The organism is Mycobacterium triplex (assembly GCF_000689255.1).
GTDB lineage: Bacteria > Actinomycetota > Actinomycetes > Mycobacteriales > Mycobacteriaceae > Mycobacterium > Mycobacterium triplex.
This window is the reverse complement of sequence record NZ_HG964446.1, coordinates 2,261,565-2,319,235: the sequence shown is the minus strand read 5'-3', so window position 1 is coordinate 2,319,235 and position 57,671 is coordinate 2,261,565. Positions and strand designations below refer to the sequence as shown.

Here is a 57,671-nt window from a genome sequence, read left to right as displayed (position 1 = left end):
CCTCGATGCCGGTGGTGAGCATGTCGTCGGGGTTGGTCAGCCGCAACCGGCCCTCGCCGCCCGGGAACAGCACCGTGAACACTTCCCGGAATTCGCGCTCCACGTCAACGAACGCGTCGCTGAACACCTGCAGGATGCGGGCGTCGACGTCGGCGACCACGTCGAGCAGATCCTTGCGGGCCGCCTTGACATCCTCGAGCTGGGTGGACAGGAAGTTGTAGCGCTCCTCCAGCGCGGCAAACTCTTCCAGCGCCAACGGGTTGACCCGGCCCAGCTCGGCCAGATCCCGCTCGGCCCGCTTGGCCCGCCGCTCCTGGGTGGGCCGGTCGTACGGTATCGGGGCCGGCGCGGTGACCTGCTCGCCCCGCTCGCGGGCCAGCTCGAACTCGGCCATCTCCAGCTCGGAGGGCGGCAGCGCGACCTGCGGCCCGTATTCGGCGATCAAATCGGCGGGACTCATGCCGAACTGCTCGAGCACCATCTGTTCGAGCTGCTCGATGCGCAGCGCCGCCTGGGCGTTGGCCACCTCGTCGCGGTGCAGCGAATCGGTCAGCGTGGCCACCCGGGCGCCCAGCGTGTGCACCTCGTTGCGCACCGCGGCCATCGCCGTCGACCGCTCCTCGCGTTCGGCGACCATCGCGTCGCGAATCTGGGAGGCGGCGGCGACCACCCGGTTCAGCCGGTCGGCGAGTAGCCGGCCCGCGTCGGCCACCGCCGCCGCCACCGCGGCGGCCCGCAGTCGCGCGGCGTGGGCCTGCTGCGCGCGTACCCGCGCCTCACGTTCGGCGGCGGCGGCGCGGCGCAACGAATCGGCCCGGCCGCGCACCGCGTTGGCCCGTTCCTCGGCGGTGCGCACCGCCAGGCGGGCCTCCACTTCGACGCCCCGCGCGGTCTCGGCCGCGGCGGCGATCCGCTGACGATCGACGGGCTCTTCCGCGGGCGCGAGCTGGCTGGCTTGGGCGTTGCGCAGCCGGGTTTCGAGTTCGGTGACCTCGTCGACGGTCTGGGCGCGCCCGGCCTCCAGCTCCTCGCGCTGGCGCAGCAGCCGGTTCCACTCTTCCTCGGCGGTGCGGGCGTCCTGGCCGAGCCGGCCCAGCTGCTCGTACATCGCCGAGATCTGAGTGTCGGACTCGTTGAGCGCGGCCAGCGCCTGTTCGGCGGAATCCTGTCGGGCCCGCTGCTCGGTCAACGCGCCGGACAGCGCGGCGCTCAGTTGGGCCACCTGCGATTCGGCGGCGGCCAGCTCGGCGCCGGCCCTGTCGATCTCCGAGGTGAGCTCCAGCGTCGAGGGCTTGCGGTCCGAACCGCCGCTCACCCAGCCGCGGCCGACCAGGTCGCCGTCGAGGGTGACCGCCCGCAACTGCGGGCGACCCGCCACCAGATCCAGCGCCGCGCCCAGGTCGCCGACCACCGCGACTCCGGACAGCATCGCGACCATCGCGCCGCGCAGCCGCTGCGGCGCCTCGACCAGGTCGAGCGCCCACAGGGCACCGTCGGGCAGCGGTGCGGCCGGCGGGGGCTGATCGGCGGGCCAGTCCCCCAGGACCAGCGCCGCGCGCCCGCCGTCGGCTTGCTTCAGCGCGGCGACCGCCGAGCGGGCCGCGCCGAAGCTTTCGGCGGCCAGGGCGTCGGCCGCGGACCCGAGCACCGCGGCCAGCGCCGTCTCATACCCGGAACGGACCTTGACCAGCTTCGCGACCGGACCGAAAAGTCCTGCGCCACTGTGGTTTTGCGTGAGCCACGCCGCGCCGTCCTTGCGCTCGAGCCCGACCTTCAGCGCGTCGATGCGGGCGCGCAGCGACGCCACCCGACGCTCGGCTTCGCGCTCGCTGGCCTGCAGCTCGGCGACGCGTTCGTCGGCCAGCCGCAGCGCGGCCACGGTCCGCTCGTGGTGTTCGTCCAGGCCGACCTCGCCCTGGTCGAGTTCGCCGACGCGGCCCTGCACGGTTTCGAACTCCGCCCGGGTCTGCTGCGCCCGGGCGGCGCCATGCTCGATGCGCTCGGACAGCCGGGCGACGCTGTCGTCGATCGATTCGACCCGGGCCCGCATCGTCTCCACCTGACCGGCCAGCCGGGCCAGACCCTCGCGGCGGTCCGCCTCGGCCCGCACGGCGGCCAGATGAGCCCGGTCGGCCTCGGCGGCCTCGCGCTCCCGCTCGGACAGCTCGGCGCGGGCGGTCTCCAGCCGGGTCCGGGCGGCTTCCAGCTCGGCCAGCAGCTGGCGCTCGGCGGCCGCGACCTGTTCGGCCTCGGCGTCCAGCGCGTCCGGGTCGGTGTCGCTGGTGGCCACCGGCTCGAGATCCAGGTGCTGCGCGCGCTCGCTGGCGATGCGCACCGTGGCGCCCACCCGTTCGGCCAGGGCCGAGAGCCCGAACCAGGTGTGCTGGACCGACTCGGCGCGCACCGAGAGTTCGGCCAGCGCGGTCTCGTGCGCGGTCAGCTCCTCGGACGCCACCGCCAGCCGGCCGGCGGCCTCGTCGTGCTCGCGGCGCATGGTGGCCTCGGCCTCCAAGATCGCGTCCCGCTGCACCTGCCGGTTGACCAGGTCGTCGGCGGCCAGTCGCAGCCGCGCGTCGCGCAGGTCGGCCTGGATGGTCGCCGCGCGCCGGGCCACCTCGGCCTGGCGGCCCAGCGGCTTGAGCTGGCGTCGCAGCTCGGTGGTCAGGTCGGTCAGCCGAGCCAGGTTGGCCTGCATCGCGTCGAGCTTGCGCAGCGCTTTTTCCTTGCGCTTGCGGTGTTTGAGTACACCCGCGGCTTCTTCGATGAACGCGCGGCGGTCCTCGGGTCGCGACTGCAGGATCTCGTCGAGCTTGCCCTGCCCCACGATCACGTGCATCTCGCGGCCGATGCCGGAGTCGCTCAGCAACTCCTGGACGTCCATCAATCGGCAACTGGCGCCGTTGATTTCGTATTCGCTGGCGCCGTCGCGGAACATCCGCCGCGTGATCGAGACCTCGGAGTACTCGATCGGCAGCGCGTTGTCGGCGTTGTCGATCGTGACGGTGACTTCGGCGCGGCCCAGCGGGGCGCGCGACGAGGTGCCGGCGAAGATGACGTCTTCCATCTTTCCGCCGCGCAGCGTCTTGGCGCCCTGCTCGCCCATCACCCAGGCCAGCGCGTCGACGACGTTGGATTTTCCGGAACCGTTGGGTCCGACGACGGCGGTGATGCCGGGCTCGAAGCGCAGAGTCGTCGGCGAAGCGAAGGACTTGAAGCCCTTCAGCGTCAGACTCTTGAGGTACACGGCGAGCCAGACTACCGCTCGAATTGCCCGAGTCGCCGTCACGAAGGGGTGTCGGCCCGCCCGAAATACACCCGTTGTTCACCCTTTGACGCACTGGCCACAGTGGCCACTTCAGTCACTGCAGGGGAGGGCAAGGCCCGCCCGGGGCCGCTGTGACTGGTGTGGCCCAGCGGCCGGAACTCAACGCTCGACGAACCCCTCGAACTGCTCGGCCGGCTGCGACCAGTCGGCGACCACCTTGTCGACGCGGCCGGGCCGCGACGGCCAGCTATGGCCGCCTTCCAGCAGTGCCAGCAGTTTCTCGCCCGCCTCCCGGGGGCCGTGCGCGACGACCAAGACGCGGCCGTCGGCCTGGTTGGCCGCATACCCGGTAAGGCCGAGCTCCAGCGCCCGGCAGCGGGTCCACCAGCGGAAACCCACGCCCTGGACCGTGCCGTGCACCCAGGCGGTCAGCCGTACATCAGGACCCGACACGGCCGGCTTCGGGGTCGATCTCGAACTTGACGGTGGTGCCCGCTTTCAGCGTGCGCCCGACGGTGCAGACCAGATCGATCGCCCGGTTGACGACCACCAGCAGGCGCTCCCGGTCCTCCTCGGACAATCCCGACAGGTCCAGTTCGAGGGTCTCGGACAGCAGCGGATAGACCTCTTCGTCGCGATCGGCGTCGCCGGACACCCGTACCACCGCTTTGTAGTCGTCGCCGAGCCGGCGAGCCAGCGGCTGATCGCTGGACATCCCGCTGCACGCGGCGAGCGCGATCTTCATCAATTCGCCGGGGGTGAACACGCCTTCGACGTCCTCGGAGCCGACGAGTACCTGCGCGCCCCGAGAGCTGTGGCCGGTGTAGCGGCGTGTCCCGGTGCGTTCGACCCACAATTCCGTCATGGGTCCTTTCTAGCGGACGATCAGCGACAGCAGCTTCTTGCCGAACGATATTGCGTTCGAATCGTTTTCAGACGAGACCACCACCTGATCGTCGACCCGCCGGCGCAGTTCGCGCTCGAGTGCGTCCCGCAGGGTGGAGGACGCGCCCGGACATCCGTCGCAGGCACCCGCCATCCGCACCGTCACGCGGTGGCCGACCACCGAGACCAGCTCGATCGACCCGCCGTGCGAGGCGGCGAGCGCCCCCACCGACCCGGCCAGCAACTCCTCCACAGCGGCTGCCAATGTGGCTGCGGGAAGGGATGTTTCGTCGACGGTCCAGCCGGAAGGATCCCGCAGCGCCTCGCCCAGCGCCGCGCGGATGTCGTCGCCGAGCTCACGCCAGCTGTTGGCCGCACCGATCGTGATCAGGATGCCGCCGGCACCCACCACGACTTTCTCGATCACGCCAGCGTCCAGCAGGGCGCCCAGCCTGCCCGGCGCCACCCGGACCGTACCGCGCGGCGGCAGATGCTGCGGTGCGACCACCCAGCGCAGCTGCGCGGGATTGTCGGTGGCGGTGGCGTGGATTTCGATCATGCGCCCAGCGCTATCGCGACCGATCGGGCCGCAAAGGCCATCACCCAGGCCAGGACGAACATGTAGGACCACGCGACCGCGGGCCATTTCCACGAGTTGGTTTCGCGGCGCATCACCGCGACGGTCGACATGCATTGCAGCGCATAGATGAAATACGCCATCAGCGCGATCACGGTCGGCGCGGTGAACACCTTGCGGCCGTTGTCGTCGGTCAGGGAGACCAGCGCCTCGTGCGGATCGTCGGGACTTTCGGCCGCCGCCACCTGGCCCAGGGTGGAGACGAACACCTCGCGCGCCGACATCGAACCGAGCAATGCGATGTTGACGTGCCAGTCGAAACCGAGCGGTTTGAACACCGGCCCGACGAACTTCCCGACGTCGGCGGCCAGGCTGTGGTCCATCACGTAGGCGGTGGCGTCGGTCGGCGACATCTTGGCGGTCTCGGCCTCGCGGGCCGGCAGGTTGAGTAGCACCCACAACACGACCGACGTGCCCAGGATGATCGTTCCGGCCTTGCGTAAGAACATCTTCGCCGAATCCCACATCGTGATCAGCACGTTCTTGGGCGACGGGAAGCGGTACGGCGGCAGCTCCATCGTGAACGGCAGCAGGTCGCTGCGCAGGATCGTCGACTTGAATATCGCCGCGGCGATCAGCGCCGAGGTGCCGCCGCACACATACAGCGCGAACATCGCGATGCCCTGCGCGCTGAAGCCGCCCCACTGGGTCTTCGGGGAAACGAGGATGCCGACAAGCAGGGTGAACACCGGAAGGCGGGCCGAGCAGGTCATCAACGGCGCCGTGATGATCGTGGCGATCCGGTCCTTCGACGACGGGAGCGTCCGGGTGGCCATGATCCCCGGGATCGCACAGGCGAACGACGAGAGCATCGCGACGAACGCGCGGCCTTCCAACCCCGTCGCGGCCATCACCCGGTCCATCAAGAACGCGGCGCGCGCCATGTAGCCGACGTTCTCCAGCAGCGCGATCAGTAAGAACAGCAACACAATCTGCGGGATGAACTGGAGCACCGTGCCGACGCCGCCGATCAGCCCCTGGCCGAGCAGCCCGCGCACCACGTAGTTGCCGACGTGGTTGCTGACCAGGTTGCCGAGCCAGGTGAGCCAATCGCCGACCTGATCCTGCAGCGGCGCCGCGACGGTGAAGACGACCTGAAAGAAGCAGAACATCACCGCAAAGAAGATGACGGTCCCCCACAGCGGGTGCAGCACGACCGCGTCGATGCCACGGGTGCGCCGATCCGGTTTCGGGGCAGTGTAATCCGCCGCCTTCAGCACCGACCGGCCCCACGCGTCGATGGCGTCATTGTCGGCCGGCGGCAACACCGGTGGCCGTTGCCATTGACCGAACGCCACCAGTCGGGCGCGCAAGGCGTCGATGCCCACGCCGCGGTTGGCCACGACTGGGAGCACCGGGACGCCCAGCGCCGTCGACAGGGCGTCCAGCGAGATGCCGCCGCCGCGCGCGGTCAACTCGTCGGTCATGCTCAGCACCAACAGGCACGGCAGGTCTTGGCGCAGCACCTGTGCGATCAGGATGATCGAGCGGTGCAGCGTGGTGGCGTCGGCGACGATGACGATCGCATCGGGCCGGCCGTCGCCGTAGACCTCGCCACCCAGCAGGTCGGAGACCACCTGCTCGTCCGGGCTGATCGGGTCGAGGCTGTAGGTGCCGGGCAGGTCCTCGATGGCGACCTCGACGCCGTCCACCTTGGTGATGCCGACGCTGCGCCCGACGGTGACGCCCGGGTAGTTACCGGTCTTGGCGCGCAATCCGGTGAGGTGGTTGAACACGGAAGTCTTGCCCGCGTTCGGACTTCCCACCAGGGCGATCCGAGCCATCCCCGCAACGGCGACCGTGGCGCCGCCCTCGTCGTGGCAGGACGCCGTCATGCGCCGGCTCCCGGGGCGACCTCGATCAGCCGCGCCTCACGCCGGCGCAGGCACAATTCGGTGTCCTGGACCCGGTAGATGGTCGGGTCGCCCAGCGGAGCCCGGCGGATCACCTCGACATCGGAGTCCGGCCGAAATCCCAACTGCCGCAGCCGGCCCGCCACCACCTCGGAGGCCGCCGAAGCGACACCCACGATGATTGCCCGCTCGCCCGGCGACAGCTGCGCCAGCACGGTTGGCGAACTCGGACTGAGATCTGCGTCTCGCGCGAATCTGCGCATTACCCGCCCCAACGCCGGAGGTTCATCATCCTGGTAAGGATAACCTCACGTTGCTGAGGATAGCCTCAGCATTTCCCGAAATCGTTAACCGCGTGGACGAGGCTGACACCGCGGACAGTAGAACGACGACCGGTTCATGAACTTCTCCCGGCGCATCACCGCGCCACAGCGCCGGCAGCTTTCGCCCTCGCGCCCATAGGCATCCAGCGATCGGTCGAAGTAGCCGGACTCGCCGTTGACGTTGACGTACAACGAATCGAACGAGGTCCCGCCCTGGGCGAGGGCTTCGCGCATCACCTCGGCGGCGGCCTGAAGCACGGCGGTCAGCTGGCGCCGGGTCAACGTGTCGGCCGGGCGGGCACCATGAACCTTCGCCCGCCACAACGCTTCATCGGCATAGATGTTGCCGATGCCCGACACCACCTGCTGATCCAGCAGCTGGCGTTTGATCTCGGAATGCTTGCGCCGCAACACCTTCACCACCGCGTCGACGTCGAAGCGGGGATCCAGCGGGTCGCGCGCCAGGTGCGCTACGGGCGCCGGCACCACGCTGCCGTCGACGTCAACGAGTTCGGCCAGCATCCAGCCCCCGAAGGTCCGCTGGTCGGCGAAGCTCAGCAGCGTCCCGTCGTCGAGCACGGCCGAGATCCGGACGTGATCGGCCCGCGGCACCTCGCCGAGCAGCATCTGCCCGCTCATGCCGAGGTGGACGACCACTGCGGTATCGCGGTCGAGAAGCAGCCACAGGTATTTGCCGCGCCGATCGGTTCCGTCGATTCGCGCGCCGAGCAACCGGGCGGTGAGGTCGGCGGGCCCGGCCTCGTGGCGGCGCACCGCGCGGGGGTGGTGCACCCGAACCGCGGTGATCGTCTTGCCCACGATGTGGGCCTGCAAGCCGCGGCGCACCACCTCGACTTCGGGCAGCTCGGGCATCTAGTGATGATCGCAAGCGCGGCGCAGCCGGGCGCAGCGGGTCATCACCATCGATCCGGGCATGATCGCAAGCGCGGCGCAGCCGGGCGCAGCGGGTCATCACCGTCGATCTAAGCGGGCGCTTTCCCCGCGGTGTCCAACGCTTCCAGCGTCTTCCAGGTGGCGGCGGCCGCCTTCTGCTCGGCTTCCTTCTTGGAGCGGCCGACCCCCGACCCGTATTCGGTCTCCATCACGACGACGACCGCGGTGAATTCCTTGTCGTGGTCGGGGCCGGTGGAGGTGACCAGGTAGGACGGCGCACCCATGCCGCGGGCCGCGGTGAGCTCCTGCAGGCTGGTCTTCCAGTCCAGGCCCGCGCCCAGCGTGGGCGCGGCGTCCAGCAGCGCACCGAACAACCGCAGGATCACCTCGCGTGCTTTTTCTATCCCGTGTGCCAAATAGATCGCGCCCAGCAGCGATTCCATGCCGTCGGCCAGGATGCTCGACTTGTCGGCTCCGCCGGTGTTGGCTTCGCCGCGGCCCAGTAGCAGGTGAGCGCCCAGTCCCCCGTCGCACAGGTGCCGCCCGACGTCGGCGAGCGCCTGGGTGTTGACGATGCTGGCACGCAGTTTGGCCAGGTCGCCTTCGGAGCGTTCGGGATGACGGTGGTAGAGCTCGTCGGTGACGGTCAGGCCCAGCACGGCGTCACCGAGAAACTCCAGCCGCTCGTTGGTCGGCAGTCCGCCGTGCTCGTAGGCGTAGCTGCGGTGGGTCAACGCCAACGAGAGCAAGTCGTCGGGCAGGTCGACCCCGAGCGCGTCGAGCAGGATTTGCCGGGAGGTCACCGGTCACCCCGAGCGGCATCCGGGTCGCCGGAATCGTCGGACAGCATGTCCACCAGCTTGGCCCATCGCGGATCGATGGTGTCATGGCGGTGGCCGGGGTCGGCGACCAGCAGCACGCCGCATTCGGGGCACAGCCCCGGGCAATCGGGTTGGCATACCGGCGCGAACGGCAGGTCGAGCCCGACGGCGTCGATGATCGACTGCTCGAGGTCGATGCGGTCGTCGACGACCCGGCCGACCTCGTCTTCCTCGGTGGTCGCTTCGGTGGTGCTGTCCGGGTAGGCGAACAGTTCGGTCAACCCGACCTGCACATGCCCGTGGACCTCGGTCAGGCACCGCGAGCACTCGCCGACCGTGGGCCCCGACACCGTCCCGGTGACCAGCACGCCTTCCGACACCGACTCGACCCGCAGATCCATGTCCAGCGGAGCGCCCTGCGGGATCGCGATCATGTCCAGCCCGATGCGCAACGGGCTGGGCACGGTGTTGCGCAACGTCACCATCGATCCGGGTCGTCGCCCGAGCCGGGTGACGTCGACCGTCATCGGCGAGGCCGGATGGTGCTGCGCTGTAGTGCTGTGTTCGCGCGCCATAGAAAAATCTTACGGCGCCCTCGAGCTGCTCCGGGCGGTACTTCGACCATTCGCCCAGGTGGCACCCTCGGCGCCAGGCCGAGGTGCCACCCGCTAGCGCGTCGCGTAGTCGTGCGTGCCGGCCGCCGTGCGCAGTTGGTGACGACCGCGGCCAACCGACCGAAGCGTGCCGTTGAGGAACTCCTCGAACTCGGCGAGCTTGTTGTCGACGTAGATGTCGCACTCGCCGCGCAGCCGGTCGGCCTCGGCGTGCGCGGTGTCGATCAGCCGGGTGGACTCGGCGTTGGCGGCCTGCACGACCTCGTTCTGCGAGACCAGGCGCTGCTGCTCCTTGATGCCCTCTTGCACGGCCTTCTCGTAGGAGATGTTGCCGTTCTCGATGAGCCGGTCGGCTTCGGCCTGGGCCCGGCCGACGCTGGCCTCGTACTCGCGTTTGGCGGCCGTGGCGATGCGCATCGCCTCCTCGCGCGCGTCGGCGACCATCCGCTCGCTGTGCTGGCGCGCCTCGTTCACCATCCGGTCGGCCTGCGCCTTGGCGTCGGACAGCAGCCGGTCGGCCTCCGCGCGGGAGTGGTTCAGCATCGACTCCGACTCGGTGGTTGCCGAGGCGACCATGGATTCGGCGTGCGCCTTGGCGTCGGACAGCATCGAATCGCGGGCGTCGAGCACGTCCTGGGCGTCGTCCAGCTCGCCGGGGATCGCGTCTTTGATGTCGTCGATCAGCTCCAGCACATCACCGCGAGGCACCACGCAGCCAGCTGTCATCGGCACGCCGCGGGCTTCTTCGACAATGGCGCCTAATTCATCCAGCGCTTCAAAGACTCGGTACACGGCCATACCCTTCCTGGCGTCCTGCAAAAATCCGGTTGTTACCAGTGTGCCTGGTGTTACGTCTGTGACGGCGGTGGCGACCCCGGTGTGTCGGGCATTGGCCTCCGGGCTCGCCGCGGGCGGGTGCTGTGCCGCCGCGCGACGGCCGTCGTACCGGTCGCCGGAATTGCGACGCGGCGTGGCAATCGCCCCACAAAAACGGATTCTTCCAGGAATTGCCCGGCGCCGCCCGTGCAGGTCGGGATGCCCGCCGTGGCCCAACGAGCAGATGTCGCGGTCGCGGCCGGTCGCCGGCCGCGTCGCGATAGGCTGGCCCGGTGAATGGGCCCACCGAGCGAAATAGCGGCAGCGCGAGCCCGCCGACGCTATTCATCTTTCCGCACGCCGGTGGATCGGCGACCTATTATGTTCCGTTTGCCAAGGCTTTCACCGCGGATATCAAACGGGTCGCCGTGCAATATCCCAGCCGGCGCGATCGCGGCCTGACCGAGCTGGCCAGCATTCCCGAGTTTGCCTCCGAAATCTTCGACATGATGGCGCCCACGGCGAAAGCCGGAGGTCAGGTCGCATTTTTCGGCCACAGCATGGGCGGGCTGGCGGCCTTCGAAGTGGCGCTGAGATTCCAATCGGCCGGGCACCCGATCAGCGCGCTGTTCATCTCGTCGTGCGCGGCGCCGGGGCACATCCGATACAAGGAATTGCAGGGATCCGACCACGAGATATTGAGCTTGGTCGCCCAAGTCACCGAGACGAATCCCGAGCATCTGGCCAATGGCGAATTCGCCTCCAGCATCCTGCCGACATTGCAAAGCGTGCGAACCATTGCCGCCTATACCCGGCCCCCGGAGATAAAGCTGTCCTGCCCGATCCACGCATTCGTCGCCGATGACGACATGATCGTGGCAGCGGAGAACATGACGGCGTGGGCCGAGCGCACCACGCGGGAGTTCTCCATCCGGGTGTTCCCGGGGGACCATTTCTACATCAATGCGAATTTGCCGGAACTGGTGAAGAGCATCGAGGAAGTCGTGCTCGACTCCCCCGGCGAAAGTTAGCCGGGCGAGCCCGCATCGGGTGGTCGCCCCGCCCCGATCGCCCACTGCGCGCATTCGCGCCGGTCGGGTCCGGGTCGTCCCGGGACGGTTTGAATCTTTGCCGGTGAAATGGTGCGCAGGTGCCAGAACACGGCAAACCGCAGACCCCGTCAGCAGGTGAGATTCATCTCACTCCGCTTACCAATCGTCACCTCTGCCCCACCAGCCACACCCTGGATACCCTGGCTGAGCTGCAGTAACGTGGACGGCTGGCACTATAGTAGACGCACGCAAAATAGGGCGAGACCGGACCTCCCCAAAATCTGTGGATTTCGCCATTCCCCTCACTTCCCCATGAAAGATTGCTTACCTTGCTTAAAGAGACGGATGGTCGGGGTGGACGATCGTCGTGCCGAGGCCGTCCAGCTCCTACGCGCCGACGTTTCGGCCAGCAGCTGCCGTGTCACCGGGGGCGCCCCGTGAGGGGGCCGCGAGCGCTGCTGAACGGAGCGGCATGCAGGGTGCGTGTAGATAGCACCCGCAGCGACATGGAAGGTGAAGCGACTCCGGTGACCGACTCGTCCATCCCTGCTTTGCTGCACGAGCGGGCCGAGCGACAGCTCGATGCGGCGGCAGTCACGTTCATCCGGCCTGTGCGATGCGGCTCGCTCGGCGGGCGTGTGGCGGCATGACGTCCAGCATCCGGCGCGAAGCAGACCTTCGTCACTGGCTGGTCGACTATTTGGTGACGAATATCGGCCGCACACCGGACGAGGTCGACCCCGAACTGTCACTTGCCGACCACGGCGTCAGCTCTCGCGAGGTAGTCGTGCTTTCCGGTGAACTCTCGGAGTTGCTGGGCCGGAAGGTGTCCCCGATCGACTTCTGGGAGCACCCGACGATCAATGCGCTGGCCGCGCACCTGACCGCGCCCGTACCCGACGCCGACGCGGACGCCGCCCAAAAGCGCCCGGCGCCCAATTCGCTCGACGAACCGATCGCCGTGATCGGGATGGGATGCCGCTTCCCCGGTGACATCTCGGGACCCGAAGCCTTGTGGCAGTTCCTCTGCGATCGCGGTTGCACGATCTCCGAGGTGCCGCCCGAACGCTGGCAGCCGTTCGACAACGGCTCACCCGAGGTGGCGGCGGCGCTGGCCCGCACCACCCGGTGGGGGTCGTTCCTGCCCGACATCGACGCTTTCGATGCCGAATTCTTCGAGATCACCCCGCACGAAGCGAACAAGATGGACCCACAGCAGCGGCTGCTGCTGGAGGTCGCCTGGGAGGCTTTGGAGCATGCCGGCATCTCCCCGAGTTCGCTGAGCCGCACGCAGACCGGGGTGTTCGCGGGGGCATGCTCGAGCGAATACGGTGCCATCACGCTGGGCGATCTGCCCCGGGTCGACGCGTGGAACAACACCGGCGGCGCGATGAGCATCATCGCCAACCGGCTCTCGTACTTCCTCGACCTGCGCGGCCCGTCGGTATCCGTCGACACCGCATGCTCGTCGTCGCTGGTGGCCATCCACCTGGCCTGCCAAAGCCTGCGCACTCAGGATTCCCACCTGGCGATCGCGGCCGGGGTCAACGTGTTGTTGTCCCCCACAGTGTTTCGCGGTTTCGACCAGGCCGGCGCGCTGTCGCCGACCGGCAGGTGCCGGGCGTTCGACGCCGCGGCGGACGGGTTCGTGCGCGGCGAAGGCGCCGGGGTGGTCGTGCTCAAGCGGCTGACGGACGCGCAACGCGACGGCGACCGGGTGCTTGCGGTGATCTGCGGCTCGGCCGTCAATCAGGACGGGCGCTCCAACGGGCTGATGGCTCCCAACCCCGCGGCCCAGATGGCGGTGTTGCGCGCCGCCTACACCAATGCCGGGATGCAGCCGAACGAAGTCGACTATGTCGAAACTCACGGCACCGGAACACTATTGGGAGATCCGATCGAAGCGCGCGCGCTGGGCACGGTGCTGGGTCGCGGACGGTCGGAAGACTCCCCCCTGCTGATCGGCGCGGTGAAGACGAACATCGGCCACACCGAGGCGGCGGCCGGGATCGCCGGCTTCATCAAGGCCGTCATGGCGCTGCAGCACGGCCGGATTCCGCCGAACCAGCGCTTCGAGAGCCCCAACCCGCATATCCCGTTCACCGATCTGCGCATGAAGGTCGTTGACACACAGATGGATTGGCCCCAGACGGACCATCCGCGCCGGGCCGGGGTGTCGTCGTTCGGGTTCGGCGGTACCAACGCGCACGTCGTACTCGAGCAGGGTCAGGAGGTGGCGCCGGCACCGGCGCGCAGCTCCGAACCGAGCATCTCGACCTTGGTGGTTGCCGGTAAGACACCGCGACGGGTGGCCGCGACGGCGTCGGCGCTGGCCGAGTGGATGGACGGCGCCGGGGCCGATGTGGCCCTGGCCGATGTGGCTCACACGCTCAACCATCACCGGGCCCGGCAGTCCAAGTTCGGCACCGTGGTTGCCCGCGACCGCGCCCAAGCGGTGGCCGGGCTGCGCGCTCTGGCCGCGGGCCGGCCCGCACCCGGCGTGGTGGGTCCGCAGGAAAGCGACGAAGCGCGACCGGGCACGGTGTTCGTGTATTCGGGCCGCGGATCGCAGTGGGCCGGAATGGGTCGCCAATTGCTGGCCGACGAGCCCGCGTTCGCCGCGGCGGTCGCGGAGTTGGAGCCGGTGTTCGTCGAGCAGGCCGGATTCTCGCTGCACGACGTGCTGGCGGGCGGCAAGGAACTGGTCGGCATCGAGCAGATCCAGCTCGGCCTGATCGCCATGCAGTTGACGCTGACCGCGCTGTGGCGCTCCCACGGCGTGGAACCCGACGCGGTGATCGGTCACTCGATGGGCGAGGTGGCCGCCGCGGTGGTGGCCGGAGCGCTGACGCCCGCCGAGGGGCTGCGGGTGACCGCGACCCGCTCGCGGCTGATGGCCCCGTTGTCGGGACAGGGCGGGATGGCTCTGCTCGGCCTCGACGCGGCCGCCACCGAGGCGTTGATCCTCGAGTACCCGCAGGTGACGCTCGGGATCTACAACTCGCCCAGCCAGACCGTGATTTCCGGCCCGACCGATCAGATCGACAAGTTGATCGCCCGGCTGCGCGGGCAGAACCGCTTCGCCAGCCGGGTCAATATCGAAGTGGCGCCGCACAATCCAGCGATGGATGCGCTGCAGCCGGCGATGCGCGCGGAGCTGGCCGACCTGGCTCCGCAGACTCCGACGATTCCGATCATCTCCACCACCTACGCAGATTTCGACACCCGTCCGGCCTTCGACGCCGAGCACTGGGCCACCAACATGCGCAACCCGGTGCGCTTCCAGCAGGCCATCGCTCATGCCGGCAGCCCGGCCGGCGGGCCCTACCACACCTTCATCGAAATCAGCGGGCACCCGCTGCTGACCCAGGCGATCAGCGAGACCTTGCACAGCGCCCAGCACGGAAGCAGGTACGTCAGCGTCGGGAGCTTGCAACGCAACACCGACGACACGATCAGCTTCCGCACCAGCCTGAACACCGTGCGCAGCACCCATCCGCCTCAGACACCGCACCCGCCCGAGCCGCATGTTCAGATCCCCACCACGCCGTGGCACCACACCCGGCACTGGATCGACGCCGCACCCGTCGCCTGGCAATCGCCGGAATCATTGCACCGCAATGGATCTGCACTGCCCGGTGCGGCGGGCAACCGGCTCGACGACTACTCGTATCAGGTGTCGTGGCGGGCCATCGCGTTGGCCGCCCCCGAGCTCGCGGCCTCCGCCGATCGCGGACGCTGGCTGGTGATCGGCGATGCGGACCTCGCGACCCAGCTGGCCGCGGAAACGGTGGCCGCCGACGCCGACCCGGTGGAATTGGCGGAGGCGCTGGGCGAAGTCGACCACGTGTTGTACGCGCCGCCGGTCGCCGACGATTCGTTCGACGTCGGACTGGCCTATGGGCTGTTCGACCAGGTGCGCCGGCTCGTCGCGGTGCTGGCCGCCGGCGACTCCTCGGAGAAGCTGGTCCTGGTCACCCGTAACGCCCAACCCGTCTTCGACGGCGATCGCGCCAATCCCACGCACGGAGTGCTCTGGGGTCTCGGCCGCACCGTCGCCCTGGAGCACCCCGAAATTTGGGGTGGCATCCTCGATTTCGACGCGTCGGTGCCGGCGGCGGTGGTGGCCCGGCGGCTGCTCGAGGAAGTCGGCAGCACCGACGGCGAGGACCAGGTCGTCTACCGGCGCGGCGCGCGCCACGTGGCCCGGCTGCAACGGCGAACGCTGCCAACCGAATCGCCGGTCACCCTGGACGCCGACGCCGCCCAGCTGGTGATCGGGGCTACCGGGAACATCGGTCCGCACCTGATCCGCCAGCTCGCCCGGATGGGCGCCAAAACCATCGTCGCGGTGTCCCGCAATCCGGGCCTGCGCCTGCAAGCGCTGACGGAAACCCTTGCCGCGGAGGGCACGAACCTCGTCACGGTGGCCGCCGACGCCACCGACGAAGCCGCGATGAGCGCACTGTTCGACCGTTTCGACAGCGACCTGCCGCCGTTGCAGGGCATCTACCTGGCGGCGTTTGCCGGCCAGCCCGTGTTGCTCAGCGAGATGACCGACGACGACGTGCGGGCGATGTTCGCACCCAAACTCGACGCCGCCGCGCTGCTGCATCGGCTGTCGTTGACGACGACCTCGTTGCGCCACTTCGTCTTGTTCTCCTCGATCTCCGGGCTGACCGGTTCCCGCTGGCTCGGCCACTACGCCGCCACCAGTGGGTATCTCGACGCGCTGGCGTACGGCCGCCATGTCATGGGACTGCCGGCGACCACCGTCAACTGGGGGCTGTGGAAGTCGTTGGCCGACACCGACGAGGCCAGTCAGGTCAGTGTCGGCTCCGGATTGCTGCCGATGGACGACGAGGTTGCGATCGGCGCGCTGCCGTACCTGATGAGCCCCAGCGCTGGCGTGCATTCCGTTGTGGTGGAAGCGGATTGGCCGCTGCTGGCGGACGCCTACCGGGCCCGTGGCGCGCTGCGCATGGTCGACGACCTGCTGCCGGCGCCGGGCGATACCGGTGAAACCGAGTTCCGCATTTCGTTGCGCGCCTGCGCTCCGGAGCGCCGCCACACCATGCTGTTCGACCGGGTCGGCAAGCTGGCCGCCACGGCGATGGGGCTGCCGCCGACCGAGGCTCTGGACCCGTCGACCGGGTTCTTCCAACTCGGGATGGACTCGCTGATGAGCGCGATGCTGCGCCGCGCGCTGTCCGACGATCTCGGTGAGCCGCTGCCGGTCTCCGTGGTCTTCGATTACCCGACCGTCCACAGCCTGACCGACTATCTGGCCAGCGCGCTACCCGAGCTCGAAACGGCGGGCGAAGCCGTCGCCGACGCCTACGACGAGCTGGACGAGGACGAGTTGCTGGCAGAACTTTCCGAAAGGCTACGAGGCTCTCGATGACCGCCGCCACGCCGGACCGCCGGGCGATCATCACCGAAGCGCTGCACAAAATCGATGATCTGACCGCGCGGCTGGAAATCGCCGAACAGGCGAGCACCGAACCGATTGCCGTCGTCGGCATGGGCTGCCGGTTGCCCGGCGGAATCGAGAACCCCGACCAGTTCTGGGACTTGTTGTGCGAGGGGCGAAGTGGCATCGTCGGTGTTCCACCGGAACGGTGGGACGCCGATGCCCTCTTCACCGAGGACCACACCGTCCCCGGCACCATCTGCAACCGCGAGGGCGGTTTCCTGTCCACCTGGCAGCCGGACGAATTCGACGCGGAGTTCTTCGCCATCCCGCCGCGCGAGGCGGCCGCGATGGACCCGCAGCAGCGGCTGTTCATCGAAGTGGCGTGGGAAGCGTTGGAAAACGCCGGGATTCCGCCGCACACGCTGCAGGGCACCCAGACCGGGGTGTTCGTCGGGGTCACCGCCTACGACTACATGCTGAAGATGTCGGGCGCGGTGCGACCCGACGAGCTGGACGCCTACCTGTTGACCGGGAATTCGGCGAACTTCGCCGCGGGGCGCACCGCCTACCTGCTCGGCGCCCGCGGTCCCGCGGTCGTGCTGGACACCGCGTGCTCCTCGTCGCTGGTGACCATTCATCTGGCCTGCCAAAGCCTGCGCTGGCGGGAGAGCGATACCGCGCTGGTCGGTGGGACCAACCTGCTGCTGAGCCCGGTGGCCAGCATCGCCTGCTCGCGGTGGGGGATGCTGTCGCCGGAAGGTCAGTGCAAGACCTTCGACGCCGGCGCCAACGGCTATGTGCGCAGCGAAGGCGCCGGGGTGGTGGTGCTCAAGCGGTTGTCCGACGCGCAGCGGGACGGCAACCGGATTCTGGCCGTGATCCGCGGGTCGGCGGTCAACCAGGACGGCGCCAGCAGCGGGGTGACGGTGCCCAACGGCCCGGCACAGCAGGCGTTGCTTCGCCAGGCGCTGCAGGTGGCCAAGCTGACGCCGGCCGACATCGACTACATCGAGGCACACGGAACCGGCACCCCGCTGGGCGACCCGATCGAACTCGACTCGCTGAGCACGGTTTTCGGCGATCGAGCGGGTCGCTCGCCGCTGGTGCTCGGAGCCGTGAAGACCAACCTCGGCCACCTGGAAGCGGCGGCCGGGATCGCCGGGTTCATGAAGACCGTGCTGGCGGTCGGGCATGGCCGCATCCCGAAGAACCTGAACTTCACCGAGCTAACTCCCCTTGCCGGCCAAGGTGCTTCGCAGCTGAAGATCGCGACCGAAAACATGGAATGGCCGTCGACCGGGCAGCCGCGCCGGGCCGGGGTGTCGTCGTTCGGGGTGAGCGGGACGAACGCGCATGTGGTGATCGAGCAGGCGCCGTCTTCGGCACCCGAGCCGCAGCCGGGCCCGCAGCCGGCGGTGTCGACGCTGGTGGTGTCCGGCAAGTCGGCGCAGCGGGTGGCGGCGACGGCGTCGGTGCTCGCCGACTGGATGGACGGCCCGGGTGCGTCGGTGCCGCTGGCCGACGTGGCGCACACCCTCAACCATCACCGGGCCCGGCATCCGAAGTTCGCCACGGTGGCCGCCGTGGACCGCGACCAGGCGGTGGCGGGATTGCGCGCGTTGGCCGCCGGCCAGACCGCCCCCGGTCTGATCGGCTGTTCGGACACCCCGGTCGGACCGGGCACCGTATTCGTCTACTCCGGCCGCGGATCGCAGTGGGCCGGGATGGGGCGCCGGCTGCTGGCCGACGAGCCCGCATTCGCCGCGGCTCTGGCCGACCTGGAGCCGGTTTTCGTTGAACAGGCCGGCTTTTCGCTGCACGACGTGATCGCCGGCGGCACCGAACTGGTCGGGATCGAGCGGATCCAGCTCGGCCTGATCGGGATGCAGCTGGCGCTGACCGCGTTGTGGCGCTCCTACGGGATCACGCCGGATCTGGTGATCGGCCACTCGATGGGAGAAGTGGCCGCCGCGGTGGTCTGCGGCGCGCTGACGCCCGCCGAGGGGCTGCGGGTGACCGCGACCCGGTCGCGGCTGATGGCCCCGTTGTCGGGTCAGGGCACCATGGCCATGCTCGAACTCGACGCCGCCGCCACCGAGCAGCTGATCGCGGACTATCCGCAAGTCACCCTGGGGATCTATGCCTCACCCCGCCAGACGGTCATCTCGGGACCCACCGGGCAGATCGAGGAGTTGATCGCGCAGGTGCGCGCGCGGGGCCAGTTCGCCAGCAAGGTCAACATCGAAGTGGCACCGCACAATCCGGCCATGGACGCGCTGCAGCCGGCGATGCGTGCCGAGCTGGCCGGTCTGCGCCCACGGACGCCGACCATTCCGATCATCTCGACCACCTACGAAAACCTGGATCGCCCAACCACATTCGATGCCGAGCACTGGGCCACCAACATGCGCAACCCGGTGCGCTTCCAGCAGGCGATCAGCGCCGCCGGCGCCGCGCATCACACCTTCATCGAGATCAGCGGGCATCCCTTGCTGACCCACGCCATCACCGAAACGCTCGCCGCGGCAGGCGGTGACGGGTATCGGAGCATCGGCACCCTGCAGCGCGATGCGCACGACACGCTGACCTTCCACACCAACCTCAACGCGGCCCACACCGCCCGCCCGCCGGAGACCCCGCACACCTGCGGACGCCAGACCGTACTGCCGACCACCCCCTGGCAGCACGGCCGGCACTGGATCTCCCCCGGCGCCACCGCGCATCACGCGCCGAATACCCACCCGCTGCTGGGCTTTGGCGTCACCGACCCCACCAACGGCACTCGGGTGTGGGAGTGCGAGCTGCGCCCCGACCTGTTGTGGCTCGGCGATCACGTGATCGACGAGCTGTGCGTGCTGCCGGGTGCCGCCTACGCCGACGTCGCGCTGGCGGCCGCGAGCGATGCGTTCACCGGGTCGGATTCCGCCGACCGGCCGTGGATGATCCGGGAGCTGCGCCTGCATCAGATGCTGCAGGTGACCGGCGACACGGTGCTTGTCACGACGCTGACCGGCAACGAGCAGACGTGCCAGATCGAAATGCGCACCCACAGCGCATCGTCAGGATGGGTCAAGCACGCCAGCGCTACCGTTGCGCGCGAGACCGACAGCCCGCCGGCCGGTGCCGGCATCGACGCGAATGATGTTGCGGCCGAGATCAACCCCGACGAGCTGTACGCGCGGCTGCGCGCCGCCGGGCAACAGCACGGACCGGCGTTCCGCGGGATCACCGGGCTGGCCGTGGCATCGTCGGGTGCCGCTCGCGCGCAGGTGCGGCTCCCCTCCTCGGCCAGGGCCGGATCCCGCAACTTCGTGCTGCACCCGGTGATGATGGATATCGCGGTGCAGGTACTCGGCGCCACCCGGGCCGCGACGGAGCTGGCCGGAGGACAGAACGCCCGGCAAACCCTGGTGCTGCCAATCCGTTTCGCGGGTGTCCACGTCTACGGCGACATCGCCGACGGCGTGTGTTCGACCGGCTCACTGGCCGCCACCGACAGTCCGGATCGGTTGCTCGGCCACGTCGAGCTGACCGACGCCGACGGCCGGCCGCTGCTGGTGATCGACGAAGTCGAGATGGCGGTGCTCGGGTCGGCAAGCGGTGCCGCGCACGATCATCTGCTCGCCTTGGAGTGGGAGCCCGCGCCACTGGACAAGGCGGCCGCCGATCTCGGCGGATTGCTGCTGATCGGCGCGGCCGACGCGAACGATCCGCTGCTCCCCGCGCTGCAGTCCGCGCTGAGCGACAGCGTCGCCGAAGTCGACGTGGTCTCCCCCACCGACGCCGCGACGCTGCGCGCGGCGATCACCCGAAACTCCTGGGACGGCATCGTCGTGCTGTGCCCGCCGCACGCCGCCGACGAATCGCGGCCCGAGGCGGCTCAACTGGACCTGGCGCTGGCCCGCACGCTGCTGATCGCGGACATCGCCAAGACCGTGACGCGGATGGGCGCCCGCAACAGCCCGCGGCTCTGGATCGTGACCCGCGGCGCCCAGCAAGTCGACGCGGGCGAGGCAATCACGTTGGCACAGACGCAACTTCGCGGCATCGCGCGGGTACTGACCTTCGAGCACCCCGAGCTGAAGACCACGATCGTCGACGTCGAGGGCGACGGCGCCGGCTCGGTCGCCGCGCTGACGAGTGAGTTGCTCGCCGGCTCCGACGCCGACGAGGTCGCGTTGCGCGACGGGCATCGCTACCTGAACAGGCTGCTGCCGGCCGCCACCACGGCCAAGGGTGAGCTGGTCGGCGAGACCCGCCGCACGAAAGTGAACCTGGACACCGGCGGCGCGGTACGGCTGCAGATCGACGAGCCCGGACGCCTGGACGCGCTGAGATTGCATGCGGTGCAACGGATTGCGCCGAAGGCCGACGAGGTAGAGGTCCGCATCGCCGCGGCCGGCCTCAACTTCAGTGACGTGCTCAAGGCGATGGGTATCTACCCCACCCTCGACGGCGCCCCGCCCATCGTCGGCGGCGAGTGCGCCGGCGTGGTCACCGCCGTCGGCAGCAATGTCGACTCCGTCGCAGTCGGGCAGCGCGTGATCGCCATCGGCCCGGGCACGTTCGGTTCGCACCTGACGACGTTGGCCGATCTGTGCACCCCGATCCCGGACACGCTGCCGGATCCCGAGGCGGCGGCGTTCGGCATCGCGTATCTGACGGCCTGGCATTCGCTGGTCGAGGTCGGGCGGCTGGCCCCCGGCGAACGGGTGCTGATCCATTCCGCCACCGGCGGTGTGGGTGTGGCGGCGATGGCGATCGCGAAGATGATCGGCGCCCGGATCTACACCACGGCCGGTTCGGATGCCAAACGCGAGACGCTCGCCGGGCTCGGCGTCGAGTACGTCGGCAATTCGCGCACCGTGGATTTCGCCGACGAGATCCTGGAGCTCACCGACGGCTACGGCGTGGACGTCATCCTCAATTCGCTTCCCGACGAAGCGATTCAGCGCGGGGTGCAGATCCTGGCACCCGGCGGCCGATTCATCGAACTGGGCAAGAAGGACGTCTACGCCAATGCCACCCTAGGCTTGGCCGCACTGACCAAGAGCGCCTCCTTCTCCGTCGTCGACCTCGACCTGAATCTCAAGCTGCAGCCGGCGCGGTACCGCGCGATGCTCACCGAAATCCTGCGGCACGTCGCGGACGGCACCCTGCAAGTGCTTCCCGTCACCACGTTCACCCTCGAGAACGCGGCCGACGCGTTCGCGCTGATGGCATCCGGACGCCACACCGGCAAGATCGCCGTCACGATCCCGAGCACCGGCAGCATCGACGCGATCGCCGCTACCCCGCAACCGTTGGTCCGCAAGGACGGCGGCTACATCATCGTGGGTGGCATGGGGGGTCTCGGCTTCGTCGTGGCGCGGTGGCTGGCGACCCAGGGCGCGGGATTGGTTGTGCTGAACGGGCGTTCGGCGCCCGGCGATGACGTCACCGCGGCGATAGCGGAAATGAGCGCCGCCGGAACCCGGGTCGAGATCGTCACCGGCGACATCGCCGAACCCGGCATCGCCGACCGGCTGGTGCAGGCGGTCCACGATGCCGGCTTCCGGGTGGCCGGAGTCCTGCACAGCGCCATGGTTCTCGACGACGAGATCGTGCTGAACATCTCGGATGCGGCCGCGCGGCGGGTGTTCACCCCGAAGGTCACCGGCAGCTGGCGGCTGCACCAGGCCACCGCCGGACTGGACGTCGATTGGTGGCTCACCTTCTCCTCGGCGTCCTCCCTGCTGGGTACGCCCGGGCAGGGCGCCTACGCCGCCGCCAACTCGTGGGTCGACGGGCTGGTCGCCTATCGGCGCTCGCGCGGCTTGCCCGCGGTCGGAATCAACTGGGGCCCATGGGCCGAGGTGGGCCGCGCCCAGTTCTTCGCCGATCTCGGCGTCTCGCTGATCACGGTCGACGAGGGGTTGGACGCCATGCAGCGGCTGCTGTCGGCCGATCGCGCCCGCACCGGCGTCATCCACCTCGATGCCCGGCAGTGGTTCCAATCCTTCCCCGCCGCGGGTGGTTCGTCGCTGTTCGCGAAGCTGCACGACGCGACGAAGCTGGAGCGCCGCGGCGGCGGCGCGATCCGCGCCGAGTTGGATGCCAGCGACCCCGCCGAGCGTCCGGATCGGCTGGCGGCCGCGATCGCCGATCAGATCCGTGCGGTGCTGCGCTCGACCGAGCCGATCGCTCACGACCGGCCGATGGAATCGCTCGGCCTGGACTCGCTGATGGCCCTCGAGCTGCGCAACCGGCTGGAGGCCAGCCTGGGCACCACGTTGCCGGCCGCCCTAGTCTGGGCCTACCCGACGATCCACGATCTGGCCGGTGCCATGTGCGAACGCCTGGGCTATGACACGGTGGCCGCCGCCGAACCGGCGGTCGAGGCCGAAACAGAGCTCTCCGATGAGGAAATGGACTTGTTGGCCGACCTCGTTGCGGCCAGCGAGCTCGAAACAGCCACGGGGGGCGGCGAGTAATGACGAGTCTTGCCGAACGCGCGGCACAGATGTCACCCAAGGCGCGCGAGGTGCTCGCGCGTGAGCTGGTCCGCGCGGGCACGGCATTTCCCACCGATGTCGCCGAGCCGATAGCGGTCGTCGGGATCGGTTGCCGGTTGCCCGGGAAGGTGGCTGGGCCCGAGGACTTTTGGCAGCTACTCGTCGACGGCCGCGACGCCGTCGGCGAGGTTCCGGCCGACCGGTGGGACGGGGACGCCTTCTACGATCCCGATCCGCAGGCGCCGGGGCGGATGACGACGAAGTGGGGCGGCTTCCTCGACGACGTCGCCGGATTCGACGCGGACTTCTTCGGTATCACCCCCCGCGAAGCCGTCGCGATGGACCCGCAGCAGCGCATCCTGCTCGAGGTCGCCTGGGAAGCCCTCGAACACGCCGGGCTGCCGCCGGATTCGTTGAGCGGCAGCCGAACCGCCGCGATCATGGGCGTGTCGGCGTGGGATTACACAATCCTCAACCTCGAGCGCAACACCGAGATCGACGCCTACATGAGCACCGGCAACCCGCACAGTGCCGCGGTGGGTCGCATCTCGTACCTGTTGGGGCTGCGCGGTCCGGCCGTGGCCGTCGACACCGCGTGCTCGTCGTCGCTGGTGGCCATCCACCTGGCGTGCCAGAACCTGCGGCTGCGGGAAAGCGACGTCGCACTCGCCGGCGGGGTGCACCTGTCGCTGTCGCCGTTCACCAGCATCGCGTTGTCCAAGTGGTCGGCCCTGTCGCCGACCGGGCGGTGCAAGACCTTCGACGCGCTGGCCGACGGGTTCGTGCGCGGCGAGGGCTGCGGCGTGGTGGTGCTCAAGCGGCTGGCCGACGCCGTGCGCGACGGCGACCGGGTGCTCGGCGTGGTCCGCGGTTCGGCGATCAACTCCGACGGCCGGTCCAACGGCATGACCGCGCCGAACGCGGCCGCGCAGCGCGACGTGATCAACGCCGCGCTACGGATGGCCGACGTGACGGCGGACAGCGTGAATTACGTCGAAACGCACGGCACCGGAACAATTTTGGGCGATCCGATCGAGTTCGAGGCGCTGGCGGCCACGTACGGCGGCGGCGATGGCCGCTGCGCGCTGGGCTCGGTCAAGACCAACATCGGGCATCTGGAGGCCTCGGCCGGCGTCACCGGATTCATCAAGGCGATCCTTGCGGTGAATCGCGGTTACATTCCGCGCAACCTGCACTTCAACCGGTGGAACCCGGCTATCGACCCGTCCGGGACGCGGCTGTTCGTGCCGACCGAACCCACGGCGTGGCCCACCGGCGGCGTCCGCCGGGCCGCGGTGTCGTCGTTCGGGCTGAGCGGAACGAACGCGCACGTGGTGGTCGAGCAGCCGCCCGCGCCCGCGGCGCCACCCTCGATCGAGCCGGCGGTGTCCACGTTGCTCGTGTCGGGCAAGTCACCGCAACGGCTGGCGGCGACGGCCGCGGCACTGGCCGACTGGATCGCCGGACCGGGTGCCGCGATACCACTCGCCGACGTCGCGCACACCGTGAATCATCGCCGGGCCAGGCACAATTGGGTGGGCGCCGTCGTCGCGCGCGACCACGCCGCCACGGTGGCGGGACTGCGGGCATTGGCCTCCGGCACGCCGGCCCCGGGTGTGGTGGCCGGCGCCGAGTCCGGGCCCGGATCCGGCACGGTCTTCGTCTACTCCGGTCAGGGCGCGCAGTGGGCCGGCATGGGCCGTCGGCTGTTGGCCGACGAACCCGCTTTCGCCACGGCCGTTGCCGACCTGGAGCCCGAATTCGTTGCACAGACCGGCTTTTCGCTGCGGCAGACGCTAGCCGAGGGCAGCCCGGTCACCGGCATCGACAAGATCCAGCCGCTGCTGGTGGCCATCCAGCTGGCGCTGACCGCGCTGTGGCGCCACTACGGCGTCGAACCGGACGCGGTGATCGGGCACTCGATGGGTGAGGTGTCGGCGGCGGTGGTGTCCGGTGCGCTGACCCCCGCGGAGGGGTTACGGGTGATCGCCACCCGCTCAAAGCTGATGGCGCAGTTGTCCGGCCGGGGCGCGATGGCCCTGCTCGAACTCGACGCGGCGGGCGTCGAAGCGCTGATCGCCGAGTACCCGGACGTCACGCTGGCCGTGCACGCCGCACCGGGCCAGTCGGTGATCGCGGGCCCGCCCGACCAGGTGGACGCGGTCGTCGCGGCGGTGGGTGCCCGTAACCTGCTGGCCCGGCGCATCGAGGTCGACGTGGCCTCCCATCACCCGATCATCGATCCGATATTGCCGCAATTGCGTTCGGCGCTGGCCGATTTGGCGCCCAAGCCGCCGACCATTCCGATGATCATCACCACGATGGAGGGTCCGGCACCGCTGCTGGACGCCGACTACTGGGCGGCCAACCTGCGCAACCCGGTGCGTTTCCACCAGGCCGTCAGCACCGCGGCCGCCGACCATCACACCTTCATCGAGATCAGTCCGCACCCGCTGCTGACTCATTCGATCAACGACACCCTGGGCGAGGCCAACGCCCACACTCTCGGCACCCTGCAACGCGACACCGACGACACCGTTGCCTTCCATGCGCAGCTCGCGGCGGTGGGCAACGCCGCGGCCACCGACGGCCGGCTGGCCGACATTCCGGTAGCACCCTGGGAACACACCCACTACTGGATCGACGACCGCTCGGCGGTGTCGAACTCCGTTGCCACCCACCCGCTGCTCGGCGTGCACATCGAGGTTCCGTCCAGCCGCGACCACGTCTGGCAAGCCGATGTCGGCACCGCCGTGTCCCCCTGGCTCGCCGACCACAAGGTGTTCGGGCAGGCGGTCATGCCCGGTGCCGGGTTCACCGAAATCGCCTTGGCCGCGGCAAGTGAGGCGTTGGGCGTGCCGGCCCGGGCGGTGTCGCTCAACCAGGTCGAGGTCGAGCAGATGCTCACCCTCAACGACCACACCCAGTTGACCACCCGGTTGATGCGCGGCGCCGACGACAAGATCCGGATCGAAATCTATTCCCGCTCAGCGGGTAACGACTGGACCCGGCACGCCACGGCCAGGGCAGAGGTACGCACGCCGGAGGCCTCCCCCGAACCGCCCGCACCCGGCGGCGGCGAAACGGCGATCAATCCGGCGCAGGTGTACGCCGCACTACGCGCGGCCGGCCAGTTCCACGGTCCCGCGTTCGCCGCCTTGACCGCGATCCACCGACTGCCCGGCGGCGCCGTCGAAACCGAGATCGTTCTTCCCGACGAGTCGCCGTGGCATCCCGACTTCCGGCTGCACCCGGTCATGCTCGACGCGGCGCTGCAGAGTTTGGCCGCCGCGATACCCGACGACGAACTCGCCGGCTCGGCCGAAGCCAGCTATCTGCCGGTGTCGTTCGAGTCGGTGCGGGTGTACGGCGACCCCGGCCGGCGGGCCCGGTGCCGGGCCCAGCTGTCCGGGCTGGACGAAGGCGGCGCGGGAAAGCTCGGCAGAATCGTGCTCACCGACGACACCGGGACCGTCACGGCGGAGATCAACGACATCTACGTGCGCCGCGTGGAACGGCGCAGCGTGCCACTTCCCTTGTCCCAGAAGATCTTCGACACCGCCTGGGTGCCCCGCCCGGTCGGCGCCGGGCCGTCGGACACCCCGGGCAGTTGGCTGGTGCTCACCGATGGGAACAGCGCCGAGGCCGACCGGTTCGTCGCCGGATGGCGCTCACCGGCACACCGGGTGGTCACCGCCGACCTGCACGACGAGTCCGCCGTGCTCGCCGCGTTCGCCGACTCCGCGGCCGATCCCGACCGCCCGCCCGTCGGTGTGGTCGTGTTCGTCGCACCCAACCCGAACGTGAGCGCCGCCGGCATCGCCCAGGCGCGGGAAGCGGTCTGGTCGGTTTCGACCGTCGTGCGCACGATCATCGGCGGCTGGCATGGCCAACCCCCGCGGCTGTGGCTGGTGTCGTGCGGCGGCCTGCCCGTCGGTGACGAAGCCGGCCAGCCGGGGATCGGCGCACTGAAAGGTCTTGTGCGCGTGCTGGCCTACGAGCACCCGGAATTGCGCAGCACGCTGGTCGATCTCGACGTCGGCCACGATCCGGTCGGCGCGCTGAACGCCGAGCTCGAATCCGTGGCGGACGGCTCGATCGAGGACATGATCGCCTGGCGGGGCGGGCAGCGTTACGTCGAGCGGCTGTCCCGTGCGACCCTCGGCGAACCCACCCGCGCCGACGTGGTCCGCTCCGGTGCGTCGTACATCATCACCGGCGGCCTGGGCGGTCTCGGCTTGGTGTTCGCCCGCTGGCTGGCGGACAGTGGCGCGGGCCGCATCGTCCTGGGCGGCCGCAGCGAGCCCTCCGAAGAACAACGCGCGGTGCTGGCCGAACTCGAGCGCAAGACCGAGATCTTGGTGGTGTCAGGCGATCTCGCGGTCGACGGGGTGGCCGAGAAGTTGGTGGCGGCCGCCGGCGAGTCGAGTCTGCGCGGCATCCTGCACGCGGCCGCGGTGCTCGACGACAGCCTGGTGTTCTCGATGACCAAGGACAGCGTGCAGCGCGTCTGGGCACCGAAGGTCATCGGCGCCCTGCGGATGCATGAAGCCAGCGCCGGATGCGAATTGGACTGGTGGCTCGGGTTTTCCTCCACCTCGTCGCTGCTGGGCGGTCCGGGCCAGGCCTCGTACGCCTGCGCCAGCGCCTGGCTGGACGCCCTGATCGATTGGCGCCGGGCAGCCGGTCTGCCTGCGGCGGTGATCAATTGGGGACCGTGGGCCGAGGTCGGGCTGGCCCGCTCGTTGACCGGTGGGCCGCTGGATCCCATTACCCCCGCCGAGGGCGTCGCGGCGCTGGAGCCCTTGCTGGCCGCCGGTCGCTGCCACACCGGCGTCGCCCGGCTGCGGCCCGACCGGGCCCTGATCGCCTTCCCCGAGATTCGCAACCTCGGCTACTTCACCAGCGTGGTCGACGAACTCGAGGCCGCCGGTGACGGCGGCAACTGGGCCGGACCCGAGGCGCTGGCCGGTCTCGATCCCGACCAGGCGCGAGCGGCGATTGCCGAAAGGCTGCACGCACGCATCGCGGCGGTGATGGGCTACGCGGAACCCTCGGCCGTCGACGCGGACCTGCCACTGGTCGAGCTGGGCATGGATTCCCTTATGGCGGTGCGTATCCGCAACTCCGCGCGAGCGGATTTCGGTGCCGAGCCGCCGGTGGCATTGCTGCTACAGGGCGCGACGCTCAACGATCTCACGGCCGAGCTGCTGCGTCAGCTCGGGCTAACCGGTGACGCGCAAGCACACCAGCAGCAGGGTGCCGTCCGCGACCGGGCACAGCAGCGCGCGGCGGCGCGCCAACAAGCCGCACAGCGGCGGAAGCGAGGACGCTAGCAATGAGCACGACCCCAGAGGCTTTGCCGGACAACGCCATCGCGGTGGTCGGCATGGCCGGTAGGTTCCCGGGCGCCAACAACATCTCGGATTTCTGGGACAACCTGCGGCGCGGTGAAGAGTCGATCACCACGCTGTCCGAGGACGACCTGCGGGCCGCCGGCGTCGGCGACGAGGTGCTGGCCAATCCCGGCTACGTGCGGCGCGCGCCGCTGATCGACGGGTTCGACGAGTTCGACGCCGAGTTCTTCGGGTTCCCACCGCAGCTCGCCCGCAAGCTGGATCCGCAGCACCGATTGTTCCTGCAGTGCGCGTGGCACGCGTTCGAGGACGCCGGCTGCGACCCCGCCCGGTTCGACGGCTCGATCGGCGTCTACGGCACCAGCTCCCCCAGCGGCTATCTGATGCACAACCTGTCGTCGCACCATGGCGGCGGCGCCTTCATGGCTACGGGCCTGGACTTCGAGCAATTCAACCTGTTCCTGCAGAACGACAAGGACTTTCTGGCAACCCGGGTTTCGCATCAATTCGACCTGCGCGGGCCGAGCATCTCGGTCCAGACCGCGTGTTCGTCGTCGCTGGTCGCGATTCATCTGGCCTGCCAGAGCCTGCTGTCCGGCGAATGCGACATGGCACTGGCCGGCGGATCGTCGCTGGCCATCCCGCATCGGGTCGGCTACTGGAACTCGCCGGGCGCGATGGTGTCGGCGGCCGGTCACTGCCGGCCCTTCGACGTGCGAGCCGACGGCACGGTGTTCGGCAGCGGCGTCGGGATCGTCGTGCTCAAGCCGTTGCAGGCGGCCCTCGACGCCGGGGACCGGATTCACGCCGTGATCCGCGGGTCGGCGATCAACAACGACGGATCCATGAAGATGGGTTACGCGGCCCCGAATCCGGCCGCGCAGGCCGATGTGATCGCCGAAGCGCACGCGGTGTCCGGCATCGACGCCGCGACGGTGAGTTACGTCGAGACGCACGGAACCGGCACGGCGCTGGGCGATCCGATCGAAGTCCAGGGCCTCAAAGCCGCGTTCGCCGTGTCCGACACACCACGACCCGGTCCGTGTGTCATCGGGTCGGTCAAGTCGAACATCGGCCACCTCGAGGTGGCAGCCGGCGTGGTGAGCCTGATCAAGGCGATTCTGTGCCTGAAGCACCGGGCGATTCCCGCGACGCTGCACTTCACCAGTCCCAACCCGGAACTGCATCTCGACGAGACTCCGTTCGTTGTGCAAAGCGAATACGGCGCCTGGGAATCCGACGGCGTGCGCAGGGCCGGTGTCAGTTCGTTCGGCGTGGGCGGCACCAACGTGCACGTCGTGCTGGAAGAGGCGCCGCCGGTCGAAGCGGTCGCCAAGCCCGACCGTCCGCAGGTGCTGCTGCTGTCCGCCCGAACGCCGGCGGCGCTTGACCAAGCGCGTGCCGCCCTGGCCGCGACGCTGGCCGGCCCGGACGGGCCCGACCTGCCGGATGCCGCTTTCACGCTCTCCGGTCGCCGCAAGCATGGCATCGCGATGGCGGCCGTGGTTCACGACCGCGAGCACGCCGCGAAGGTACTGCAGGCGTCCGAACACGACAATGTCTTCGTCGGGGAATCCGTGACGCACGGGGATGCCGACGAATCATCGTACGCCCGAGTCGTTTTCATGTTTCCCGGACAGGGCGCCCAGCACGTCGGCATGGCCCGGGGACTCTACGACAGCGAGCCCGTTTTCGCCGAGCACTTCGACACCTGCGTCGCGGGATTCAACGACGCGATGGGCATCGATCTGCGTGCCGAGATATTCGGGGATGCCACAACGGATCTGGAACGAATCGACCGTTCCCAGCCCGCGTTGTTCACGGTGGAATACGCCCTGGCGAAGTTGGTCGACACGTACGGCGTGCGCGCCGGCGCGTACATCGGGTACAGCACCGGCGAGTACATCGCGGCCACGCTGGCCGGAGTGTTCGACCTCGAGACGGCGATCAAGACGGTGGCCCTGCGCGCCCGTCTGATGCATGAGTCCCCGCCGGGCTCGATGGTCGCGGTGGCTCTGGGTCCCGACGACATCGCCCAGTACCTCACCCCCGGGGTCGACCTGTCCGCGGTCAACGATCCCGGCAACTGCGTCGTCGCCGGGCCCAACGACCAGATTCGCGCGTTCACCCAGCGCCTTCGCCAAAACGGGATCAACGCTCGACGGGTCCGCGCGACCCACGCATTCCATTCCAGTGCAATGGATCCCATGGCGGCGCAGTTCGGCGAATTCCTCTCCGGCGTCGAACTTCGCCGCCCGAACACGCCGCTGCTGAGCAACCTGACCGGAACCTGGATGACCGACGAGCAGGCCACCGACCCGGCCGGGTGGGCGCGCCAGATCAGCGCGACGATCAGGTTCGCCGACGAGTTGGACGCGCTACTGACCGAACCGGACCGGGTCCTGGTCGAAATGGGCCCGGGCGGCAGCCTGACCGGGTCGGCGATCCGCCACCCCAAGTGGTCGAGCCGGCACCGCGCCGTGCGGCTGATGCGCCACCCCGTGCAAAACACCGATGACCGGGACGCGTTCCTGCTCGGCCTCGGCCAGTTGTGGGCGGCCGACGTGGCCGTGGACTGGTCGCCGCTCACCGGATCGGTGCGCAGCATCGTCAGCCTGCCCGGTTATCCCTTTGCGCGCGAACGGCATTGGGTCGACCCCAAACCCGTCGCGTGGACGGACGCACCGGCGGAGATCGACGGTTCGGCCACCAACGGCGCCGCCGTTGCGGCCGCGCCGGTCAACGGTCAATCGGCCACCGAGGCGACACTGCACCGCATCTGGATGCAGTGCCTGGGCGTCACCTCACTGGACCGGAACGCGAATTTCTTTGATCTCGGCGGAGATTCGCTGATCGCGATCGGCATCTCGACGAGTGCCAACAACTCCGGGTTGGTGGTCACCCCGCAGCATCTTTACGAACACCCGACCCTGGCCAGCCTGGCCGCGGCGCTGGACGCCGAGTTCACCGGGGCCGGGCTGACGACACCACCGGACGCCGACGCGTACGCACCGGTGCCCGGCAACATCGCCGGCTTCCTCGAACACGGTGTGCAGCAGCCCGGTCGCTGGCGGGTACCGCTGATCTTCTCACTCGCCCCCAGCGTCACGATCGAGGACGTCCGCGCGGTGCTCACCGCGCTGGCCAACCACCACGACGCGTTGCGGCTCGAGCTGGTCGAACGGGCGGGCACCTGGGAGCAACACATCGCCGCGACAGGGGAATTCGCCCACCTGGCGTCGCGAACGCTGCCCGACGACGTGGCGGACGAACGCGCCGCGGTACTGGACATGGTGGCCGAACTGGTGGCCCAGGACGACCTGACCGCGCTGTTCACCGCGACCCATATCGCCGGCGGCGCGGCCGGTTCCTACCTGGTTTTGTCCGCCCACGAGATGATCGCGGACATCACCTCTCGCGAGATCCTGCTCACCGATCTGTTCACCGCCTTGTCCCAGCACCTCGCCGGTGAACAGATCGTGCTGCCCCCGACCGCGGCCGGGTGGCGCGACTGGTCGCTGCGGACCGGCGCCCTGGCGACACACCCGGCGGTGGTGGACACCCGCGACTTCTGGCTGCAGACCTTGCGCACGGCGACGCTGCGAATGGGCGATCCCGACGTCACCGACCGGCCGCGTGCCGAGGACCTGCTGCGGCTGCCGTCGACGCTGAACGTCGCCCAGACGGCCGAAGTCGACGATGCCCGCCGCAGGCTCGGGGTGTCGATCGACGAAGTCCTGCTGGCGGCGTTGAGCCGAACGATCGCCCAAACGGTCGACGAAGGCGTGGTTTCGGTCGACCTGGAAGGCGTGGGACGTTCGGTGCTGCGGCCGGACGTCGATCTGCGCAGAACCATCGGCCGGTTCACCACGATCTTTCCGGCAGCGCTGCGCTGCACGAAGGCCGGGGACGCGACCGAGCTGCTGTCCGGCGTGCGCGACACCCTGAAATCCGTGCCCCATTTCGGGGTCGGATACGGACTGCTCCGTTACGTCTATGCGCCCACCGCGCGGACGCTGGATGCCGCGGGCGCCTCGGATATCCACCTGCGCTACATCGGCACCGTCCCGGAGCCGCCGCCGCTGGACGCGCCGGTCCAGTTCGATTCCGACGCGGCGCTGCCGGTGCGCGACCCGATTCCGGGGCTGGGCCACGCGATCGAACTTCGGGTGTACCGGCATTCGGGCGCGATGCATCTCGATTGGTGGTACGACGCGCGCCGCGTTCCGCTGCAGCGGGCCCAAGCGCTCGTCGACCGCTTCCCGATCGCGTTGCGGGCGCTGATCTCCGAGGCCGTCGACGCCATCCCCGACGCCGCCGATACGGGCTCGCAACCCGTGGAGCTGGCGCTGGTGGACCTGTCGTCGTTCGACTGAGGGGAACTCGATGAGCAACACACAGCGCGACTTCGACAAGGCTGTCGTCGTCGACAAGGTGCGCAAGACCTTCGGCGATTTCGTGGCCTTGCATGAGATCAGCTTCGAAGTCGGCCGCGGTGAGGTGCTCGGCCTGCTGGGGCCCAACGGGGCGGGCAAGACGACGCTGGTGGACATCTTGTCGACCCTGAGCCGCCCGGACGAGGGCCGCGCGCTGGTTGCCGGCTATGACGTGGTGTCCGAGCCGGCCGGCGTGCGCCGGTCGATCATGCTCACCGGACAGCAGGTCGCGATCGACGACACCCTGACCGGCCTGGAAAACCTCTTCATGTTCGGCCGCCTGTACGGGTTGAAAAAGGCGGCCGCGCGCAGCCGCGCCAAGGAGCTCATCGAGGAATTCGATCTGGTCTATGCCGCCGATCGGCGGGTGAAAACCTACTCGGGCGGGATGCGCAGACGGATCGACATCGCCTGCGGCTTGGTGGTCCCGCCGCAGGTGGTCTTCCTGGACGAGCCGACCACCGGCCTGGATCCCCGTAGCAGGCAAGGCATTTGGGACCTGGTCGGCAATTTCAAGGGCCGCGGCATCGCGACACTGCTGACCACGCAGTATCTCGAGGAAGCCGACGCGCTGGCCGATCGGATCATCGTCATCGACCACGGGCGGATCATCGCCGAGGGAACGGCCGACGAGCTCAAGGCACGCACGGGCGGCAGCTACCTCGAGGTCGTTCCGCGGGACCTGCACGATCTGCCGGCGATCGCGCAGATCCTCGGCTCGCTGTTGCCGGAGCACAACCGGGCCGCCCTGACGACCGAATCCGACCGGATCGCGATGCCGGCGCCGGGCGGCGCCGACACGCTTCTCGAGGCCGTGGGGCGGCTCGCCGCCGCGAATATCGCCGTTGCCGACGTGGCGCTGCGGCGCCCGTCGCTGGACGACGTATTCCTGTCGTTGACAAAGGATCCCGCCAAATCGATCGCCGAGGCGATCAGGTGACCGCCGCGGGTTTCGTGGGATCCCAGGCGCGGCCCGACCCCTCAATGGGCGCCCAGTGGTGGGTGCTCACCGCCCGCTTCATCGCACCCACCGTGCGCAATGGTGAACTCGCCATCACGATCGCGGTCTCGGTGGTGTTCACCGCCGGCTTCTACATCCCGTTGCATCAAATCATGGGCAACGTCACCAGGGGTGTGGCCAGCAGCTACGCGCAGTACCTGATGCCGTTGATCGCCTTGGAGGCCATCACATTTGCCGCCATGTCGACGGCGTTTCGGGCGGCGACCGACTCGGTGCAGGGCGTCAACCGCCGGTTCCGGTCCATGCCGATCCCACCGTTCACCCCGGTGGCCGCCCGCATCTCGGCCGCGCTGTACCGATGCGCGGTTTCGTTGACGGTAGCGCTGGTCTGCGGTTACACCATAGGGTTTCGCTTTCGCGGCTCGGCGGTGGACACCGTCGTCTTTTGCGTGCTGGTGCTCGTGTTCGGCGCGGTGCTGTCGTTCGCCGCGGACCTGTTGGGCACCGGATCCCGCAATCCCGAGGCGATGGCACCCATGCTGACGTTGCCGCCGTTGATCTTCGGACTGCTGTCCGTCGGTGTTCAACCGGTCGAGCAGTTCCCGCACTGGGTCCAGCCGTTCGTTCGCAACCAGCCGATCTCTGCGCTGGTCGACAGCTTGCACGCCGCGGCCGGCGATGTCGCACCGTTTCACACGTCGTTGACCTGGTCCGTGCTGGCGCCGACGCTGGCGTGGCTGTGCGGGTTGGCCGCACTGCTGGTCCCGGCATCGGTCGTCGTCTTGTCGAAGCGGGCATGATGACTCTGGTATACGAGGAAACCGTGCGCATCGACACCAAGGCCGGCGTGCACGAGAACTCGCTGCGGGTGCTGGTGCCGCAAACCGTGGTGCAGGCCCGGCGCATTCTCACCAAATGGTCACGCGACATCACCGCGATCATCATGGTCACGGTGTTGCCCGTGCTCTTCTTGATCACCATGAATATTGTTCTGGGCCATGCGGTTACCCAGGTCGCCGGGTACGACGCGCTGTTCAACACCGTTCCGATGAACGTGCTCGCCGCCGCGGTCAACGGTTCGGCGGTCGGTGCCATCGGCCTCATCGTCGAGCGCGACGACGGTCTGCTGCGCCGACTGTGGGTGGTGCCGGTACACCGTGCGTCGGGCGTCTGTTCGCGGATCGTCGCGGAGATGGTCCGGATCATCATCACGACCGGTGTCGTGCTGGCCGCGGGGATGGTGCTGGGCTTCCGCTTCAAACAGGGCATCCTCCCGACCCTGGTGTGGCTGGGCATCCCGGTGCTGTTCGGACTCGCCTTCGCGACCCTGATCACCACGATCGCCTGGTATGCGTCGAAAAACTTCCTCCTCGAGTCGATTACGCTCGTGCATCTGCTCGCGATCCTGTTCTCGACCGGGTTTCTGCCGGTCGACCAATTTCCCAAGTGGATCCAGCCGGTGGTCACGCACCAGCCGATCAGCTGTGCGATCGACACGATGCGCGCACTGGCACTGGGCGGCCCGGTGCGGTCGCCGATGATCGAGACGCTGCTGTGGGCCGCCGGCATCACCGCGGTCTGCATCGCACCAACGCTTTTGGGTTATCGACGGGCCAGCACGCGCAGATAAGGGGAAGTCAGCAGTGTTTTCCGGATCCGTGATCCGCAAGCTCGCGCACAGCGAAGAAGTGTTCGCGGCCAATGAGACCTTTTTCGGGCTGAAGATTCACATCGCCGGTGACGTCGATATCGACGCTATGGCAGATGCTTTCGACGCGCTGCTACAGATGCACCCCATCTGGGCCGGTCACCTCGAGCAGGCCGACGACGGCCGGCATCAGATCGTCGCCGAGGACGTCATGCACCCGGGGCTGTGGGTCGTCGACGAGAACACGCCGGAGGCCGTGATCTCTAACATGCGCCTGGATCAGAGCCAATCCCTGCTGAATCTTCGGTTGCAAATCGGCAGCGGGCAAAGCGAACTGACACTGTTCGCCCACCACTCGCTGGCCGACGGACACCATGTCTTCGGCCTGTTCGAAGAGCTGCTGTCGCGCTACACCAACGTGGTGGAAACCGGCGATCCGGGACCGGTGTCCCCGCAGCCCGCACCGGAGTCGCTGGAGACGCTGCTCGAACAACGCGGCGTGGACAAGCAGGAGCGGTCGGGGCTGGAACGGCTGTTCCCGGCGGCGTTCGCCTACGACCTGCCGGCCGTCGAGAAGCCGCCCATCGTGTCGAATTCCGATCTCATGCAACACATTCCGGTGGCCCGCATCCGCTTGACCGAGCAGGAGACCGCGGACCTGGTGGAGTTGGGGCGTGCCAATCGGCTCAGCCTGAACTCCCTGGTGGCCGCCGCGCTGCTGCTGGCCGAATGGGAACTCCGCAACACCCCGCACATTCCGATTCCCTACTTCTATCCGGTAGACCTGCGCTATCACCTGACGCCGCCGGTCGGTGCGACCGAGGGCACCATGCCGCTGGGGCTGGCGAGCTACCTTGCCGAAATCACGCCCGATACCGATCTGGTCGGCCTGGCCGGCGACATCGTCGACGCGTTTCGCGCCGACCTGTCCGAAGGCCTGATCCAGCAGTCCTCGCTGCACTTCAGCCTGAACTACGAAGGCAGCCTGCCCGGGCTGCCCCCGTTCGTGATGTGCACGGACGTCGGCTCGATTCCCGGCGTGCGCACTCCTGCGAGCATCGAGATCGACGACGTCGGCGCCGAATTCCACTTCGCCGCGAATGCGCCGGTCGATCTCTACGTTTGCTGGACCTTCGCCGGCCGACTGTACATCGAGCGCCACTCCAACCTGCCCGGCCACGAGGAGTCCCTGAAGCAAGTCCATGCTCTGTTGTGCGCTGCCCCCGCCGAGGACAGCTGGATCATGGAGTGAACGCCGAGCGCGAGTTCGACATCGTCTTGTACGGCGCCACCGGGTTTTCCGGCAAACTGACCGCCGAGTACCTCGCGCGGGCCGCAGCCCGGACGCGGATCGCGCTGGCCGGCCGGTCCGGCGAACGCCTGCTGGCGGTGCGGCAGACCCTGGGCCCGGCCGCACGACAATGGCCGGTGATCGTCGCCGACGCGTCGCGGCCGTCGACGCTGAGCGAGATGGCCGCCCGCACCCGGGTGGTGCTGACGACCGTCGGCCCCTACGCGCGCTACGGCCTGCCGCTGGTGGCCGCCTGTGCCGCCGCCGGAACGGACTATGCCGACCTGACCGGCGAGTTGATGTTCGCCCGCAACGCGATCGACCAATCCCACAAACAGGCGATCGACACCGGCGCCCGCATCGTGTTGTCGTGCGGATTCGATTCCATCCCTTCGGATCTCAACGCCTACCAGCTCTACCGCCGGGTCGCCGGAGACGGCACCGGGGAGCTCACCGACACGACCCTGGTGTTGCGTTCCTTCTCGCAGTTCGGGGCCTCCGGCGGCACCGTGGCATCGCTGCTGGGAACGATGCGCACGGCGGCCGGCGACCCGGAAGCCCGCCGGCTAATCGACGACCCTTACACGCTGACCACCGACCGCGCGGCCGAACCGGAACTCGGACCGCAACCGGACTTTGCCCGGCGTCGCGGGCGCGACATCGCTGCGGAGCTGGCCGGCTTCTGGGCCGGCGGGTTCGTGCTGGCCCCACACAACGCGCGAATCGTGCGGCGCAGCAACGCCTTACAGGGCTGGGCGTATGGCCGCGGGTTCCGCTACTCCGAGGCGATGAGTCTGGGCAAGTCGGTCGCGGCACCGATCGCGTCGACGGCGATCAGCGGCGCGCTGGCCGGCGTTTCCGACCTGGGCAACAAACACTTCAATCGACTGCCCCCGCGGCTGGTGGAGCGCATCACCTCGAAGCCGGGCAGCGGGCCGAGCGCGACCCGACGGGCGCGCGGCTACTACACCGTCGAGACCTACACGACCACGACGGCCGGCGCCCGCTATCTGGCCACGTTCGCCCAGCACTGCGACGCGTATCAGGGAACGGCGGTGTTGCTCGGCCAATGCGGTCTGGCGCTCGCCCACGACCGCGAGCTGCTGACCGGGTTGCGCGGGGTGCTCACTCCCGCCGCGGCGATGGGCGACGCACTGCTCGCGCGGCTGCCGGCCGCCGGGGTAACGATGACGACGACCCGGTTGGCCTGAAAACCCTTCGCCTAGCCCGGTATTCCCGCCTCCGCCACCAGCGTCTGGGCCAGGTGGACGCTCAACGCATGCGCGGTGTTGTGGGTGGCGATGGCCTTGGGAGTGACGCGGACACCGATCTCGGCTTCGATGCGGGTCCGCAACTCCAGATTGCCCAGTGAGTCCAGTCCGTGTTCGACGAACGGCCGGTCCGGATCGACGGTGCGGCGCAGGATCAGGCCGGTCTGCTCCGTGATCAGACGCCGAAGCCGAGTGGGCCATTCGTCCTGCGGTAGCGAGCGAAGCTCGGTGCGCAGCGTGGTTTCACCGACGTGGTGCTGTCCCGCGTGCCGGAAGGCTTCCGCGAACGGGCTGCGGGCGACCAACTCGGCCAACCACGACATCCCCGTCGTCGGGACGTAGCCCGTGTAGCCGCGGTTGTGGCGCAGCAGTTCGGTGAAGGCGTAGGCGCCTTCGTCGGGAGCGATCATCGTGGTGCGGCCGCCCTCTGCCAGGTGCGTCGCGCGCCCGACCTCGCCCCATGGCCCCCACGCGATGGCGAGCGACGGCAGGCCCTGGCTGCGCCGCCACCACGTGAACGCATCGACCCAGCTGTTGGCCGCCGCGTAGGCGCCCTGCCCGGCCGTGCCCAGCAACGCCGCCGCGGAGGAGAAACAGCAGAACCAGTCCAGCGGTTGGCCGGCCGCCGCGTGGTGCAGGTTCCACGCGCCGTAAACCTTTGGCGCCCAGTCACGATCGACCACGTCGTCGGTGATGTTGGCCAACGTGGCGTCCACCACCACCGCCGCGGCATGCAACACCCCGCGCAGCGGAAGCCCGGTGGCGGTGGCCGCGGCCACCACCCGGGCCGCGGTGTCGGCCTCGGCCATGTTGCCGGACTCCACGACGACGTCGACCCCGCCGGCACGCATCCGTTCAACGGCCTGCCGGGCCTTGGCAGTCGGGTTGGCCCTGGCGGTGAGCACGATGCGGCCGCAGCCGGCCTTGCTCATCTCGGTGGCCAAAAACAGCCCGAGGCCGCCGAGGCCGCCGGTGATGATGTAGGCGCCGTCGCTGCGGAACACGCCGGCCCGCTCGGGGGGTACCAGCACGGTGCTCTGCCCCTCGCGCGGGATGGACAGCACGAGCTTGCCGTTGTGCTCGGCCGCACCCATCACCCGAATCGCCGTGGCCGCCTGGTCAAGTGGGTAGGCGGTGTGCTCGAGCGGCGGTAACTCGCCGTCTCCGACGAGCCGGTACACCGTGCGCAGCAGGTCACCGACTTGCTGGGGGTGGCTGGCGGCCATCAGCGCGAGGTCGAGGTAGTGGAACGTCAGGTTGCGGCGGAAGGGGTACTGGCCCAGGCGGGTATCGCCATAGACATCGCGCTTGCCGATCTCGACGAATCGTCCACCGATCGCCAGCAGTTCGAAGCCGGCACGCTGAGCGGCCCCGGTCACCGAGTTGAGCACCACGTCGACGCCGTAGCCGTCGGTGTCGCGACGGATCTCCTCGGCGAATTCGATGCTGCGCGAATCGTAGACGTGTTCGATGCCCATGTCGTGCAGCAGCGCGCGCCGCGCCGCGCTGCCCGCGGTGGCGAAGATCTCCGCCCCGACCATCCGGGCTATCGCGATGGCGGCGCGCCCGACCCCGCCGGTTGCCGAGTGGATCAGCACGCGTTCGCCGGGTTTGATCCTGGCCATCTCCTGCAGGCCGTACCAGGCGGTGGCATAGGCGGTCGTGGCCGCGGCGGCCTGCTCGGCGTCCAGGCCGGGCGGAAGCGTCACGGCGAGTTTGGCGTCGCAGGTGACAAACGTTGCCCAACAGCCGTTTTCGGATACGCCGCCGACACGGTCGCCGACCTGGTGGTCGGTGACGTCCGGCCCGACCGCGGTCACCACGCCCGCGAAATCCATACCCAGCCGCGGTTGACGCCCGTCGACGCTGGGGAATCGGCCCATCGCGATCAGCACATCGGCGAAGTTGAGGCTGGAGGCGGTGACCGCGACCTCGATCTGACCCGGCCCCGGTGAGGTGCGTTCGAACGCAACGGGTTCCAGGCCTTCCAGGTCACCGGGTGTACGGATCTCCAGGCGCATGCCGTCGAGCTGGTGGTTCGCGACGGCGGTGTGCCGCTCGTCGGGGCGTAACGGGGCCGACCGCAGCCGCGCGGTGTACCACTGCCCGTCGCGCCAGGCGGTTTCGTCTTCGTCCGAGCCGGCCAGCAGCTGGCGCGCCAACTGCGCGGCGTCGGTATTCTCATCCAGGTCGATCTGAGTCGCCCGCAGCTCGGCGTCTTCGGCCGCGATCACCCGCATCAGCCCGCGCAGCCCCGCCTGGTCCAGGTTGGGCAGGTCATCGCTCAAAACGGTCTGGGCGTTGCGGGTCACCACGTACAGGCGTGGCGGCTGGTCGGAGCTTTCGTCCAGCGTGCGGGCGATTCGCACCAGACGTCGCACCTGCTCGCAGCCGCGGGTCGGGGACTGCTCATCGAAGCCGGCCGGCGGCCCGGCCAGCACCACCACACCGGTGACGTCGTCGATCGGCGCGTCGAGCTGGGCAGCGATTTCACATTGCGCGCCTTCGGTTTTCAGCGCCGCGGCGAGCTGGGCGGCCAGCGGGTCGTCGCCGTCGGTCAGCACCAGCCACGTCCCGGAGTCGACGCTGTCGACCGGAGGCAGATCGCGCGGTTCCCACTCGATCGTCAACAGCCGCTCGGCCAGCACCCGTTGGCGCGCACCGCTTTCGGAAACATCGCTGCCCACTCGCAGCCCGCGCACGATCAGCAGCACGGTCCCGTTCTCGTCGAACACGTCGAGATCGGCTTCCATCCCGGTTTGGTTCGCCTCGGTCACCCGGCTCAGGCAGTAGCGAGCGCCCTGCAGCGACCCGTAACTGCGCAGCCGGCGGACCCCCAGCGGCAGCAGCAGACCGCCGTCGGCGATATCGTGCGCATGCGCCGCGACCGACTGGAAGCAGGCGTCGAGCAGCGCGGGATGAACGCGAAAAGCATTGTGTTCAAGCTGCTTCAGTGGTTCGACCTCGGCCAGCACGGTGCCGCCGGCGACATTTCCGGTGCGCGCGGCCGCCAGGCCCGCGAAGGCGGGGCCGAACCGGACTCCGCGGTTGTCGAACCACTCCCGCAGCTGCGTGCCGTCCACCCGGTTCGGATGCGCGGCGAGCAGGGCGGCGACATCGTGGATGGGTGGTTGGCCCAGCTCGTCGATGGCCTGCAGGGTCGCGGCGGCTCGCCGCGTGTACTCCCCCTCCTCATCGGTTTGCACCTCGAAGGAGACGACACCGGGCGCCTGCACCGACGCGACGGCGCTCAACGCCGTCTGCCCATCGAGTAGCAGCATCCGTTCGAATCGGATGTCGCGGACCTCCGACGCGGCACCGAGCGTCGTGCCGGCCGCGGCCAGGGCCATTTCGCAGTAGGCGGCTCCGGGCAGCGCCGGCACCGCGTACACCTGGTGGTCGGCGAGCCATGGCTGGGCCGTGGTGCCGACTTCGCCCTGCCAGGCGTGACGCTCGGGCTCCTCGGGCAGCCGCACGTGCGCGCCCAACAGGGGATGCACCGAGACGGTGCTGCCGCCGGCCGCCTCGCCGTCCCGGGCCATCGGCCGCGCGCGATGCTCGCCGCCGCCGATCCAGTGGTGGGTGTGGTGCCAAGGCGCGGACGGCAGCGCCGGGTGCGGTTCGGGCGGATGCGGGGTTTGCGGCGGGTGCCCCCGGTGGCTTGCGTTGAGGTTGGTGTGGAACGTGAGCGTGTCGTCGGCGTCGCGCGCCAGGGTGCTGACAATCCGGTGGTCACCGCTGCCGAGCGTGTCGCTGATGGCGTGGGCGAGCAACGGGTGTGGGCTGATTTCGATGAACGTGCCGTGGTCGGCGCCGGCGGTGGCGATCGCTTGGCTGAACCGAACGGGGTTGCGCAGGTTGGCCGCCCAGTGGTCGGCGTCGAACACCGGCGCGTCGTCGTCGGGGCCGCTGGTCGTGCTGATCAACCGGATGGCCGGCGCATCCGGGTCCAAATCGGCTAGCTCGAGACACAATTCGGGCAGGATCGGCTCGATGATGCGGTGATGAGAGGCCACGTCGACCTCGATGCGCCGGGCGAGCCGATCGGCGTCGGCCACGACCGCGACCACGGCGTCGACCTGATCGGGCGGGCCCGCGATCACCGTCTGGCCCGGCGAGGCATACACCGCGACGCTCACCTGCGGGTAATCGACCAACAGCGCCTCGGTGGCCGCGGCGTCGAACTCCACCAGCGCCATCGCCCCCTGCCCCGACAGCCGCGACATCAACCGCGACCGGGTGCAGATCACGCGCAACCCGTCGGTGACGCTCAGCGCGCCGGCCACCACCGCCGCGGTGACCTCGCCCATCGAATGCCCGATCACCGCGTCGGGCTCGACGCCATAGGAACGCCACAGCGAGGTCAGCGCCAGCTGCACGCCCACCAGCAGCGGCTGGATCCGGTCGATGCCGGTGACGGGCTGCCCCTCGGCCAGTACCTGCCGCAGTGAAAACCCGGCCTGCGCAACGAATATCGGCTCCAGCTCGGCGACGGCCGCGGCGAACACCGGCTCGTCGGCCAACAGTTGCCGGCCCATTCCCGTCCACTGCGAGCCCTGCCCGGAGTACACGAACACCGTGCCGGGCCGCGATGGTAACTGGTCCGGTGCCACCACGCCGTCGGCCGGGGTGCGCTCCGCCAACGCCCGCAGTCCGGCGATCGCATGCTTGCGATCGCGCGCACATACGGTGCCGAACACGGCATGCCTGCTGCGGTGGTGATTGAGTGTGTGCGCGACGTCGGGCAATGCCACGTCCGCGCCGTCGCCGTCCATCCAGTCGGCCAGCGCCGACGCCAGCGAGCTCACCCGCGCGTCCGTCTTGCCCGATACCACCAGGGTGCTCACCGGCGGGTCTGGTTGGCGGGCAACGAGCTTCATGTCGGGGGCTTGTTCGACGACCACGTGGGCATTGGTGCCGCCGAAGCCGAACGACGACACCCCCGCCCGCCGCGGCAGCCCGGTATCCGGCCAATCTGTGGGCTCGGCAACGACTTTCAGGCGCATCTCGTCGAACGGAATGTGCGGATTAGGGGTGTGGTAGTTCAGGTTCGGAGGGATATGCCCGCGATGGACCGCCAGCACCGCTTTGATGAGGCCGGCGATCCCCGCCGCCCCTTCCAGATGACCCATGTTCGACTTGACGGCGCCGATCAACAGCGGACCGTCCGCGGGGCGTCCGCGACCCAGCACCGTGCCCAGGGCACGCGCCTCGATGGGATCGCCCAACAGCGTTCCGGTTCCGTGGGTCTCGACATAGTCGACCTGATGGGGCGCAACGCCCGCGTTGGCGCACGCCGCGCGCAGCACCGCCATCTGCGCGGCCGGGTTGGGCGCCATCAGACCGTTGGATCGGCCATCCTGATTGACCGCCGATCCGCGCAGCACCGCCAGCACGCGATCCCCGTCGCGCACCGCGTCGCTGACGCGCTTGAGGATCACCGCGCCGCAGCCTTCGCCGCGGACAAAGCCATCCGCATCCGCGTCGAAGGACTTGCACGCACCCGTCGGCGACAACGCTTCGGCCCCGTCGAAGCTGCGGAAGATGGCCGGCGACAACAGCAGGTTCACCCCGGCGGCGATGGCCAGATCGCAATCGCCGGAACGCAGGCTCTGAGATGCCATGTGCACGGCCACAAGTGACGACGAACAGGCGGTGTCCACCGACACGGACGGACCGCGAAGATCCAGGAAGTAGGACAGCCGATTGGCGATGATGCTCAGCGCGCCGCCGATGTTGCTCCACGCGTCGACGCGGCGCAGATCCGTCCCGGCCAGATAGCCGTAGTCGGTCGCGCACGCCCCGGCGAAAACCCCGGTCTGCGAACGGCGCAGCGTTTCCGCGGGAATCCCGGCATGCTCCAACGCTTCCCAGGCCACCTCCAGCAACAACCGCTGCTGTGGGTCCATTGCGGTGGCTTCGTGCGGGGAGATCTCGAAGAATTCGGCATCGAAACCATCGACGTCGGTCAGCACCGAAGCCCACCGGGTGGTGCCGGCCAACGCCGTCGCGATCTCCGGCGATCCGTCGTCGAACGGCAACCATCGCTCGGCGGGCACCTCGGCTACCGACGACCGACCCTCACACAAGAACCGCCAGTACGCGTCCGGCCCCGAAATATCCCCGGGGAAGCGACATCCCAACCCGATCACCGCGATCGGTTCGTCGGCCCAACCACGCTCCGCCGAGTCCGCTTGCGCCTCGGACTCCGACTCCGGCGTGGTCAGAAACTGCACCAATTCGTTGATCGTGGGGTGCTGCCAAAAATCCAGCGGCGACACCGCCCGGCCGACGAGCGTCGCCAACTCCCCGGAGAGCACGACCGCATCGCGCGACCCGACTCCCAAGTCGTTGAACGCCACATCGAGGCCGACATCTTCGCGGTCACAACCGATCTCGGTGACGAGATAGTCGATCAACCAGCGTTGGAGCCCCCCGGCCGCATCGGGACCGGCCGATGTCACGCCGAGACGTCCAAACGCTCGAACTCCTCGAGCCGATAGGACTCGACACACGTCGAGCGGCGCACCTTGCCACTGGTGGTCAGCGGAAGCGAACCCGGCGCCACCAGAACGAGATCGGCGATGCGGACACCGTGCGCGCTGGATATCGCGGCGGCGACGTCGCGCCTGATCGAGCGGAGTTTCTGCTGAGCATCCTCGTCGGAGCCGGGCCGGTTCTTGACCTCGGCGATGGCGACAAGCTGCTCGGTGGTGTCGTTGGCAACCGAAATCGCCGCCACCCGGCCCTTGGTGATCTGCCCGATCGTCGATTCGATGTCGTCCGGGTAGTGATTGCGTCCGTCCACGATCAGCAGGTCCTTGAGGCGGCCCATGATGAACAGTTCGCCATCGGAGATGAATCCCAAGTCGCCGGTCCTCAGCCAGGGCCCCTCGGGTGTGCCCGCGGACGGATTGGTCAGGCGGGCACCGAAGGTGCGCTTGCTCCGCTCCGGATTGCGCCAGTAGCCGTTGCCGATGTTGTCACCGTGTGCCCAGATTTCGCCGATCACACCGGGTGCGGTCTCGGTCTTGGTGTCGGGGTTGACGATTCGCACCAACGGTGACTTCATGGCGCCGTAGCTGATCAGGTCGCTGCCGCCTTGCTCCTCGGTGCATGGCGTGGCCAGGCCGCCCGACAACTGCTCGTATTGGAAGCGCACGGATTTGGGCGCCTGCCCCGTCTTCGCGCTGGCGACGTACAGCGTCGCCTCGGCGAGGCCGTAGGACGGCCGGATGGCGGTCTCGGGCAGGCCGTACCGGGAGAAGCGCTCCATGAACCGGGTGATCGATGCCTTCTGCACCCGTTCACTGCCGTTGGCCAGTCCCACCACGTCGCTGAGGTCGAGCCCGGCCATGTCGTCGTCCGAAATCCTGCGCACCGCCAGATCGAACGCGAAGTTGGGCCCTCCCGAGAACGGCCGGGGATTGCTCGCGAGCAGCCTCATCCAGCGGGCCGGCTCGATCAGAAAAGCGATCGGGCTGGTCAACACCGCGGGACGGGCCCACACGGTGGGGAAACAGATCCCCTGGATGAGCCCCATGTCGTGATAGAAGGGCAGCCACGACACCAGCGTTTCCGGCGGCCCGGAAATGTCGAACAGGCCCGACTCGAGCTGCCGGCAGTTGGCGACCACGTTCTCGTGCGTGATCACGACACCGGCCGGTTGGCCCGTCGACCCCGACGTGTACTGCAGATACGCTTCCTTTGGATGCGAGTATTCCGCCGAATTGAATTCACCGGTCGAATAAAAGTCGAGTGAATCGATTTCAATGACCGTCGGGGCGGCCGCACCGCCGTGGGATTCCGCGTATTTGACGACTCCGTCAACGGCAGCAGAGGTCGTGATAATCGCCGTCGGGGTGCAATCCTGCAGTGCCGACGATATGCGGCTGTCGTGGGCGCCGAATTGTGGGACCGACAGCGGAACCGCGATGAAGCCCGCTTGTAATGCCCCGAGAAAACCGACGACGTAGTCCAGGCTCTGCGGCGCCAGTATCGCCACCCGATCGCCGGTCGTCCCGCAGCGCCGCAGCTCCGCGGCGACCGTCAACGCGCGGCGGTGAAGCTGCGACCAGGTCAAGCTTTCGGCGAAGCCTTTCGGATCCACGTCGTAGTCGATGAATGTGAATGCCGTGTCATCGGGCTGCCGGCGAGCGTTTGCGCTCAGCGCTGCAGGAATGGAGGACTCGAGAACGGACATAACGCTACCTTCCGATTTCTTTCAAAATATTGGTGCGCATCACGTCCCCCACGGGATGCCGCAGCCGGTTTTCTCGCAGCACCACCCCATGCCACTAACCGATACGAACTTCTATCTTGTCAGCACCACCCTGGATGAGAAAACTTCAAAGGTGAGACGGGAATCGTCGGCTCCACCCTTTGTTCGACGAAGTGTACCGCCGCGCGGTTCAGCGCCGATCCCGTCTGTTCGCGCCTCTCGGGGGCCGGATGTATCACCCGCCGGGCGGCGAGCTGACACCGGCGAGCACCCGCGGTCATCACCACCTCCACGGCCAGGAACCTACCCGTTCCGCCGCGGCCACGTTGGCGAATCGGAGATCTCGCTGACCAGCCAATATCGCCGGGAGACCGGCACGCCGGTCCCATAAACAAAGGCGCCCTCGGAACATCGAACGCCCGGGCGGAATCGGCGCGCATACGCGAAGATCAACGCAGACGAGAGAAAGCGGGCCCCATGACAGGCAAGGCGCTGGCCGCAATCGAGCACGCCCTGGCGCTGGCCGGGTCGATGACCTGGGAAATCTTGTGGGCGCTGATCCTGGGCTTCGTCCTGTCGGCGGTGGTGCAGGCGGTGGTGCGGCGCTCGACGATCGTGGCTTTGCTGGGCGACGACCGGCCGCGCACCCTGGCGCTGGCGGCCGGGCTGGGGGCGGCGTCCTCGTCGTGCTCGTACGCCGCGGTCGCCCTGGCCCGATCGTTGTTCCGCAAGGGCGCCCACTTCACCGCGGCCATGGCATTCGAGATCGGCTCCACCAACCTCGTGGTCGAGCTGGGCATCATCTTGGCGCTGCTGATGGGCTGGCAGTTCACCGCCGCGGAATTCGTCGGCGGCCCGCTGATGATCGTCATCCTGGCCGTGCTGTTCCGGCTGTTCGTCCGATCCCGCCTCGTCGACGCCGCGCGCGAGCAGGCCGACCGGGGAGTCGCCGGCTCGATGGAGGGCCACGCCGCGATGGACATGTCCATCAAACGGGACGGTTCGTTTACGCAGCGGCTGCTTTCCGCCGAGGGCTTCACCTCGGTGTCGCACGTGTTCGTGATGGAATGGCTGGCGATCCTGCGGGACCTGGTGCTCGGGCTGTTGATCGCCGGTGCCATCGCGGCGTGGGTGCCCGAAACCTTCTGGCGAGGTTTCTTTTTGGCTGACGACCCCGGCTGGGCGGCACTGTGGGGGCCGATCGTGGGTCCCGTCGTGGCGATTGTGTCCTTCGTCTGCTCGATCGGCAACGTCCCGTTGGCCGCGGTGCTGTGGAATGGGGGCATCAGCTTCGGCGGCGTGATCGCCTTCATCTACGCCGACCTGTTGATCCTGCCGATCTTGAACATCTACCGGAGGTATTACGGCACCCGGATGATGCTGACGCTGCTCGCCACCTTCTACGCCTCGATGGTCGCCGCCGGCTACCTCGTCGAATTCCTTTTCGGCACAACGAACCTCATCCCGGCCGAGCGCAATGCCACGGTCATGGAAGCGTCGATCTCGTGGAACTACACCACCTGGCTCAACATCGTCTTTCTCGTGGTCGCGGTGGTCCTGATCGTCCGATTCGTCACGTCCGGAGGAATGCCGATGATCCGCATGATGGGCGGCTCACCGGAGGCGACAGACGGCCACCACCGTCACTGACGCAGCGAGGATGTCGCTCGCGCCGCCCTCCACTGATCGGTGCCGATCATGTCGCGCCAGTTCATCGGCAGCGCGTCCAGGGCATCCTCGATGCACGCCCATATCGACTCCAGGGGCGACGCACCCGGGGCGGCAGCCGCAATCCGGTTCTCCACGGCCTGATTCGGCGGGTTCGGCGCATCGCCGAACGGGGCGAGGTCGTTGATGGCATCGATGACGAGCCGGCGCCGGTAGGCGTACGGCGAGGCGCTCAACTCTTCGGGCATGACCGGCCGGCCGAAGATATAGTCTTGCGCGGCATGGCGATACGGCACCTCGAGCTTGTGACCCACCGGATCCTGCGGTAAGCCTCCGGCGAAGTACACCGGCACGATCGGCAGCGACATCTCGATTGCCATGTCCAGCAACGTGGACGTGAGCCTTTCGACGCGCTGGCCGGAGTGGACGTGCCGAGTTCCGTCGGCGTGCACCATCGTGGACACCCCGCGGGCGTCGACGTCCCTCTTGATTTGTTTCACCAGGTGCAGGAACTGCTGCGGGTTTTGTTGATCGAAGTACCGGATGGTGTGCAGTTCCCGGCCCGCGACGGCGTCGAGAAGCCGCAAAAGCTCACCAATCCACCGGGTTTCATGCTTGGCATGAGCGATCGGCACGACCTGTGTGCCGGTCAGCCACGACGCGATCGTGGTGCCCAGCAGCGATTCGATCTGTACCTGGTGGTTGCCCAACAACAGGACCGGGCGGCCCTTGATCGCTGTCATCGCCGGCGGGTCCGCGACGATGACATGTCGGACATAGCGCGAAAGCAGAGCGCCATGAAGGACATCGCCGAACCCGTCCTGCTGCATCCCGAGCTGGGCGGCCCACCAGTCGCGCACCGGTCGCCAGTCCGTCTGCAACGATGCGCTGGCACGCCAGACCCGCTGACGTGGTTGCTCGATCTCGATCCGGATGCGTTCCAGCGGCAACGACGGGCAGCTCACCTGCCCGTCGACGACCTGAACCCGCGCGGGGTGTATCGCGTTGTGGGCGGCATCGGCAACCGCTTCTTTGGCCGCGATGTCGACGAGCAACGAATCCCCTTGGCTGTCGGTGCAATACACCGCATGCAAGGTGCCTTTGAACCAGTCCAGTGTCGCCGCTCGGACGGAATCGAGGGTGACGACGCCGTCACTGAGCCGCTCGCTCAGCGACATCGCGGGCACGGCGCGGCGCTCGGCCAAAAACGCGCGTCGCTGTAAACCCCCGGCTTGGGCGAGCGGGCCCTTGGACAACAGGATTTCAACGAGGCGCAGGTACGCCCACGGCCGGCCCGCCACGCTCAGCCACAGGTCGATGACCGGCATGCGGCCATCGTCGTCGTCGAAACCGACGAAGCGGGATTCCACGTCCACGGTGCCCTCCGTTGGGGCGTCGTCGTAGAAGCGGGCCCAGACGATTCGGCTCGGGAAGGCGACGGTCGGGTCCGCGGCGTCCGAATACGACTCGACGGCACAACTATTCGTGGTCCATACACTCATCGCGGCGTGCGGAACGATGTGCAGCGCGCCGTCGAGGAGTCCCGGCTGCAGCAGGCCCGCCGGAACCTTGCATCGCTCGACGGCAAGCGTCCCGGACGACCCGTTACGGCCTATCCGGGCGCCGTCCATCAGCGTTGCGAACGCGGGCCCGTGGAACACCGCGCTGGTCTCATACGGGCTGGCGAACGGCACCGGGGCGTTCAGCGCGGCGGGAGTCGCCGGTTCTCCGGCGTGCTGGTCCGCGGTGACGATCGTGGCGTGGGCGTGAGTTTCCCAGCGCGACAACGCCGCTTTCGGTGCGTCGCGCCACACCTCGAGCCGGCCCTCGTAACGCCCGGGCGAAGTGGGCTCGACGATCACCCGCAGCTGTTTGGGCGAGTCGACGATGATCCAGCGCACCACCCGCAGATCGGTGACTTCGACCACCTTGGCCGTACCCGCGGCACGGCTCGCCGCCTGCGCGAACAGGTCCAACACCGACATCATCGGAAGGGATGGAATGACATACGTCGGACAGTGATCGGTGATCCAGGTGTCGCTGGCGGGATCGATGGTGGTCTCGACCACCGTGTCCGGGGCCGGTGGCGTCGTCGCCGGCGTGGCGCTCGCGGCCGGCGCCGAGGACCTGCCGACTTCGCGGTGGCCCGGCGGCGCGGTCCGGGTGATGCGCATGCCGAGGTTGGTCGCGGCGTAGATCCGTTTACCGTCCACCCACAGCGAGGCGTCGGCGACGGCCAGAATGCCCGGAACGCCGCCCTCGTCGCGCGCGATGCGGGTGATCTCCAGGTCGGCGGTGATCTGCTTGTTCGTGGGCACGATCTGCCCGCGATAGCGCCAGGTGATCGCGTCGTGCAACGCCACCGGCTCGAAACGTGCCGACGGTCCGGCCTCGGTGCCCAACCCCCGATCGAGCATCGCGAATTGCAGGAGTTGCAGCATCATCTCGATACCCAACGACCCGGGCTGCACCGGGTCCTGGCAGAAGTGGGCCTTGAAGTACCACTCCGCCGGGTCGACGTCCTTGACCGCACGCCAGCGCCCCAGGCCGGCATCGCCGTCGGTGGGCCATCGTCCCGTCACGCGGTCGATCATCAGCAGCATCGGATCCGCCAATCGCGCTCCGGCGCCGAAGAACTCGGGCGGACGCGCGCGCAGGTCGACGGCCGGTGCATCGCATGGGCGCTGCGCGATGGCGCGCTGCTCGGCGGTGACCGGCAACCCCACCTGCTGTTGCAACGCTTCGCGGCCGAAGTATCCGAACACCGTGTCAAAGGTGTAGACGGGCCCGTCGTCCGCGTGGATCTGCCCGTCGAAGGTCACGATGATGGTTCCGCCCGCCGCGGCGATGTTCTTCAGCGACACCTTGGTCCGCAGGGTTCCGGTCGACGGTGTGACCTCGCGGTGCTGTCTGCCCGTCCCGTCGAGGTTGCGGAAGTAGAGGTCCTTCTCGCTGTTCAGCGGGCAGCCGACGTAGCTGGCCAGCCAGCCGCACGGCTGCAGTGCGACCTCCATCAGCACCGCGTTGGGCATCGTCGGCGTTCCGTTCACCGCGAAATACCAGGCGTCGCTGGGGACTTCGTACTCCACGACGACTTCCGCGCCGGCCTGTACGACGCCGATCTCACCGACCAGCTCGGTGACCCTGGACATGAAGTGATAGGGCGGGCCGGGCAGCCTGGCTACCTTGCGATGAGAATCGAACTTCTCGAAGAGCGGGCCAAACGCCAAGGACGGCTTGGCGATAGCGCTGGCAAGCATCGCTTGGTAGTCGAACCGGAAAGCGTCGACTTCGGCGACGGGTTTGGGTTCGAGGTATCCCTCGAGTTCCTTGGCGCCCAGGTCCATCGGCCAGCCGGGCGTAAGCTTCAGGCCCATCCGCCGGCAGTGGAATGACGGCAACCCGTCGACGGTGCAGAGCAGATCGGCGAACAGCGTCGGCTCCGGCCCGGCGAGGACTTCGCGCACGAACACCTCGTAGACCAGTTCGCGTGACTGCGGGGTGACTTGGCCGCGACAGGATAGTTTGTAGGTTTCGAAGGGCACGGGTTCAAAGCGCCAACCATCGCACTCCAGGGTCATGCCGAGTGCGGTCATGTAGATCGCCATGGTCTGCATGGTCGCTTCGAACATCAGCGTGCCGGGCATACACGGGTCGTTCTTGAAATGTCCTGCGAAATACCATTTCTCGGGATCGACATGCGCGACGGCACGCAGATAGCCCCGTCCCCACGGGCCGCCGGACACATCCAGCTGGGTCACCTCGTCGACGAACAGCATGGCGCCGCCGGAGATGCACGGCGTGCGCGTGTGACTGGCCGCGCGTTCGAACCCGGGTCCGAAGGTGCGCCAGATCTCGCCGGCCGCCATCGCCTCCAGCGCGGCGCGCGGCAGCGAGGTCCGCGACGTTTGCGACGGCGTCGGCTCCATCGGCCCGTCGACGGTCTCGTCCTCGGGGCGCCAGAGGATTCCGCCCGATGCCGACAATTCGTCGTCGGAGAAGAATCCGGCTTGGCCGTTGCGCATCGACATCCGCTCGACACCGTCGATCGTGCAGTCGTAGTGAAAGAAGAAGATGCGGATGTCGCCTTGGCGGGCGTGGCCGTCGACGTGGATATCGAACCGCAGGGTGTCGCCGATCTCGGGTAACCCGCCCAGGTAGGTGACTTCGCAGCCCAGCAGGCGGTACACCCGATCGCCCTTGTTGGCGAAGTCGGCGCCCATCCACGAGATGAGCATGAGGTCGGCCTGCCCGGCCTCGATCATGATTCCGGCGGGCATCCGGCCCGCGGCCAGGTACCACGCATCGGCGGTGACATCGGTTTCGGTCCATAGCGTTCCGGTGCCAAGCTTGCCCGGCTCGGCGTCGATGCCCAGCAGGCGATCGGCGAGCAGCAGCGGCGGTTCCGGCATCCGGACCTGTCGAATGTAGTTGTCCTGCACCGTGAACGCCTGGCCGTAAATGTCGGAGATCTTCCCCGACGCGTGCACCCGCAGGCCGGCCTTGTCGAGCGTGAGGCCCACGGGCTCGCGCTTGGCCGTCGGCGCGGGAACGTGCTTGTCGGCGGGCCGAGTCGGTTGCACCGCCCGGCAGGAACCCGCAAGGGGCAGCTTGTCGATCTCCTTCTGGGCCAATGGCTTCGCGGTGGTATTCCCGTTATGGGCGGCGCCGTTGTGGACGCCGCCGCGAGCGGGCGCCGCGCCAGCCTCGGTCTGGTGAGCTACCGCCAGCGGCTCCGGTGGCGTCTGCTCGGACAGGGCCGCGCCCAGCGGCACCCGCGCCAGCGCCTCCCGCGCTTTGGGCAGCGCCGGGGGAACCGGGAGGTGTGTTGCCATTCGCTGCTCCCCTTCATCGGTGATCGGGTGTCCCTCGGTGGCCGGCGCGACCGCATGCTCCGGCAGCCGAACGTCGGGAAGGTGGCCGGGAAAACGCAGCCAGGTCGGCTTGGACGATCCGGTCTCGGCCCGCTGTGCGGTGAGCGCACCGGAGTCATGCTGGCTGGCCGCCGGCGGCACCAGCACGAGGTGCTGCTCCTGGCCGGCCAGCCCGTCGAGCGCGATGACGACTTCCCGCCCGTCCGACACCCACGGGGTGCCATCGGGACGTACGCCGAGAAACCCGTACAGCGCCCCGGCGGCAACGTGCAGCAGTCCGGATGCGGCATGGGCGTGGCCGAGTAGCGGCGAGAGGTTCAACGCGCCGGGTGCGGTGCCCAACCGAAGGCAATCGCCGTGCGGCCGTTGGCCGGCCGACAGCGTGGCGAGGACGGTGTCGCCAGCGCGACGTGCGTCGTCGGCGCGTTTGAGCACCAACACGACGGCGGCATCCCCGGATATCTGCTCGCCGGATCCGAGCAGCGCCCGGGCCGCGGCTTCGTGCACGGGTTCGCAGCTGAGATCGACCGCCCCCACCACGGCCGCGTCTATCTCGCCTCGCCGCAACGCGCGGGCGGCCATCTCGAGTGCCGTGGTGCCGGACAGCTCCTCCCTGGACACCGTGAAACTGGGCCCGCGAAGGTCGAATTGGCTGTTCAGCCGGTTGGCCACGATGTTGGGCATGGCGCCGACCACGCCGGCGGCGGTCCACCCTTGCACGACCGCGTCGCGCGCCGTGGCCAGCAGATCCGGGTCGTCGATCTCGCCGGCCAGCCGCCAACGCACTCCGAGTCGCGTCACCTCGGCGTCGCAGCCCATCCCGATGATGACGCTGGTGGTGTCCGGCGGCAGAGTCTTGATCAGATCACCGACATTCAGGGCCGCGCCGAGGAGGGCGATCTGTTGGGGCAGCGTCTGCTTGAGATCGGCTGGTGGGAAACGTGTCTGAGTGAGGTCGAGGCACACTTCAGACATTCGCGCCCTGACGACGCCGTCGCCGTCGCGGCGTGCAATCGGCTGGTTCTTCACCAGATGCTCTGCTACCGACGGTGTTTCATGACCATCGCCGACGAGCAGGCCCAGCCCCACGATTGCGATTTCAGCGTCGGCCCCGGTGGCGGCGACGGGCCATCGCGATGGGGCGACGGGCCGGCCGGCGGGTTCGACCCATTCTTCGAGCAGCAGGTGGGCGTTGTTGCCGCCGAAGCCGAAGTTGTTGATCGCGGCGCGGCGCGGTCCGACGCAATGCCAGGGTTCGGCTTCGGTGAGCAGACGGAACGGGGAGTCGGCGATGAACGGCAGCGGATCGTCGGCGTGCAGGGTCGGCGGGCGTACCCGCGCACGCATGGCCGCGAGCACCTTGATGGCCCCCGCGGCACCCGACGCCGTGATGGAGTGCCCGAGATTGGATTTCAGCGATCCGATCGGCACGTTCGTCATTCCGGCGAAGATGCGTGCCATGCTCATCAGTTCGGTCAGGTCGCCCCGCGCGGTTCCGGTGGCGTGGCATTCGATCAGCGAGATGTCTTGCGGCTCAAGCTCGGCCATCTCGTAGGCGAGGCGCATCGCGCGTTCTTGACCCTCTTGCGAGGGCACCAACAGACCGCGGCCACGCCCGTCGTTGCTGAGGCCGACCGCCCTGATGACACCGAATATGTTGTTGCCGTCGGCAATTGCGTCATCCAGTCGGCGCAGCACCAGAATCGCCGCACCTTCGGCCGGCACCAGGCCGTCCGCGTCCTGATGGAATGGGCGTGACTGTCCGGAGCGACTCAGCGCCTGCAGCGCGCTGAAGCCGACGTGCAGCAGTAGGTCGCTGGCACCGTTGACGCCGCCCGCCAGCATCACGTCCGCGGTGCGGTCGTGCAGCCGGTCGCAGGCCAGCTTGATGGCATATAACGAGGAGGCGCACGCGGCGTCGAGGGCGGTGGCGCCACCCGTCAGGCCCAGGGCGTTCGAGATCAGATGGGCGGGCAATCCGGACATGAACCGATTGCGCCAGTCGATGTCGTGTTCTGTTCCGCGCCACACCTTTTCGGCCAGGTCTGTCATGGTCTTGGTCGGATAGCTCAAGTTGCCCAGGACGACTCCCGCCGAGCCGGGGACTTCGCCGGCACGCCAGCCCGCGCAGTCAACGGCCTGCCGGGCCGCCTCGACGGCCCACAGGTAGAGCGGGTCGAGACCGCCGAGCGCGTCGGTGTCCAGGAGAAGCCCTTGCGGGGAGAACACCCGGTCGAAGCCGCGCACGTAGCCGCCGCGGTCGGACCAGGTGTGGTCCAGGAAGGCGGAGTGCTTCGGGTCGCGCAGGATGTGTTCGGCCGCTACGCCCCAATAACCGGGCCGCGCCGAGCCGAGCGCGTCGCGGCCCTCACGCACCGTGTCCCACAGCCCGTCGGGACTCAGGCCGCCGGGAAGGACGCAGCCCTGACCGACGATCGCGATGGGTTCAAATTTCAAGACGACTCCGCGGCATTCGGTGCGATCAGCTGCCGTAGGGGTACATCTCAAGCCGCTTGATGCTGGCAACCAATAGGTTGTCCGCGTCGATCAGGTCCAGGTCGCAGACGGCTCGACTGCTTTTGGCTACGCCGTTGGAGAGCACACAGCGCAACCCATCTCCCAGTGCGCCCGCTCGATAGCGCACGATTTCGCCCACCCGCAGCGGCAGCACCTTGGTCCCGAGCTGCTCGAAGCTCCATACCAGTGCCGTTTGCAGGCAGCCGTCGAGCGCGGCCGGATCGGTCGCCCACCCTTCGCCCGGCCAGCCCGCCACTGTCAGCCCGTACAGCGGAGCGGTGGCGGTCGACGCCTGGCAGTCGACGCTCTCGAGGACCTGGAATGCGGGGCCGTGGAAGAGCGCGCCGTTGGTGTAGCAGGTGTCGCGGTTGCGCCGCCGGCCTCCGACGGGCGCGGCCGCGACCGTCGGTGTTGCCGGCGAGCCCGAACCCATGTCGACGGTTGCGGAATAGTAGGCGGTCGATCCGGAAGCGTCGGATAACGTGCACGCCAACCGATGTGGGTGGTCTTCTGATGCCGCGCAACCCACCAGCAAGGCGTCACCGCGTTGGTCGAAGTCGGACAGCGTGACGCCGCGCAGCACTCGAACGTCGGAAATGCGATCCACGCGTTGGCCGGGCCGGCAGGCTTGCGCCATCCGCACGAACCATTCCAGCGCCTGCACGATGGGCAGGACGACGTTGCCCTGGATGCGGTGGTCGATCAGGTACGGCTGACGGGCGGTATGGGCCAGCACCCGCGCGACCCGACCCTCGGCCGGCACCGGATGGGTTGGCACACCGGCCATTACGCCGTCTCCGAGAATCACCTCGGGACTAGCGGTTTGCGCGTCCAGCACGTCGGAGACGAATGCCCGTGCGCCGTCGGCCAGCGGGATCAAGGAGATTCCCCGGGATTCGAACATCGCTTTGAGGCCGGGTGTCACCATCCCGGAATCCCAAGGGCCCCAGCCCAATGCCCGGACCAGGCAGCCGGGACCGCGGCGAGCCTGTTCGGCCAGGGCCACCTTGTTGAGAATCTCATTGGCCATCGCGTAGTCGCTTTGGCCGACGTTGCCGCTGCGCGCGGCCACCGACGAGAACAGGCAGACCAGCTTCAGCGCATCGGTGGCCGTCGCATCGAGGAGCGCACCCAGACCGCCGACCTTTGTCTCGAAGACGCGGTCGTATCCGTCCATGGTCTTCTTGTGCAGGGGCGCATCGGCCAAGACACCGGCTCCGTGGACCAGCCCGGTGATGGGCCCGAAGTCGGCACGCACGCTGTCGAGCAGCGCGCCCAGTTCGGCGGCATCCCGAACGTCGGCCGTGGCGTAACGGACCCGGGATCCGGCCGCGGCCAGGGCCGTGAGCGTCGCGCGCACCTCGCGATCGGCCAGGATGCCCCGTACCTGTTGGTCCAGCTGTTTGGGTGTGAGCTTGAGTCCTTGCGCGGCAGCACTTGTCAGCAAGGCCCGCTTGAGCTCGGCGTCGGTGGTCAGTCCCCGCGCGGCGGGCGGTTCGTCGCCGAGTGCCGTGCGGCCGATCAACACGAAGCTGGCCTGAGTCTGTTCTGCCAGAGCGATCACCGAGGCAGCCGTCACCCCGCGGGCGCCGCCCGACACGACGATGACGTCACGCTGGTCGATGCGGCGGGTGTGCGCGGCGACCGGCGTCGCGTCCGCGACGACTGTGACTCGCCCGTGCGTGCTGCCCAGACCGACTTCCAATTCGGCTCCGCCGGACAATATCTCGTGAGCGATGTGCTCGGCGATGGCCGTCGGGGCCAGCCGTTCGGCCGCAATATCGATGGCCTTGACTTGCGCCTTCGGCCATTCTTGCGCGGCGGTTTTGGCCAGGGCACCGATGCCGGCGGCCCAGGCGCGTGAGCCCGGCTCGCTGAGCAGACCGAAGGTGCCGCCGGTGTCCTGGACGGTGACAAAGACGCCGCCGCGCTCCTCGAACCGGGCGGCGACGCTTTGCGCGTGGGCGAAGACGGTCCGGTTGAGGGCCAGGGTGTCTGCCCGACTGGTTGTCTGCTGCAGGCCGCCGAGGTGAATCACGGCCTCGGCGCTGACGCTGGGCTCGGTCACCGTGGTGACGCCGATACCGTGGGTGCGCAGGATGGCGGCCAGGGCCTCGCCGACGCCGGGCGAAGTCGTGACGATCTCCACGTTGGCGGCGCTGCAGAGGCCTGGCATCGCCATTCCGCTTGCCGGAGCAGCGATTGCGCGCACCGCGTGGCGGGCGATCGCTGCTCCGGCTAACTCAAAAGGGAGGCGGTCACCCGCCATGGTGCCGTCGGAGATGGCCGGCACCGGCGGTGGCGCAGGCATCGGTGGGGCGCCGTTATGCGCGACCGGGGCCCGCAGGGACTGCAGA

General features: G+C 68.6%; 25 protein-coding genes (1 of these 25 only partly in view). 11 read left to right on the top strand and 14 right to left on the bottom strand.

Annotation, left to right across the window (positions count from 1 at the left end):
- The 10 genes from smc to sepIVA form a co-directional block, all read right to left on the bottom strand.
- Positions 1 to 3,244, bottom strand: partial view of a chromosome segregation protein SMC gene (gene smc, locus BN973_RS10755; protein WP_036468003.1) — the 5' portion only. Its footprint begins 356 nt before the window's first position; the window shows 3,244 of its 3,600 coding nt (coding positions 1-3,244); it begins with the start codon at positions 3,242 to 3,244; the stop codon falls past the left edge of the window.
- Between the two features lie 180 nt (positions 3,245 to 3,424).
- The gene (locus BN973_RS10750) at positions 3,425 to 3,718 is read right to left on the bottom strand and encodes an acylphosphatase (RefSeq protein ID WP_036468002.1); all 294 of its coding nucleotides are present in this window, start codon (positions 3,716 to 3,718) and stop codon (positions 3,425 to 3,427) included.
- Positions 3,705 to 4,130, bottom strand: a complete 426-nt coding sequence (locus tag BN973_RS10745) for an OsmC family protein (RefSeq protein ID WP_036468000.1) — start codon at positions 4,128 to 4,130, stop codon at positions 3,705 to 3,707. Before BN973_RS10745 ends, BN973_RS10750 begins: the two co-directional genes overlap by 14 nt.
- A gap of 9 nt (positions 4,131 to 4,139) precedes the next feature.
- Positions 4,140 to 4,709 carry a NifU family protein gene (locus BN973_RS10740; RefSeq protein ID WP_036467998.1) on the bottom strand — a complete coding sequence of 190 codons (570 nt, stop codon included), beginning with the start codon at positions 4,707 to 4,709 and terminating at the stop codon, positions 4,140 to 4,142.
- The gene (feoB, locus tag BN973_RS10735; protein ID WP_036467997.1) at positions 4,706 to 6,622 is read right to left on the bottom strand and encodes a ferrous iron transporter B; all 1,917 of its coding nucleotides are present in this window, start codon (positions 6,620 to 6,622) and stop codon (positions 4,706 to 4,708) included. Before feoB ends, BN973_RS10740 begins: the two co-directional genes overlap by 4 nt.
- Positions 6,619 to 6,903 (bottom strand): FeoA family protein, encoded by a 285-nt coding sequence (locus tag BN973_RS10730; protein ID WP_232232064.1) that lies wholly within the window; start codon positions 6,901 to 6,903, stop codon positions 6,619 to 6,621. The genes feoB and BN973_RS10730 overlap by 4 nt, the downstream gene beginning before the upstream one ends.
- Before the next feature lie 84 nt (positions 6,904 to 6,987).
- Positions 6,988 to 7,836, bottom strand: a complete 849-nt coding sequence (gene mutM, locus BN973_RS10725) for a DNA-formamidopyrimidine glycosylase (RefSeq protein ID WP_036467994.1) — start codon at positions 7,834 to 7,836, stop codon at positions 6,988 to 6,990.
- A gap of 110 nt (positions 7,837 to 7,946) precedes the next feature.
- Positions 7,947 to 8,660 carry a ribonuclease III gene (gene rnc, locus BN973_RS10720; protein WP_036467992.1) on the bottom strand — a complete coding sequence of 238 codons (714 nt, stop codon included), beginning with the start codon at positions 8,658 to 8,660 and terminating at the stop codon, positions 7,947 to 7,949.
- Entirely contained in the window at positions 8,657 to 9,253 is a 597-nt protein-coding gene (locus BN973_RS10715; protein WP_198048912.1) for a YceD family protein, read from the bottom strand. The genes rnc and BN973_RS10715 overlap by 4 nt, the downstream gene beginning before the upstream one ends.
- A gap of 93 nt (positions 9,254 to 9,346) precedes the next feature.
- Entirely contained in the window at positions 9,347 to 10,084 is a 738-nt protein-coding gene (gene sepIVA, locus BN973_RS10710) for a cell division protein SepIVA (RefSeq protein ID WP_025736304.1), read from the bottom strand.
- 317 nt (positions 10,085 to 10,401) lie between these two features.
- On the opposite strand from sepIVA, the gene BN973_RS10705 reads away from it, so the two are divergent.
- From BN973_RS10705 to BN973_RS10660, 10 genes are all read left to right on the top strand, one after another.
- Positions 10,402 to 11,139, top strand: a complete 738-nt coding sequence (locus BN973_RS10705; RefSeq protein WP_036467990.1) for a thioesterase II family protein — start codon at positions 10,402 to 10,404, stop codon at positions 11,137 to 11,139.
- A 667-nt stretch (positions 11,140 to 11,806) separates the two neighbouring features.
- Entirely contained in the window at positions 11,807 to 16,564 is a 4,758-nt protein-coding gene (locus tag BN973_RS32190) for a type I polyketide synthase (RefSeq protein WP_036467988.1), read from the top strand.
- The gene (locus BN973_RS10695; protein WP_036467986.1) at positions 16,561 to 23,049 is read left to right on the top strand and encodes a type I polyketide synthase; all 6,489 of its coding nucleotides are present in this window, start codon (positions 16,561 to 16,563) and stop codon (positions 23,047 to 23,049) included. The genes BN973_RS32190 and BN973_RS10695 overlap by 4 nt, the downstream gene beginning before the upstream one ends.
- A complete protein-coding gene (locus BN973_RS10690) occupies positions 23,049 to 28,406 on the top strand; it encodes a type I polyketide synthase (protein WP_036467984.1) in 5,358 nt (1,785 codons plus the stop codon). The genes BN973_RS10695 and BN973_RS10690 overlap by 1 nt, the downstream gene beginning before the upstream one ends.
- Before the next feature lie 2 nt (positions 28,407 to 28,408).
- Positions 28,409 to 32,803 (top strand): type I polyketide synthase, encoded by a 4,395-nt coding sequence (locus BN973_RS10685; RefSeq protein WP_036467983.1) that lies wholly within the window; start codon positions 28,409 to 28,411, stop codon positions 32,801 to 32,803.
- A 10-nt stretch (positions 32,804 to 32,813) separates the two neighbouring features.
- A complete protein-coding gene (locus tag BN973_RS10680) occupies positions 32,814 to 33,803 on the top strand; it encodes an ATP-binding cassette domain-containing protein (RefSeq protein WP_036467982.1) in 990 nt (329 codons plus the stop codon).
- Between the two features lie 44 nt (positions 33,804 to 33,847).
- Positions 33,848 to 34,624, top strand: coding sequence for an ABC transporter permease (locus tag BN973_RS10675; protein ID WP_139830284.1), 777 nt, complete (start codon positions 33,848 to 33,850; stop codon positions 34,622 to 34,624).
- Positions 34,621 to 35,454, top strand: coding sequence for an ABC transporter permease (locus BN973_RS10670; protein ID WP_036467978.1), 834 nt, complete (start codon positions 34,621 to 34,623; stop codon positions 35,452 to 35,454). The genes BN973_RS10675 and BN973_RS10670 overlap by 4 nt, the downstream gene beginning before the upstream one ends.
- 13 nt (positions 35,455 to 35,467) lie before the next feature.
- Positions 35,468 to 36,724 carry a phthiocerol/phthiodiolone dimycocerosyl transferase family protein gene (locus BN973_RS31025; protein WP_036467976.1) on the top strand — a complete coding sequence of 419 codons (1,257 nt, stop codon included), beginning with the start codon at positions 35,468 to 35,470 and terminating at the stop codon, positions 36,722 to 36,724.
- On the top strand, positions 36,721 to 37,974 hold the full coding sequence (locus BN973_RS10660) for a saccharopine dehydrogenase family protein (protein ID WP_036467975.1): 1,254 nt from the start codon (positions 36,721 to 36,723) through the stop codon (positions 37,972 to 37,974). The genes BN973_RS31025 and BN973_RS10660 overlap by 4 nt, the downstream gene beginning before the upstream one ends.
- An 11-nt stretch (positions 37,975 to 37,985) precedes the next feature.
- Here the strand turns inward: BN973_RS10660 and pks2 are convergent, their stop codons facing one another.
- Together pks2 and BN973_RS10650 are read right to left on the bottom strand one after the other, a co-directional pair.
- Positions 37,986 to 44,498, bottom strand: coding sequence for a sulfolipid-1 biosynthesis phthioceranic/hydroxyphthioceranic acid synthase (gene pks2 / locus BN973_RS10655; RefSeq protein ID WP_198048911.1), 6,513 nt, complete (start codon positions 44,496 to 44,498; stop codon positions 37,986 to 37,988).
- Positions 44,495 to 46,237 carry an AMP-binding protein gene (locus BN973_RS10650; protein WP_036467973.1) on the bottom strand — a complete coding sequence of 581 codons (1,743 nt, stop codon included), beginning with the start codon at positions 46,235 to 46,237 and terminating at the stop codon, positions 44,495 to 44,497. Before BN973_RS10650 ends, pks2 begins: the two co-directional genes overlap by 4 nt.
- A gap of 495 nt (positions 46,238 to 46,732) precedes the next feature.
- On the opposite strand from BN973_RS10650, the gene BN973_RS10645 reads away from it, so the two are divergent.
- A complete protein-coding gene (locus tag BN973_RS10645) occupies positions 46,733 to 47,905 on the top strand; it encodes a permease (RefSeq protein ID WP_036467972.1) in 1,173 nt (390 codons plus the stop codon).
- On the opposite strand, the gene BN973_RS10640 is transcribed toward BN973_RS10645, so the two are convergent.
- Positions 47,899 to 55,254: a beta-ketoacyl synthase N-terminal-like domain-containing protein gene (locus BN973_RS10640; protein WP_051641211.1), complete on the bottom strand. Its 7,356-nt coding sequence runs from the start codon at positions 55,252 to 55,254 to the stop codon at positions 47,899 to 47,901. The genes BN973_RS10645 and BN973_RS10640 overlap by 7 nt on opposite strands.
- A 25-nt stretch (positions 55,255 to 55,279) precedes the next feature.
- Positions 55,280 to 57,671 (bottom strand): SDR family oxidoreductase (locus BN973_RS10635; RefSeq protein ID WP_232232062.1); only part of this gene is annotated, 2,392 nt, incomplete at its 5' end.

What these genes read in the sequence shown, in the direction of transcription:
- BN973_RS10745 (WP_036468000.1), bottom strand. Translation starts at nt 4,130, where the DNA reads ATGACGGAATTGTGGGTCGAACGCACCGGGACACGCCGCTACACCGGC.
- BN973_RS10740 (WP_036467998.1), bottom strand. Translation starts at nt 4,709, where the DNA reads ATGATCGAAATCCACGCCACCGCCACCGACAATCCCGCGCAGCTGCGC.
- feoB (WP_036467997.1), bottom strand. Translation starts at nt 6,622, where the DNA reads ATGACGGCGTCCTGCCACGACGAGGGCGGCGCCACGGTCGCCGTTGCG.
- BN973_RS10730 (WP_232232064.1), bottom strand. Translation starts at nt 6,903, where the DNA reads ATGCGCAGATTCGCGCGAGACGCAGATCTCAGTCCGAGTTCGCCAACC.
- mutM (WP_036467994.1), bottom strand. Translation starts at nt 7,836, where the DNA reads ATGCCCGAGCTGCCCGAAGTCGAGGTGGTGCGCCGCGGCTTGCAGGCC.
- BN973_RS10715 (WP_198048912.1), bottom strand. Translation starts at nt 9,253, where the DNA reads ATGGCGCGCGAACACAGCACTACAGCGCAGCACCATCCGGCCTCGCCG.
- BN973_RS32190 (WP_036467988.1), top strand. Translation starts at nt 11,807, where the DNA reads ATGACGTCCAGCATCCGGCGCGAAGCAGACCTTCGTCACTGGCTGGTC.
- BN973_RS10695 (WP_036467986.1), top strand. Translation starts at nt 16,561, where the DNA reads ATGACCGCCGCCACGCCGGACCGCCGGGCGATCATCACCGAAGCGCTG.
- BN973_RS10690 (WP_036467984.1), top strand. Translation starts at nt 23,049, where the DNA reads ATGACGAGTCTTGCCGAACGCGCGGCACAGATGTCACCCAAGGCGCGC.
- BN973_RS10685 (WP_036467983.1), top strand. Translation starts at nt 28,409, where the DNA reads ATGAGCACGACCCCAGAGGCTTTGCCGGACAACGCCATCGCGGTGGTC.
- BN973_RS10680 (WP_036467982.1), top strand. Translation starts at nt 32,814, where the DNA reads ATGAGCAACACACAGCGCGACTTCGACAAGGCTGTCGTCGTCGACAAG.
- BN973_RS10675 (WP_139830284.1), top strand. Translation starts at nt 33,848, where the DNA reads ATGGGCGCCCAGTGGTGGGTGCTCACCGCCCGCTTCATCGCACCCACC.
- BN973_RS10670 (WP_036467978.1), top strand. Translation starts at nt 34,621, where the DNA reads ATGATGACTCTGGTATACGAGGAAACCGTGCGCATCGACACCAAGGCC.
- BN973_RS10650 (WP_036467973.1), bottom strand. Translation starts at nt 46,237, where the DNA reads ATGTCCGTTCTCGAGTCCTCCATTCCTGCAGCGCTGAGCGCAAACGCT.
- BN973_RS10645 (WP_036467972.1), top strand. Translation starts at nt 46,733, where the DNA reads ATGACAGGCAAGGCGCTGGCCGCAATCGAGCACGCCCTGGCGCTGGCC.